General features: G+C 72.1%; 52 protein-coding genes (2 of these 52 only partly in view). 30 read left to right on the top strand and 22 right to left on the bottom strand.

The window, feature by feature from the left end:
* From KALB_RS23740 to KALB_RS48295, 9 genes are all read left to right on the top strand, one after another.
* Positions 1-5,658 carry the final stretch of a non-ribosomal peptide synthetase gene (locus KALB_RS23740; protein WP_158510793.1) on the top strand. 7,746 nt of this gene lie to the left of the window's left edge, so the window shows 5,658 of its 13,404 coding nt (coding positions 7,747-13,404); the start codon falls outside the window, past its left edge; the stop codon is at positions 5,656-5,658.
* Entirely contained in the window at positions 5,655-14,423 is an 8,769-nt protein-coding gene (locus KALB_RS23735; protein WP_025358202.1) for a non-ribosomal peptide synthetase, read from the top strand. The genes KALB_RS23740 and KALB_RS23735 overlap by 4 nt, the downstream gene beginning before the upstream one ends.
* A gap of 65 nt (positions 14,424-14,488) precedes the next feature.
* Complete coding sequence (locus KALB_RS23730) at positions 14,489-15,481, top strand: ABC transporter substrate-binding protein (protein WP_025358201.1); 993 nt, start codon at positions 14,489-14,491, stop codon at positions 15,479-15,481.
* 61 nt (positions 15,482-15,542) lie between these two features.
* Entirely contained in the window at positions 15,543-16,601 is a 1,059-nt protein-coding gene (locus tag KALB_RS23725; RefSeq protein ID WP_025358200.1) for a 3-deoxy-7-phosphoheptulonate synthase, read from the top strand.
* A gap of 13 nt (positions 16,602-16,614) precedes the next feature.
* Entirely contained in the window at positions 16,615-17,346 is a 732-nt protein-coding gene (locus tag KALB_RS23720) for a 2,3-dihydro-2,3-dihydroxybenzoate dehydrogenase (protein ID WP_030107831.1), read from the top strand.
* Complete coding sequence (locus KALB_RS23715) at positions 17,346-18,539, top strand: isochorismate synthase (protein WP_081789948.1); 1,194 nt, start codon at positions 17,346-17,348, stop codon at positions 18,537-18,539. The genes KALB_RS23720 and KALB_RS23715 overlap by 1 nt, the downstream gene beginning before the upstream one ends.
* On the top strand, positions 18,536-20,131 hold the full coding sequence (locus KALB_RS23710) for a (2,3-dihydroxybenzoyl)adenylate synthase (protein ID WP_025358197.1): 1,596 nt from the start codon (positions 18,536-18,538) through the stop codon (positions 20,129-20,131). The genes KALB_RS23715 and KALB_RS23710 overlap by 4 nt, the downstream gene beginning before the upstream one ends.
* A gap of 18 nt (positions 20,132-20,149) precedes the next feature.
* Positions 20,150-20,794 carry an isochorismatase family protein gene (locus KALB_RS23705; protein ID WP_025358196.1) on the top strand — a complete coding sequence of 215 codons (645 nt, stop codon included), beginning with the start codon at positions 20,150-20,152 and terminating at the stop codon, positions 20,792-20,794.
* Complete coding sequence (locus KALB_RS48295; RefSeq protein ID WP_025358195.1) at positions 20,787-21,020, top strand: phosphopantetheine-binding protein; 234 nt, start codon at positions 20,787-20,789, stop codon at positions 21,018-21,020. Before KALB_RS23705 ends, KALB_RS48295 begins: the two co-directional genes overlap by 8 nt.
* A 4-nt stretch (positions 21,021-21,024) precedes the next feature.
* On the opposite strand, the gene KALB_RS23695 is transcribed toward KALB_RS48295, so the two are convergent.
* Entirely contained in the window at positions 21,025-22,002 is a 978-nt protein-coding gene (locus tag KALB_RS23695; RefSeq protein WP_025358194.1) for a hypothetical protein, read from the bottom strand.
* Positions 22,003-22,094: 92 nt separating this feature from the next.
* On the opposite strand from KALB_RS23695, the gene KALB_RS23690 reads away from it, so the two are divergent.
* Positions 22,095-22,883 (top strand): maleylpyruvate isomerase family mycothiol-dependent enzyme, encoded by a 789-nt coding sequence (locus KALB_RS23690; protein ID WP_025358193.1) that lies wholly within the window; start codon positions 22,095-22,097, stop codon positions 22,881-22,883.
* 39 nt (positions 22,884-22,922) lie between these two features.
* Here the strand turns inward: KALB_RS23690 and KALB_RS23685 are convergent, their stop codons facing one another.
* On the bottom strand, positions 22,923-23,333 hold the full coding sequence (locus KALB_RS23685) for a DUF2000 domain-containing protein (RefSeq protein ID WP_025358192.1): 411 nt from the start codon (positions 23,331-23,333) through the stop codon (positions 22,923-22,925).
* 49 nt (positions 23,334-23,382) lie between these two features.
* Here KALB_RS23685 and KALB_RS23680 point away from each other — a divergent pair, with 49 nt between their 5' ends.
* Together KALB_RS23680 and KALB_RS47695 are read left to right on the top strand one after the other, a co-directional pair.
* Positions 23,383-24,180: a helix-turn-helix transcriptional regulator gene (locus tag KALB_RS23680; protein WP_025358191.1), complete on the top strand. Its 798-nt coding sequence runs from the start codon at positions 23,383-23,385 to the stop codon at positions 24,178-24,180.
* A 35-nt stretch (positions 24,181-24,215) separates the two neighbouring features.
* Positions 24,216-25,148 (top strand): sensor histidine kinase, encoded by a 933-nt coding sequence (locus KALB_RS47695; RefSeq protein ID WP_025358190.1) that lies wholly within the window; start codon positions 24,216-24,218, stop codon positions 25,146-25,148.
* Here KALB_RS47695 and KALB_RS23670 read toward each other — a convergent pair.
* The 4 genes from KALB_RS23670 to KALB_RS23655 all read right to left on the bottom strand — a co-directional run bounded on the left by KALB_RS23670 (position 25,113) and on the right by KALB_RS23655 (position 27,753).
* A complete protein-coding gene (locus KALB_RS23670; RefSeq protein ID WP_025358189.1) occupies positions 25,113-26,045 on the bottom strand; it encodes a DUF2157 domain-containing protein in 933 nt (310 codons plus the stop codon). The two genes, KALB_RS47695 and KALB_RS23670, sit on opposite strands and share 36 nt — an antisense overlap.
* 40 nt (positions 26,046-26,085) lie before the next feature.
* Positions 26,086-26,493 carry a DUF6292 family protein gene (locus KALB_RS23665; RefSeq protein ID WP_025358188.1) on the bottom strand — a complete coding sequence of 136 codons (408 nt, stop codon included), beginning with the start codon at positions 26,491-26,493 and terminating at the stop codon, positions 26,086-26,088.
* Between the two features lie 45 nt (positions 26,494-26,538).
* Positions 26,539-27,021, bottom strand: coding sequence for a hypothetical protein (locus KALB_RS44140; RefSeq protein ID WP_025358187.1), 483 nt, complete (start codon positions 27,019-27,021; stop codon positions 26,539-26,541).
* 234 nt (positions 27,022-27,255) lie between these two features.
* Positions 27,256-27,753: a L,D-transpeptidase gene (locus KALB_RS23655; RefSeq protein WP_025358186.1), complete on the bottom strand. Its 498-nt coding sequence runs from the start codon at positions 27,751-27,753 to the stop codon at positions 27,256-27,258.
* A gap of 82 nt (positions 27,754-27,835) precedes the next feature.
* Here KALB_RS23655 and KALB_RS23650 point away from each other — a divergent pair, with 82 nt between their 5' ends.
* Entirely contained in the window at positions 27,836-28,339 is a 504-nt protein-coding gene (locus tag KALB_RS23650; RefSeq protein WP_025358185.1) for a SigE family RNA polymerase sigma factor, read from the top strand.
* Positions 28,336-29,034: a hypothetical protein gene (locus KALB_RS23645; RefSeq protein ID WP_025358184.1), complete on the top strand. Its 699-nt coding sequence runs from the start codon at positions 28,336-28,338 to the stop codon at positions 29,032-29,034. The genes KALB_RS23650 and KALB_RS23645 overlap by 4 nt, the downstream gene beginning before the upstream one ends.
* Before the next feature lie 40 nt (positions 29,035-29,074).
* On the opposite strand, the gene KALB_RS23640 is transcribed toward KALB_RS23645, so the two are convergent.
* On the bottom strand, positions 29,075-29,908 hold the full coding sequence (locus KALB_RS23640; RefSeq protein ID WP_025358183.1) for an aldo/keto reductase: 834 nt from the start codon (positions 29,906-29,908) through the stop codon (positions 29,075-29,077).
* A 188-nt stretch (positions 29,909-30,096) separates the two neighbouring features.
* Here KALB_RS23640 and KALB_RS23635 point away from each other — a divergent pair, with 188 nt between their 5' ends.
* Both KALB_RS23635 and KALB_RS23630 read left to right on the top strand, forming a co-directional pair.
* Positions 30,097-30,456, top strand: a complete 360-nt coding sequence (locus KALB_RS23635) for a hypothetical protein (protein WP_025358182.1) — start codon at positions 30,097-30,099, stop codon at positions 30,454-30,456.
* Positions 30,457-30,546: 90 nt separating this feature from the next.
* On the top strand, positions 30,547-31,239 hold the full coding sequence (locus tag KALB_RS23630; RefSeq protein WP_025358181.1) for an RraA family protein: 693 nt from the start codon (positions 30,547-30,549) through the stop codon (positions 31,237-31,239).
* A 4-nt stretch (positions 31,240-31,243) separates the two neighbouring features.
* Here KALB_RS23630 and KALB_RS23625 read toward each other — a convergent pair whose 3' ends face one another.
* Together KALB_RS23625 and KALB_RS23620 are read right to left on the bottom strand one after the other, a co-directional pair.
* Entirely contained in the window at positions 31,244-32,164 is a 921-nt protein-coding gene (locus KALB_RS23625) for a TauD/TfdA dioxygenase family protein (RefSeq protein WP_025358180.1), read from the bottom strand.
* A gap of 111 nt (positions 32,165-32,275) precedes the next feature.
* Positions 32,276-35,401: an ATP-binding protein gene (locus KALB_RS23620; RefSeq protein ID WP_052360481.1), complete on the bottom strand. Its 3,126-nt coding sequence runs from the start codon at positions 35,399-35,401 to the stop codon at positions 32,276-32,278.
* 200 nt (positions 35,402-35,601) lie between these two features.
* Between KALB_RS23620 and KALB_RS23615 the strand changes: the two genes are divergently transcribed.
* The 5 genes from KALB_RS23615 to KALB_RS23595 all read left to right on the top strand — a co-directional run bounded on the left by KALB_RS23615 (position 35,602) and on the right by KALB_RS23595 (position 40,170).
* Complete coding sequence (locus KALB_RS23615) at positions 35,602-36,492, top strand: alpha/beta fold hydrolase (protein WP_025358178.1); 891 nt, start codon at positions 35,602-35,604, stop codon at positions 36,490-36,492.
* 92 nt (positions 36,493-36,584) lie between these two features.
* Positions 36,585-37,379, top strand: coding sequence for an inositol monophosphatase family protein (locus KALB_RS23610; protein ID WP_030109031.1), 795 nt, complete (start codon positions 36,585-36,587; stop codon positions 37,377-37,379).
* An 11-nt stretch (positions 37,380-37,390) separates the two neighbouring features.
* Positions 37,391-38,038 (top strand): NADPH-dependent F420 reductase, encoded by a 648-nt coding sequence (locus KALB_RS23605; protein WP_025358176.1) that lies wholly within the window; start codon positions 37,391-37,393, stop codon positions 38,036-38,038.
* Positions 38,035-39,108, top strand: a complete 1,074-nt coding sequence (locus KALB_RS23600) for an FAD-dependent oxidoreductase (protein ID WP_042220718.1) — start codon at positions 38,035-38,037, stop codon at positions 39,106-39,108. The genes KALB_RS23605 and KALB_RS23600 overlap by 4 nt, the downstream gene beginning before the upstream one ends.
* Positions 39,109-39,198: 90 nt before the next feature.
* On the top strand, positions 39,199-40,170 hold the full coding sequence (locus tag KALB_RS23595) for a hypothetical protein (protein ID WP_025358174.1): 972 nt from the start codon (positions 39,199-39,201) through the stop codon (positions 40,168-40,170).
* Between the two features lie 5 nt (positions 40,171-40,175).
* On the opposite strand, the gene KALB_RS23590 is transcribed toward KALB_RS23595, so the two are convergent.
* Entirely contained in the window at positions 40,176-40,913 is a 738-nt protein-coding gene (locus KALB_RS23590) for an AraC family transcriptional regulator (protein ID WP_025358173.1), read from the bottom strand.
* 54 nt (positions 40,914-40,967) lie between these two features.
* On the opposite strand from KALB_RS23590, the gene KALB_RS23585 reads away from it, so the two are divergent.
* Positions 40,968-42,128 (top strand): MFS transporter, encoded by a 1,161-nt coding sequence (locus KALB_RS23585; RefSeq protein ID WP_035968226.1) that lies wholly within the window; start codon positions 40,968-40,970, stop codon positions 42,126-42,128.
* Between the two features lie 5 nt (positions 42,129-42,133).
* On the opposite strand, the gene KALB_RS23580 is transcribed toward KALB_RS23585, so the two are convergent.
* Positions 42,134-42,529 (bottom strand): type II toxin-antitoxin system VapC family toxin, encoded by a 396-nt coding sequence (locus KALB_RS23580; protein ID WP_025358172.1) that lies wholly within the window; start codon positions 42,527-42,529, stop codon positions 42,134-42,136.
* Between the two features lie 107 nt (positions 42,530-42,636).
* Between KALB_RS23580 and KALB_RS23575 the strand changes: the two genes are divergently transcribed.
* Complete coding sequence (locus KALB_RS23575) at positions 42,637-43,221, top strand: TetR/AcrR family transcriptional regulator (RefSeq protein ID WP_025358171.1); 585 nt, start codon at positions 42,637-42,639, stop codon at positions 43,219-43,221.
* 17 nt (positions 43,222-43,238) lie between these two features.
* On the opposite strand, the gene KALB_RS23570 is transcribed toward KALB_RS23575, so the two are convergent.
* From KALB_RS23570 to KALB_RS23555, 4 genes are all read right to left on the bottom strand, one after another.
* Complete coding sequence (locus KALB_RS23570; RefSeq protein WP_025358170.1) at positions 43,239-44,054, bottom strand: SAM-dependent methyltransferase; 816 nt, start codon at positions 44,052-44,054, stop codon at positions 43,239-43,241.
* Positions 44,051-45,094, bottom strand: coding sequence for an alpha/beta hydrolase (locus KALB_RS23565; RefSeq protein WP_025358169.1), 1,044 nt, complete (start codon positions 45,092-45,094; stop codon positions 44,051-44,053). The genes KALB_RS23570 and KALB_RS23565 overlap by 4 nt, the downstream gene beginning before the upstream one ends.
* Positions 45,095-45,222: 128 nt before the next feature.
* Positions 45,223-46,488: a cytochrome P450 gene (locus KALB_RS23560; protein WP_025358168.1), complete on the bottom strand. Its 1,266-nt coding sequence runs from the start codon at positions 46,486-46,488 to the stop codon at positions 45,223-45,225.
* Positions 46,489-46,550: 62 nt separating this feature from the next.
* The gene (locus KALB_RS23555; RefSeq protein ID WP_025358167.1) at positions 46,551-47,969 is read right to left on the bottom strand and encodes a serine/threonine-protein kinase; all 1,419 of its coding nucleotides are present in this window, start codon (positions 47,967-47,969) and stop codon (positions 46,551-46,553) included.
* A gap of 235 nt (positions 47,970-48,204) precedes the next feature.
* Here KALB_RS23555 and KALB_RS23550 point away from each other — a divergent pair, with 235 nt between their 5' ends.
* The 5 genes from KALB_RS23550 to KALB_RS23530 all read left to right on the top strand — a co-directional run bounded on the left by KALB_RS23550 (position 48,205) and on the right by KALB_RS23530 (position 52,946).
* Positions 48,205-49,101, top strand: a complete 897-nt coding sequence (locus KALB_RS23550) for an NAD(P)H-binding protein (RefSeq protein WP_025358166.1) — start codon at positions 48,205-48,207, stop codon at positions 49,099-49,101.
* Positions 49,098-49,715 carry a CPBP family intramembrane glutamic endopeptidase gene (locus tag KALB_RS23545; protein WP_025358165.1) on the top strand — a complete coding sequence of 206 codons (618 nt, stop codon included), beginning with the start codon at positions 49,098-49,100 and terminating at the stop codon, positions 49,713-49,715. Before KALB_RS23550 ends, KALB_RS23545 begins: the two co-directional genes overlap by 4 nt.
* Before the next feature lie 137 nt (positions 49,716-49,852).
* Complete coding sequence (locus KALB_RS23540) at positions 49,853-51,502, top strand: PP2C family protein-serine/threonine phosphatase (protein WP_025358164.1); 1,650 nt, start codon at positions 49,853-49,855, stop codon at positions 51,500-51,502.
* Positions 51,499-52,587, top strand: a complete 1,089-nt coding sequence (locus KALB_RS23535; RefSeq protein WP_025358163.1) for a cobalamin B12-binding domain-containing protein — start codon at positions 51,499-51,501, stop codon at positions 52,585-52,587. Before KALB_RS23540 ends, KALB_RS23535 begins: the two co-directional genes overlap by 4 nt.
* Positions 52,584-52,946, top strand: a complete 363-nt coding sequence (locus tag KALB_RS23530) for an STAS domain-containing protein (protein WP_025358162.1) — start codon at positions 52,584-52,586, stop codon at positions 52,944-52,946. The genes KALB_RS23535 and KALB_RS23530 overlap by 4 nt, the downstream gene beginning before the upstream one ends.
* Here the strand turns inward: KALB_RS23530 and KALB_RS23525 are convergent.
* The 3 genes from KALB_RS23525 to KALB_RS23515 form a co-directional block, all read right to left on the bottom strand.
* The gene (locus tag KALB_RS23525) at positions 52,918-53,328 is read right to left on the bottom strand and encodes an ATP-binding protein (protein WP_158510792.1); all 411 of its coding nucleotides are present in this window, start codon (positions 53,326-53,328) and stop codon (positions 52,918-52,920) included. The two genes, KALB_RS23530 and KALB_RS23525, sit on opposite strands and share 29 nt — an antisense overlap.
* An 88-nt stretch (positions 53,329-53,416) precedes the next feature.
* Positions 53,417-53,788 carry a hypothetical protein gene (locus tag KALB_RS23520; RefSeq protein ID WP_025358160.1) on the bottom strand — a complete coding sequence of 124 codons (372 nt, stop codon included), beginning with the start codon at positions 53,786-53,788 and terminating at the stop codon, positions 53,417-53,419.
* Between the two features lie 49 nt (positions 53,789-53,837).
* On the bottom strand, positions 53,838-54,683 hold the full coding sequence (locus KALB_RS23515; protein ID WP_025358159.1) for a helix-turn-helix transcriptional regulator: 846 nt from the start codon (positions 54,681-54,683) through the stop codon (positions 53,838-53,840).
* A 116-nt stretch (positions 54,684-54,799) separates the two neighbouring features.
* Here KALB_RS23515 and KALB_RS23510 point away from each other — a divergent pair, with 116 nt between their 5' ends.
* Positions 54,800-55,015 carry a tautomerase family protein gene (locus KALB_RS23510; RefSeq protein ID WP_025358158.1) on the top strand — a complete coding sequence of 72 codons (216 nt, stop codon included), beginning with the start codon at positions 54,800-54,802 and terminating at the stop codon, positions 55,013-55,015.
* Between the two features lie 82 nt (positions 55,016-55,097).
* Here the strand turns inward: KALB_RS23510 and KALB_RS23505 are convergent, their stop codons facing one another.
* Genes KALB_RS23505 through KALB_RS23500 form a run of 3 tightly spaced genes read right to left on the bottom strand, consistent with a single transcriptional unit; the run spans position 55,098 to position 56,710 of the window.
* Positions 55,098-55,577 (bottom strand): DinB family protein, encoded by a 480-nt coding sequence (locus KALB_RS23505; RefSeq protein ID WP_025358157.1) that lies wholly within the window; start codon positions 55,575-55,577, stop codon positions 55,098-55,100.
* Between the two features lie 58 nt (positions 55,578-55,635).
* Entirely contained in the window at positions 55,636-55,761 is a 126-nt protein-coding gene (locus tag KALB_RS50220) for a hypothetical protein (RefSeq protein ID WP_420811786.1), read from the bottom strand.
* A 19-nt stretch (positions 55,762-55,780) separates the two neighbouring features.
* Complete coding sequence (locus KALB_RS23500; protein ID WP_025358156.1) at positions 55,781-56,710, bottom strand: NADP-dependent oxidoreductase; 930 nt, start codon at positions 56,708-56,710, stop codon at positions 55,781-55,783.
* 73 nt (positions 56,711-56,783) lie between these two features.
* Here KALB_RS23500 and KALB_RS23495 point away from each other — a divergent pair, with 73 nt between their 5' ends.
* Positions 56,784-57,164: a winged helix-turn-helix transcriptional regulator gene (locus tag KALB_RS23495; RefSeq protein ID WP_025358155.1), complete on the top strand. Its 381-nt coding sequence runs from the start codon at positions 56,784-56,786 to the stop codon at positions 57,162-57,164.
* 253 nt (positions 57,165-57,417) lie between these two features.
* On the opposite strand, the gene KALB_RS23490 is transcribed toward KALB_RS23495, so the two are convergent.
* On the bottom strand, positions 57,418-57,671 hold the 3' portion of the coding sequence (locus KALB_RS23490) for a DUF1269 domain-containing protein (protein ID WP_025358154.1). It continues 262 nt past the right edge of the window; the window shows 254 of its 516 coding nt (coding positions 263-516); the start codon falls outside the window, past its right edge; its stop codon occupies positions 57,418-57,420.

Raw genomic sequence — 57,671 nt, 5'->3', positions numbered from 1 at the left:
TCCGGGTCGACGGGGCGGCCCAAGGGCGTGATGGTCAGCCACTCCGCGATCGTCAACCGCCTGCTGTGGATGGCCGAGCAGTACGGGTTCGGCCCGGACACCAGGACCCTGCAGAAGACCCCGGCCTCCTTCGACGTCTCGGTGTGGGAACTGTTCCTGCCGCTGATCACCGGCGGCACGCTCGTGGTCGCCGGCCCCGAGGCACACCGCGATCCGGCACAGCTGGCGGCGGTGATCCGATCTGCCCGGGTGGACACCGTCCACTTCGTACCGTCCATGCTCGCGGCCTTCCTCGCTGAGCCCTCGGCGATCGGCCTCGGGCTGCGCAGGGTCGTGTGCAGTGGCGAGGCCCTGCCCGCAGACCTCGCGTTGCGGGCCCGTGACGTGCTCGGTGTTGCGGTGCACAACCTCTACGGCCCTACCGAAGCCGCTGTGGACGTAACAGCCTGGGACACCGCCGCTGAGGACGGGTCGCGGCCGGTGCCGATCGGTCGTCCGGTGTGGAACACCCGCACGTACGTGCTGGACTCGGCGCTGCGACCGGTGGCGCCCGGTGTGCCCGGGGAGCTGTACCTCGCGGGCAGCCAGCTCGCGCGCGGCTACCTGCGCCGCAGCGGGCTCACCGCGGAACGGTTCGTCGCCAACCCGTTCGGCGGCGGCCGGATGTACCGCACGGGCGACCTCGCGATGTGGAACGCCGACGGCACACTGGCCTACCTGGGCCGCACCGATCACCAGGTGAAGCTGCGCGGGCAGCGCATCGAACTCGGTGAGGTCGAGCACGCGCTGCGCCAAGTCCAGGACGTCACGGCTGCGGCAGTGTTGGTGCACAACGAGTCTCAGCTCGTCGGCTACGTGACCGGACTGGTCGACGGCGAGCAGGTCCGCGCCCACCTGGTGGAGCACCTGCCCAGTGCCATGGTGCCCGCAGCGGTGATCGTGCTCGCGGAGCTGCCGCTGACACCCAGCGGCAAGCTGGACCGCAAGGCCCTGCCAGCGCCCGACTTCGCCGCACACGCCGAAGACCTCGCGCCGAGCGGGCCGGTGGAGACGGCGATTGCCGCCGCGATCGGGGCGGTGCTCGACCTGGAGTGGGTCGGCGCCACCGCCGACTTCTTCCGACTTGGCGGGGACAGCATTTCCTCGCTGCAACTCATCGCCCGGCTGCGCAAGGCGGGCTATCAGCTCACTCCGCGCGAGGTCTTCGAGCACCGCACGCCTGCCGCGCTCGCAGTCATCGCCCGCACGACCGGCGAGGCCCCGGCCAGGACCAGCGCGCGAACCGGCGTGGTGCCGCTGCTGCCGGTGATGGAGTCGCTGCGCGATCTCGGTGGGGACACGAGTCGGTTCAGCCAGTCGATGCTGCTGAGGACCCCGGCCGGTGCCACGTTGCCGCAGATCGCCAGCCTGCTCGACGCCGTACTCGACGCGCACGACGCGTTGCGCGCGCGGCTGGAGCCGGGCTGGGTGTACCGGATCCGGCCACAGGGCAGCGTGTCGGCCGCCGACCTGCTGCGCCGTGCCGACCAGGGCATCCGCGAGGAGTTCGCCGCCGCGATCGAGGAGCTGGACCCGGCTGGGGGCGTGATGCTCCGCGCGGTCTGGTTCGACGCGGGCCGCGAGCCCGGCCGGTTGTTACTGGTGGCGCACCACCTCGTGGTGGACGGCGTGTCGTGGCGGATCCTGATGGACGATCTCGCCGAGGGCTGGGCGGCCATCCAGCGTGGCGGGCTGCCCGCACTGGCGCCCGCGACGACTTCGCTGCTGGACTGGGCGCAGGCGCTGCGTGAGCCGCGCTGGGCGGAGCACGCCGAGCGCTGGCAGGAAGTCCTCGCTGGTAACGCCTTGCTGGGCAACGAGTCCGCTCTGGATCCCGCTGTGCACAAGCGGTCCACTGTGGACAAGTGCTCGGTCGAGCTGCCAGTGGAGTTGACCGAGCAGTTGCTGACCAGCTTGCCCGCGGCAGCGCACGCCGGTGTGCAGGACGTGTTGCTGACCGCTCTCGCGCTCGCGGTCTCGCGCTGGCGGGCCGCGCGCGGACTGTCCGATGCGGACGGTCTGGTCATCGACCTGGAGGGGCATGGGCGTGACGAGCACTTGGTGCCCGGTACCGACCTGTCCCGTACGGTCGGCTGGTTCACCAGCGTCTACCCGGCGCGGATCGGTGGCGTGAGCGGCGACGCGGTGGCCTGGCTCAAGGCGGTCAAGGAACAACTGCGCTCGTTGCCCGAGGCCATCACCTTCGGTGTGCTCGACCTGCCCGACGCGAGCCCGCGCACGATCCTGTTCAACTACCTGGGCAGGCTCGGCGGTGGCGCCGCGGCGGAGAACTGGGCGCCTGCTGAGGAATCGCGGCTGCTGGACGGCAGCGCGGACCTGGTGACCCCGGTCAGTCACCCGCTGGAGATCAACGCTGTGACAGTGCGGCACGAGGAGGGCTCCCGGCTGCACGGGGAGTTCGCCTTCGTTCGCGACCTGTTCTCCGAGCAGGAGATCCGTGAGCTGGCTGAGGGCTGGCAGTCGGCGCTGGCCGAGCTGGCCGAGTCCGTGCGGGAGCCGTTCCACACCCCCTCGGACTTCCCGCTGGTCCAGATCGATCAGTCCGATGTGGACGAACTGCTCGGTGTGGCTGACGTGCTTCCGCTGTCCCCCTTGCAGGAGGGCATGCTCTTCCAGGCCTCCTTCGACACCGAGGGCGAGGACGTCTACTCGGTCGCCTACGCATACGACCTGACCGGGCCGGTGATCCCCGCGCGGCTGCGGGCGGCCGGTGAGGCCCTGCTCGCCAGGCACGACAACCTGCGCGTGTCGTTCCGGCAGTTGCGGTCCGGGGTGACGGTGCAGGTGGTTCCGGAGTACGTGGACCTGCCCTGGCAGGTCGTGCAGGACGTCGACGTGGAGCAGTTCACCACCGAGTTCGCCACCAGCAGGTTCGACCTCGCGCAGGCCCCGGCCCTGCGCATGGCGTTGATCCGGATCAGCCCCACGCGGCACCGGCTGCTGCTGGCGCACCATCACATCCTGGCGGACGGTTGGTCCGGGCCGTTGCTCGCTGAGGAACTGTTCGCGCTCTACGGAACAGGGGCGCTGCCCCCGGTGCGGCCCTACGTGGAGCACCTGCGGTGGCTGGCCGCCCAGGACCCGTCGGCCGCCCAGCAGGCGTGGCGCAAGGCACTGACCGGTCTCGACGGGCCGACCCTGCTGGTACCGGCCGCCGAGCCGCGCGCCGTCACCCGCCCGGAGCGGGCCAGCACCGAGCTCAGCCCGGAACTGACCGCCCGCGTGGAAGCGCTGGCCCGTCGGCTCGGCGCCACCACGAGCACGCTGGTCAACGTGGCTTGGGCCCTGGTGCTGGGCCAGCTCACCGGCCGCTCCGACGTGGTCTTCGGCGCCACCGTGCACGGCCGCCCGGCCGACCTGCCCGGTGCCGAGCGGATGATCGGCCTGTTCATCAACACCGTGCCGGTGCGCGTGCGGGTGGACCTGGCCGAACCATTCGCCGCGCTGCTGCGCCGGGCCAACGGGGAGCAGGTTTCGCTGCTGGACCACCAGCACGTGGGCCTGACACAAATCCAGCGCTGGGCCGGTACCGGCGAGCTGTTCGACACGCTCGTGGTGTTCGAGAGCTACCCGGTGGACAACGCCCAACTGGCCAGCACCGAGGCCGCCGCTGGCATCACCGTCGACGCCGTGACCGGCACCGATGCCACGCACTACCCGCTGACGCTTGTGGTCGTGCCGGGGGAGCGGCTCTCGCTCGGACTGGACTACCGGCCGGGTGTTGCGGATGCCGCAACAGTGCTCGCAAGGCTCACCGAGGTCCTGACCGAGGTCACCGCCAACCCCGGCGTGCTCGTGGGCCGCATCCCGCTGACTATCCCCGGGGAACCGCAGGGCGCCGAGGTCTCCGTCGAGCCGACGACCTTGCCGGAGCTGTTCGCCGCACAGGTGGCCGCCACTCCGCAGGCCGTGGCGATCACCTCCGGTGGGCGGTCGCTGACCTACGCGGAGTTCGAGGACCTGGTCGGCAGGATCGCCGCAGGTCTGGACGTGGCCACGGGCAGCCTGGTCGGGGTGAGCCTGCCGCGGTCGATCGAGATGGTGGCCGTGCTGTACGCCGTACACCGCTGCGGTGCGGCATACGTGCCGATCGATCCCAGCTATCCGGCGGCCCGCCGCGAGTTCCTGGCCAGCGACTCGGCCCCGGCCGTGCTCGTCACCCCGGAGACCCTGCCAGCGCTGCTGGCCGGTGCCGAGCGCAAGCCGCTGGTGACTGTGCCCGACACGGCGCCCGCTTACGTGATCTACACCTCGGGTTCGACCGGCCAGCCCAAGGGCGTGGTTGTCGGGCACCGCGCGGTGGTGAACCGGCTGCGCTGGATGGCGGCGGAGTACGGGTTCGGCGCGGGGCAGCGGACCTTGCAGAAGACGCCGATCTCCTTCGACGTCTCGGTGTGGGAGTTGTTCCTGCCGCTGATCACCGGCGGCACGCTCGTGGTGGCCGATCCTGAGGCACATCGCGACCCGGCGCGGCTGGCCGAACTGATCCGTGCCGAGCGGGTCGACACCGTGCACTTCGTGCCCTCGATGCTGCGGCCGTTCCTGGCGCAGCCCGCGGTTGACGGCCTGCCGCTGCGGCGAGTGGTGTGCAGTGGTGAGGCGCTGCCTGGCGACCTCGTAGGCGCTGTGCGCAACATGTTGCGCGATGCGCAACTGCACAACCTGTACGGGCCGACCGAGGCCGCCGTGGACGTCACCTACCACGACACCAGCCAGGACGACCCGGGCAGGCCGGTGCCGCTCGGCCGGCCGGTCTGGAACACGGGCGTGCAGGTCCTGGACCCGGCGCTGCGGCCGGTGCCGCGCGGGTGCGTCGGGGAGCTGTACCTGTCCGGCGTGCAGTTGGCGCACGGCTACCTGCGGCGCCCCGGCCTGACCGCGAGCCGGTTCGTCGCCGGACCGGACGGCACGCGGCTGTACCGGACCGGTGACCTCGGGCGCCGCCGGCCCGACGGGGTGCTGGAGTACCTGGGCCGCACCGACGACCAGGTGAAGATCCGCGGCCTGCGGGTGGAGCTGGGCGAGGTGGCCGCCGCGCTGGCGGTCCTGCCGGGGGTGACCGGGGCCGAGGTCCTGGCCGACGGGGACACCGGACTGGTCGGCTACCTCACCGGTGACCGGCGCCCGGCCGCCGAGATCCGTGCTGACCTGCGCGCCGCCCTGCCGGAACAGCTCGTGCCGGGTGCTTTCGTGTGGCTGGACGAGTTCCCGTTGACCCCCAACGGCAAGCTGGATCGCGCGGCGCTGCCCAAGCCCGATCACGCCGCGGAGGTCGGTGCGGTCGAGCCCCGCACCGAGACCGAGCGGGTGCTCGCGGCCTGCACGGCCGAGGTCCTGGACCTGGCGCGGGTGGGGGTGCTGGACGACTTCTTCGCCCTGGGCGGGGACAGCATCCGGTCGCTGCACCTGGTCGGCCGCGCGCGCGGCGCGGGCCTGCGGATCACGCCGAGGCAGGTGTTCGAGCTGCGCACGGTGGCCGCGCTGGCCGAGGTCGCCGAGGCGGTCGCGCAGGAGCAGCCGCCCGTGGACGAGCAGCCGCTGATCGAGCTGGACGAGGACGAGTTCGCCGAGTTCTCCGGTGATTGGAGCGTTTCGTGAGTACCGCCCGTGGCGTACAGGACGTGCTGCCGCTGTCCCCGTTGCAGGAGGGCCTGCTTTTCCTGTCCACTTGGGACAGTTCGGCCACGGACGTCTACACCATCCAGCAGGTCTTCGACCTGCGGGGCGCACTCGACCCCGAGCGGATGCGCGCGGCGGCCCAGTCCGTGCTGGAGCGCTACCCCAACCTGCGCGCTGCCTTCCGCCCGCGCAAGACCGGCGAGACCGTGCAGCTCATCCCGCACAGCGTGCCGGTGCCCTGGCGGGTCGACGAGGTCGCCAAGTCCGAAGTGGACGCCCTGCTGGACGCCGACCGGGCACAGCGCTTCGACCTGGCCAGCCCGCCGCTGATCCGGTTCCGGCTGCTGCGGCTGGGCGCCGAGCACCACAAGCTGGTGATCACCGCGCACCACCTGCTGCTGGACGGCTGGTCCGGGCCGCTGCTCGGCGAGGAGCTGTTCACCCTCTACGGCAAGGGCGCCCTGCCCCCGGCCCCGGCCTACCGGGACTACCTGGCCTGGCTCAAGCGCCAGGACCGGGACAAGGCCCGTGCCGCCTGGCGCGACTCGCTCGCCGGACTGGCGGAGCCGACCCTGCTGGCGCCCGACGCCAGCGCGGCGGCCGAGTTCCCGGCGGAACTGGAGATCCGGCTGTCCACTGAGGACACCGGACGGCTCAACGCGTGGGCGCGGGAGCACCGGGTCACGCTGAACACCGTGGTGCAGGGCCTGTGGGCGATCGCGCTTGGCAAGCTCACCGGCCGCCGCGACCTGGTGTTCGGCACCACGGTGTCCGGCCGCCCCGCCGAACTGCCCGGCGTGGACCGGATGATCGGCCTGTTCATCAACACGCTGCCGGTGCGCGTGCGGCTGGACCCCGCGCAGACCCTGACCGAGTTGCTCACCCAAGTGCAGTCCGACCAGGCCGCGCTGTTGGACCACCAGTACCTCGGGCTGGCGGAGATCCAGCGCGAGGCCGGTCACGGCGAACTGTTCGACACGCTCACCGTGTTCCAGAGCGCGCCCGCCGACGAACAGGGCATGCGCCGCGCGGACGAGGCCGCCGGGCTGCACGTGCAGGCGGTGGCCACCCGCAGCGTCACGCACTACCCGCTGACCGCCGTGGCCCTGCCGGGGGACGTGTTCGCCATCGCCCTGGTGTATCGGGAAGACCTGCTCGGGCCCGACCTGGTGCAGCGGGTCGCGAGCATGCTGACCGAGTTGCTGACCGCGCTGCCCACCCAGCCGGGACGACGGGTCGGCGCGGTGGAGCTGGTCACCGCAGCCGAACGCGAGCTGGTGCTGGACAAGTGGAACAGCGCGACCCTGCCGCGGGCGGGCGAGTCGCTGATCGAGCTGTTCACCCAGCAGGTACAGGCCCGGCCCGAGGCGATCGCCGTGGAGGACGGCGAGTCCGCGGTGACCTACCGGGAACTGCACGAGCGGGCGGCCCACCTGGCCCGGGTGCTGATCAGCCGGGGCGCCGGGCCGGAGCGCATCGTCGGCATCGCGATCAAGCGCGGACTGGGCTTCCTCACCGCCATGCTGGGCGTGCAGCTGGCGCGGGCGGCCTACCTGCCGCTGGACCCCGAGTACCCCGCGGACCGGATCGCGCACATGCTCGCCGACGCGCGGCCGACACTGGTGGTCGCCGAACCCTCCACTGTGGACAAGCTGTGCGAGCACGAGGTCCCGGTGCTGGTCGTGGACGAGGACCTGCCCGAGCTACCGGGCGAACTCGTGCTCCCGCACCCGGACAGCTCGGCGTACCTGATCTACACCTCGGGCTCCACCGGCAGGCCCAAGGGTGTGCTCGTGCCACACCGCGGCGTGCCCGACCTCGTGGCCATGTTCGCCGACTCCGTCCGAAGTGGACCGGGCAGCCGCGTGCTGCTGTTCGCCTCGCCGAGCTTCGACGTGTCCCTTGCGGAGCTGTCCACGCAACTGCTGGTCGGCGCCACGGCGGTGGTCGTTCCCGAGGAGAGCAGGCTTGGCGCCCCGCTGGCGGAGTTCGTCGCCGCCAAGGGGTTGACGCACATGTTCGTGCCGCCCTCGGCGCTGGCCACACTGGCGGAGAGCGAGTTGCCCGCGGGCATCACGGTGATCGCCGGAACCGACGCGCTCACCCCGGAGCTGGTGGCCCGGTGGAGCCGTGAGCACCGCATGTTCAACGCCTACGGGCCGACCGAGGCCACGGTCAACTCCACGCTGTGGCGCTGCCGCGCGGGCCGCCCCGTGGTGATCGGCCTGCCCGACCCGAACAAGCAGGCCTACGTGCTGGACGCGGACCTGCGCCCGGTGCCACCGGGTTTCGCCGGTGAGCTCTACATCGCGGGCGGCCTGGCGCGCGGCTACTTCGGGCTGCCCGGGCTGACCTCGACCCGGTTCGTGGCCAACCCGTACGGCGCACCCGGCGAGCGCATGTACCGCACCGGCGACCTGGTGCGCTGGACCGCCGACGGGGAGCTGGACTTCCTGGGCCGGGTGGACCACCAGGTCAAGATCCGCGGCTTCCGGGTGGAGCTGGGCGAGGTCGAGGCGGCCCTGTGCGAGCGGCCCGGCGTGGCCGAGGCGGTCGCGGTGATCCGCGAGGACCAGCCCGGTGTCCGTCGCATGATCGCCTACGTCACCGAGGAACCCGGCGCCACAACGGTTCCCGGTGAGCTGCGTGCCGCGCTGGCCGCCAGGATGCCGGACTACTCGGTGCCCTCGGCGATCGTCGTGCTGGACCGCCTGCCGCTGACCGTGAACGCCAAGGTCGACCGCGGTTCGCTGGCCAGCGCCCCGGAGTTCGCCCCGGACCTGAGTGGGCTCACTGGCAAGACCGCGCCCCGTACGGAAAAGGAGAAGGTGCTCGCGCAGGCCTACGCCGCGGTGCTGGGCCTGCCCTCGATCGCCGTGGAGGACGACTTCTTCGGCTTCGGCGGGGACAGCATCCTGTCCCTCCAGGTGGTCAGCCGGGCCAGGCAGGCGGGGCTGCGCATCACCCCGCGCCAGGTGTTCCAGGCCCGCACCGTGGCCGCGCTGGCCGAACTCGCCGAGCCACTGACCACTGTGGATAAACCGGCCGCCGTCCCGGCGATCGGTGAGGTGGCGCAGATCCCGATGATCGCCGCGCTGCTGGAACGCGGCGGCGTGCCCCGCAGGTTCAGCCAGTCGGCGGTCGTGCGCACCCCGCGCGGGCTCACCGAGGGCGAGCTGCACGCGGTGGTCCAGGCCCTGTTGGACCGGCACGACGCGCTGCGCGCCACGCTCGGCACCACCTTGCGCATCCCGCCGCCCGGCAGCGTGCCCGCCACCACCGTCGTGCGCCGCGTGGCCGTCGACGGCGAGCCGGACCGTCAACTGCTGCACCGCGAGGCGGCGCTGGCCGAGTCGGCGCTCGACCCCTCGGCCGGGGTGATGGTCCGTGCCGTGTGGTTCGACGCGGGCGAACAGCCGGGCCGCCTGCTGCTGGTGATCCACCACGTGGTGGTGGACGGCGTGTCCTGGCGGGTGATCTTCGAGGACCTGGCGCGGGCCGCACGGGGGCAGCTCCCGGCGGTGCCGACCTCGTTGCGCGCCTGGGCTTCGGGACTGGCCGCCCGCGCCGCGGCACACCGCTCGGAGCTGCCGTACTGGCGCTCGGTGCTCGGCGAGCCGGGCCGCGAGCTCGATCCCAGGACGGACACCGTTGGCAGCACGCGGGAAACCAGCGTCTCCTTGTCGGCGGAGGTGACCGAGTCGCTGCTGACCGGCGTACCGAGGTTGTTCCGCGCCGGGATGCAGGACGCCCTGCTCAGCACGCTGGTCACGGCGGTGGCACGGGTCCGCGGCGTCGACTCGGTACTGGTCGAGACCGAAGGGCACGGCCGCGACGACGGCAGTGGCCTGGACCTGTCGCGCACGGTGGGGTGGTTCACCAACGTGGCGCCGATGCGGATCTCGCTTGGCAGCGATCCCGGCCGCCAGCTCAAGCAGGTCAAGGACACGCGGCTTCGCCTGCCCGCCAACGGTTCCGGCTACCCGTTGCTGCGCTACCTGACCAGTGAGCTGGCCGGATTGGGCAAGCCGGAACTGCTGTTCAACTACCTCGGCCGGTTCGGTGTGGACAGTGCTGGGCAGGAGGTCGACTGGCAGCCGGGGCCCCGGCACGGCGGGCTCGGCGGCGACCTGGACCCGGCGGCACCGGCCAGCCACCCGCTGGAGGTCAACTGCTCGGTCACCCCGGACGGGCTCCGGGCCTCGCTGGCGTTCCTGCCCAGTGTTCTGTCCGAAGAGGACGTACTGGCCATCGGCGTGGAGTGGGTGCGGGCCGCCGAGGAGTTGGCCGATCACCTGGCCACGGAGGGCGCGGGCGGGTTCTCCCGCGCCGACTTCGAGCTGCTCGACCTGAGCCAGGACGAGGTGGACGAGGTCTCGGCACCGGGAGTCGTCGACGTCTGGCCGCTGTCTCCGTTGCAGGAGGGCATGCTGTTCCTGGCTTCCTTCGACGAGGACGCGTTGGACGTCTACGTCACGCAGCAACTGCTGGACCTGCGCGAGGCCGATCCGGCCCGCCTACGTGCCGCGGCGGCCAGGCTGCTGGACCGGCACCCCAACCTGAGCGCGGCGTTCCGCTACCTGTCCTCGGGCCGGGCGGTGCAGGTCGTGCATGACTCCGCCCCGTTGGACTGGCGCGAACTCAGCGAGGACCAGGTCGAGCGGGTCGTCGCCGAGGAACGACTGCGGCCGTTCGACCTGGCGAACCCGCCGTTGATCCGGTTCGTGCTGTTCGACCTCGGCGAGCGCGGCCACCGGCTGCTGATCACCAGCCACCACGTCGTGTTGGACGGTTGGTCGGCCCCGCTGATGGGCCAGGAGCTGCTGGAGCTGTACCGGACCGACTCCCCACCGAAGGCCAGGCCGTACCGGGACTACCTGGAGTGGCTGGGCAAGCAGGATCGCGAGCGCGGGCGGCAGGCATGGCGGGCCGCACTGTCCGAACTAGACGGTTCGAGCCTGGTCGCCCCGCCGGGCATCGGGCGCGGGCAGAGCCTGCCGGACAAGCTCACCCTCGGCCTGACCGAGCGGCAGACGGCCCGGCTCACCGAGTGGACCCGGACCGCCGGGGTCACGCTGAACTCCGCGGTGCAGGGCGTGTGGTCGGTGCTGCTGGGCAGGCGGACCGGCCGCCGGGACGTCGTGTTCGGAGCCACGGTGTCCGGACGGCCCGCCGACCTGCCCGGGGCGGACCGGATGATCGGCCTGTTCATCAACACGCTGCCGGTGCGGGTCCGCACCGAGGTGGCCGAACCGCTGGGTGCCCTGCTCGCCAGGGTCCAGTCCGAACAGGCCGAGCTGCTGGACCACCAGTACCTCAGCCTCGCCGAGATCCAGCGCCAGGCCGGGGCCGGGGAGCTGTTCGACACGCTGGTGATCTTCCAGAGCTACCCGGTGGACGCCGAGGCCCTGCGGGAGAGCCAGCGCGGCTCGGGGGTCCAGGTCACCGGCGTGCAGGGCGAGGACGCCACGCACTACCCGCTGACGATCGTCGTCGCCCCCGGCCCGCGCCTTGAGCTGATCTTCGAGTACCGCACCGACGTGTTCAGCGCCGAGCAGGCGCGGGCACTCGCGGAGTGCTTCGTGGACCTGCTCGCCAGCGTGCCGGACAACCAGGACACGCCGGTGGGACGGCTTGACCTGCTCCCGGCCGGGCAGCGGGCGCTCGTGCTCGACGCGTGGAACGACACGGCGCTCACCGTGCCGGAGTCCACTGTGGTCGAAGCCTTCGACAACCAGGTGCGGCGCGTGCCCGAGGCGATCGCCTTGTCCTGTGAGGACCGCGCGCTGACCTACCGCGAGCTGGACGCGCGGGCGAACCGCCTGGCGCGGGCCCTGATCGAACGGGGTGCCGGTCCGGAGCGGATCATCGCCCTGCGGCTGCGACGCTCGGAGCGGTTCTTCGTGGCCATGCTGGCGGTGCTCAAGTCCGGAGCGGCCTACCTGCCGTTGGACCCCGGCCACCCGGCGGAGCGCGCCGCCGACATGCTCGCCGATGCACGGCCCCTGCTCGTCCTGGACGAGGACAATTGGCCCAGCTGGCAAACGCAGTCCGCGGAACCGGTCACTGACGCGGACCGGCACGCGCCGCTGCTGCCGCAGCACCCGGTCTACGTGATCTACACCTCGGGGTCCACCGGCAAGCCCAAGGGCGTGCTGGTGCCGCACCGCAACATCGTGAACCTGTTCCACAGTCACGATCGCGACGTGCTGCGGCCCGCCGCCGAACGGGTCGGCCGGGACTCGCTGCGGATCGGGCACAACTGGTCGTTCGCCTTCGACGCCTCCTGGCAGCCCACCCTGGGCCTGCTCGGCGGGCACGAGCTGCACGTCACCACCGACGAGGTGCGCGCCGACGCCGAGGCGCTGGCGGAGTTCCTCGTGCGGCGGCGGATCGACTTCGTCGAGGTGACGCCCTCGCACTTCCTGCAACTGGCGGCGGCTGGACTGGTGCGGGACGGGCACTGCCCGCTCGCGGTGGTCGGCGTCGGCGGCGAGGCCGTGCCACCGGGGCTGTGGGCCGACCTGCGCGCCAGCTCCACCACCGAGGGCTACAACTTCTACGGGCCCACGGAGTGCACCGTGGACACGGTGATCGCACGCATGCGCGACTCGGAGCAGCCGGTGATCGGCCGGGCTGTGGCCAACACGCGGATCCGCGTGCTGGACGACGCGCTCATGCCGGTGGCCCCTGGCGTGGTCGGCGAGCTGTACCTCAGCGGTGCCCAGTTGGCGCGCGGCTACCTGGGCGCACCTGGTCTGACGGCGAGCCGGTTCGTGGCCGATCCCTTTGGCGGCGGCCGGATGTACCGCACCGGAGACCTCGCGCGGTGGACTGCGGAAGGCCGAATCGAGTTCCTAGGCCGGGTCGACGACCAGGTCAAGGTGCGCGGTCACCGGGTGGAACTGGGTGAGATCGAGGCCCGGCTCGCGAGCCACCCCGAGGTTGCCGACGCGATCGTGGTGGCGCGGGGGAACCGGCTCGTCGGTTACGCCGTGGCCGATCAGTCCTGTGTGGACGCTGTCGCGTTGCGGGCGTACGTGGCCAAGGCGTTGCCGGACTTCATGGTTCCCGCTGCCGTCGTGCTGCTGTCGGAGCTGCCCGTCACACCGAACGGCAAGGTGGACCGGATCGCACTGTCCACAGCGGACTGGGCGGCACCGGACCTCGGCGCGCTCAGCGGCGGCACGGCCCCGCGCACGCCCCGCGAGCACCAACTCGCGGCGATCTTCGCGGAGGTGCTCGGCCTGCCGGCTGTCGGTGTGGAGGACGACTTCTTCACGCTGGGCGGGGACAGTATCCTGTCCATGCAGGTGGTCGGCCGGGCGCGGGCCGCGGGGCTGCGGATCACCCCGCGCAAGGTGTTCCAGGAGCGCAGCGTGGCCGCGCTCGCGTTGGTTGCCGAGGAAATCACCGGCAGCACCCGGCCGGTCGTGCCCGCGGTGGGCGAGTTCCCGGCCACGCCGATCATGCTCGCGCAGCGCGAACGCGGTGGGCCGATCGGCAGGCTGAGCCAGTTCGCGGTGCTGCGCGTACCGGCGGCGGTCGGGCTGCCCCGGCTCACCGAACTGCTCACAGCACTGCTCGACCGGCACGAGGTGCTTCGCGCGAGGCTCGGCGCCGACTGGACCGTGCACGTGCCCGAACGCGGTGCCGTGGACGTCAACTCCTTGCTGCGGCGGGTGGATCTGGGCGACCGCCCGGACGAGGACCTGTTCGGCACCGAGCTCGCGGAGTTCGAGCGCACCGTGCTGGAGCTGGACCCGTTCGCCGGGGACGTGCTGCGCGCGGTGTGGTTCGACGGGGGCGAGCGGCGACCGGGCCGCCTGCTGCTGATGATCCACCACCTGGTGGTCGACGCGGTGTCCTGGCGTGCGCTGTTCGAGGACATCGCGGTGATCGGCCGGGCGCTGGACGCCGGTCAGCGGCCCGAGCTGGTGCCGGTGGAGGTGCCGTTCCGGGAGTGGGCGCTGCGGCTGCGCGGCCTGGACAAGAGCGCGGAGTTGCCGTACTGGCGGGAGGTCGTGCGGGACGCGGACGTCCGGCTGGGCGACCGCCCGCTGGACCCGAGCCGGGACACGATCAGCTGTGGCCGCAACAACACCGTGACGATCACCACGGAGACGACGGCCGCGCTGCTGGGCGAGGTCCCGGCGGCACTGGGCTGCGGGGTGCAGGACGTGCTCGTGGCGGCGCTGGCGATGGCCGTGGCCGAACACCGGGGCGGGCGCACGCTGCTGATCGACCTCGAAGGACATGGGCGCGAGGAGGGGCTGCTCGCCGAGGCCGACCTGTCCCGGACGGTGGGCTGGTTCACCTCGCTGTTCCCGGTCCGTGTGGACGTGGCGGAGGATCTTGCGCAGACCGCGCGCAACGCCCAGCGGCAGCGGGAGTCCTTGCCGGACAACGGGATCGGCTACGGCGTGCTGCGCTACCACGGTGGCGAGCCGCTGGCCTCGGGTGAGGTGCTGTTCAACTACGTCGGACAGTTCGAGGTGGGCGGTGCGCGGGACGAGGACTGGTTGGTCACCAGCGGGGAGAACGCGCTGGGCGGGGATGTGAACCCGGACGCACCGGCCACGCACGCCCTGTCGATCAACGCCTCGGTCAGCGGGGGAGTGCTCACCGCGCAGTGGTCCTACCTGCCGGAAGTGCTCCCGGACGAGGTGGTGACGCGCATTGCCAGCAGCTGGACGGCCAATCTTGATCGGTTGGTGACCGCAGGGGCCGAGAAGATGGGTTAGGGTAGCCTGCCCTTAGTGGGGGCCAGGGCATCCGCCGTTCGCTGACATACAGGGAGGAGCGCGTCGTGACGACGCAGTTCCAGCAGGGTCTTCGGGGCAGTACGTGGCGCAGGGCGGTCGTGGCCGCCTCGGTGGCCGCGCTGACGCTGGGCATCGCCGCGTGTGGTTCCACCGCGGACAACGCCGGCGCCGCCGGGAGCACCCGGTCCTTCGACACACCCAGCGGCAAGGTGCAGATCCCCACCAACCCCAAGTCGGTCGTGGCACTCGACCAGTACAGCTACTTCGGGCTGCTGGACGTGGGCGTGCACCCCAAGGCCACCGCCTCGGGCTACACCGACAGCTTCGCGGTGTTCCCGCCCTACGCCGACGAGTACAACAAGGTGGCCAAGGTCGGCAACTCGCTGGACGTGGACATCGAACAGGTCGGTGTGCAGGGGCCGGACCTGATCCTGGGCAACAAGTTCCTGTCCCTGGACAAGCACAAGGTCGAGGACTACCAGAAGCTGGCGCCCACGGCGATCCTCGGTGGGGCGCCCGGCGAGCCGGGGGTCGCCTGGCCGCTGTGGGTCATCCAGGCCGCCGACGCGGTGGGCAAGAAGGCCGAGGCCGAGGCGCTCAAGAAGCAGTACGAGGACCGCGCCGCGCAGATCCGCAAGCAGTACGCGGACAAGCTGGCCAAGCTCAAGTTCGCGCTGATCAACGGTGGCGGAGGCAAGTGGTACCTGAACCTGGACGAGTCCTGGGGCGGCACCATCCTGCACGACATGGGCGTGCAGTTCGCGCGGGCGGGCATCACCGACCCCAAGAACAACACCCCGGAGTTCTCCATCGAGAACCTGGACAAGCTCAACGAGGCCGACGTGATCCTCTACCAGGCCGACTACCAGGGCAAGGCCGGGCCGGACACGCAGCAGATCATCGACCTGCCCGCGTACCAGGGCCTGCGCGCGGTCAAGGCGGGCAAGTCATTCCCGACCGGCAACTTCTACGCGCTGCACTACAAGGCCGCGATGGCCTTCCAGGACGAGATCGAGAAGATCCTCAAGCAATCCTGAGCAGGACGGGTGGGGTGCCCGCACTGGGCGCCCTACCCGCGAGGGAAGGGCAGGAGTACTGGTGGCTGGCGGGCAGTGCAAGTCCGTTCCGTTGCTCTCCCCGGAGGAGCTGAGGCAGGAGCAACCCGCCTCGGCGCAGGTGCTGGCCGGTGTGGCCGCGGCCCGCGCCGCAGTGACCGCCGTGCTCGACGGCACGGACGACCGGCTCCTGGTGGTGCTGGGGCCGTGCTCGGTGCACGACCTGGACGCCACGCTGATGTACGCCAGGCGGCTGCGTGAACTCGGTCGGGAGCTGGCCGAGGACGTGGTTTTGGTGCTGCGCACGTACTTCGAGAAGCCGCGCACCCGCGTGGGCTGGCCCGGGTTGCTCAGTGACCCGTGGCTGGACGGGGGCTACGCCCTGGAGGACGGCCTGCGCATGGCCAGGGCGCTGCTGCTCGAAGTGTCCGAAATGGACGTCGCGGCGGCCTGCGAGTGGCTTTCCCCGGCGGTGCCGGACTACCTCGGCGACCTGGTGTCCTGGGGCGCCATCGGGGCCCGCACGGTGACCAGCCCCGTGCACCGGCAGCTGGCCAGCGGCCTGCCCATGCCGGTGGGGCTGAAGAACGCCGTGGACGGGGACGTGCGGCACGCCGTGGACGCGATCGTGGCCGCGAGCCGACCGCAGGTCTACCCCGGGGTCGGCGCCCGTGGGCGGCCCGTTGTGGTGCACACCAGCGGAAACGCCGACTGCCACTTGGTGCTGCGCGGTGGCGAACGGCCCAACTACGGGCCCGCCGAGGTGGCCGAGGCGATGGCGCTGCTGGCCGAGGCGGGGCTGCCGCGGCGCGTGGTGATCGACGCCAGCCACGGCAACAGCGGCAAGGACCACCTGCGCCAGCACGAGGTCGCGCTGGAACTGGCGGGCAGCATCGCCGCTGGGCAGGAGCAGATCAGGGGGCTGCTCCTGGAGAGCTTCCTGGAGCCGGGGCGCCAGGACTGGGCCGCGGGCAGGCCGCTGGTGTTCGGGCGCAGCATCACCGACGCGTGCATGGGCTGGCGGGTCACCGAGGAGCTGGTGCGGACACTGGCCGGGGCCAGCAGGACCCGGCGGGCGCTGCTGGCGGAACGGACTGGATGAGGTGGACGAGTTGATGCGGGGCAAGGTGGCCCTGGTGACCGGGGCCGGGCGGGGGATCGGTGCCGCGGTGGCCGAGGCGCTGGCCAAGGAGGGCGCCACGGTCGCGGCCGTGGACCTGGCCGAACCGGACGGCGTGCACGGCTACGCCGCCGACGTGTCCGATGTGGACGCCGTGGAGTCGGTGGTGGATCGGGTGGAGCGCGAGCTCGGCCCGATCGACGTGCTGGTGAACGTGGCCGGGGTCCTGCACACCGCGCAGATCACCGAGATCAGCGACGCGGACTGGCGGCACACCTTCGCGGTGAACACCGACGGGGTCTTCCACCTCTCGCGGGCGGTGACGCGCCGCATGGTGCCGCGCGGGCGCGGGGTCGTGGTCACGGTGGCGTCGAACTCGGCGGGTGTGCCACGCATGGGCATGGCCGCGTATGCGGCGTCGAAGGCGGCCTCGGTGATGTTCACCCGCTGTCTCGGCCTGGAACTCGCGGCGCACGGGATCCGGTGCAACGTGGTGAATCCCGGTTCCACGGACACGCGGATGCAGCGGGACATGTGGGCCGACGAGCAGGGCGCGCAGCGGGTGATCGCGGGCTCGCCGGAGACGTTCAAGGTGGGCATCCCGTTGGGCAGGCTGGCTGATCCGGCCGACATCGCGGACGCCGTGGTGTTCCTGGCCTCGGACAGGGCCAGGCACATCACGATGCAGGACCTGTACGTGGACGGCGGAGCGACCCTCCGCGCGTGATGGCAGCGACCGAACAGTTGGGGTCTATTGTGGACAGTACGGGTCTGGCGGGCAGGACGGCCGGGAGTGAACTGGTGGCGGCCTACCGCCCGGGATCGTTCTTCCTGGCCTCCCGCGCGGGCACCCTGCTCGCACACGGGGTCGCGCACCGCGCGCCGGACGCGGCCGATCCCGCCGAGGCGGTGCGCGCGGTGCTCGCCGCGGCCCGGCCCGGGTCCGTGGTCGTCGGCGCCCTGCCCTTCGCCCCCGGCGCACCGGCCAGCCTGGTCGTGCCCGAGGCGGTGCACCACGGACCGCCGCCGGTGGTCACGCCCAGCCCGGTGCCCAGGCCGCGCCGCCGCCCGCTGGCGATGCGCGCCGTGCCCGGTCAGCAGGTCTACGCCGACGGGGTACGCGCGGCCCTGGAGCTCATGCGGGGCAACGAGTTGGAGAAGGTGGTACTGGCCCGCGCGCTGGAGGTCACCTTGGGCGAACCGGTGAACCTGGCCGAGTTGCTGGGCTCGCTGATCGACCTGGACCCGGTGGGGTACACCTTCGCGGTGGACACCGGGCAGGGCACGCTGGTCGGCTCCAGCCCGGAGTTGTTGGTGTCCCGCAAGGGCGGCACGGTGTTCGCCAACCCGTTGGCGGGCACGCTGCCGCGGGATCGTGATCCGGTGGTGGACGGCCAGCGGGCCACCCGGTTGCTGGGGTCGGCCAAGGACCGGCTGGAGCACGGGCTGGTGGCGGAGGCGGTGGCCGAGGGGCTGCGGCCGTTCGTGCGCAAGCTTGAGGTGAGTGAGCCGGAGTTGTTGCCGACCACGGCGTTGTGGCACCTGTCCACGCGGATCACCGGCGAACTGACCGACCCCGATGTGTCCTCTGTGGACCTCGCGCGGGCGCTGCACCCGACCCCGGCCGTGTGCGGCACGCCGGTCGCTTCGGCCCGTGCCGCGATCGCGGACATCGAGTCGTTCGATCGTGGTTTCTACACGGGCGCGGTGGGCTGGTGCGACGAGCACGGTGACGGGGAGTGGGTCGTGGCGATCCGGTGCGGCCTGGTGGACGCGAACACCGTGCGGTTGTTCGCCGGTGCGGGCATCGTGCCGGGTTCGCGGCCGGCGGACGAGGTGGCGGAGACCTCGGCGAAGTTCCGGCCGCTGCTGACCGCGCTGGGCTTCGCCCACGAGGAACTGGACGGGGGCGCGCGATGACCGGTGCCGAGTTCACCCCGTGGCCGCCGGAGTTCGCCGAGCGCTACCGGGCCGCCGGGTACTGGCAGGGCCAGAACTTCCCGCAGTGGCTGGACGAGATCACCGCCAAGTACGGCGATCGGCTCGCGGTGTGCGACGAGCGCAACCGCTGGACCTACCGCGAACTGGACGAGCGGGCGAGGCGCACCGCACGGGGCCTGCACGCGCTGGGCATCGTCCCCGGCGACCGGGTCGTCGTGCAACTGCCCAACGTGGCCGAGTTCCTCCAGGTGATCTTCGCCCTGTTCCGGCTCGGCGCGCTGCCGGTGTTCGCCCTGCCCGCGCACCGCAGCCAGGAGATCGGCTACTTCTGCCGGTTCACCGAGGCCGCCGCCTACGTCATCGCCGAGCGGCACGCCGGGTTCGACTACCGCGCCCTCGCCGAGCAGGTGCGGGCGGACTGCCCTGCGCTGCGCCACGTCCTGGCGATCTCCGAGCTGGACGAGCTGCCCGAGGGCGGACCGCTGCCGCAGGGGCCGGCCGCGGGCGAGGTGGCGTTCCTGCAACTGTCCGGGGGCAGCACGGGCGTGCCGAAGCTGATCCCGCGCACCGCCGACGACTACCTCTACAGCGTCCGGGACAGCGCTGCGATCTGTGGCCTGAACACCGGGACCAGCTACCTGGTGAGCCTGCCGGTGGCGCACAACTTCGCGATGAGCTCACCCGGGGTGCTGGGCGTGCTGCACGCGGGCGGTCGCGTGGTGATGTGCCCCGCGCCGAGCCCGGACACCGCCTTCCCGCTGATCGAGCGGGAACGGGTCACGATCACCGGGGTGGTGCCGCCGGTCGCACTGGCCTGGATGGCCAGCTCCGCCCGCGACCAGCACGATCTGTCCAGTTTGGACGTTCTGCAGGTGGGTGGGGCGAAGTTCGCGCGGGAGGCGGCCGTCCGGGTGCGCGAGGCACTGGGCTGCCGGGTGCAACAGGTGTTCGGCATGGCCGAGGGACTGGTCAACTACACCCGGGACGAGGACCCCGAGGAGGTCGTGCACGGCTCGCAGGGCCGGCCGATCTCGGTGGACGACGAGATCCGCGTGCTCGACCCGGCGGGCAACGAGGTGGCGCCCGGCGAGCCGGGGGAGCTGCTGACCCGCGGGCCCTACACGATCCGCGGCTACTACCGGGCCGAGGAGCACAACGCGCTGGCCTTCACCGAGGACGGCTTCTACCGCACCGGGGACGTGGTGCGGCGACTGGGATCGGGCCACCTGGTGGTGGAGGGCCGGGTCAAGGACCAGATCAACCGGGGCGGCGAGAAGGTCGCGCCCGAGGAGGTGGAGAACCATCTGCTGGCACACGAGTCCGTGCACGACGCGGCCGTGGTCGCGGTGCCCGACACCTACCTGGGCGAGCGCACCTGCGCGTTCGTCATCCCGTCCGGCCAGGACGCGCCGACGGCCGCACAGCTGCGGGCGTTCCTGCGCGAGCGCGGGCTGGCCGGGTACAAGATCCCGGACCGGATCGAGGTGGTCGAGTCCTTCCCGCACACCGGGGTGGGCAAGACCAGCCGCCGTGACCTGCGCCGCGTGCTCACCGAGCACCTCACCCGCTGACTGGAGGACCTGAGCACCGTGGGACTGCCCCGCATCGACCCGTACCCGATGCCCACCGAGACCGAGCTACCGGCCAGCCGCGTGTCCTGGCGCTGCGAGCCCGACCGCGCGGTGCTGCTCATCCACGACATGCAGAACCACTTCCTCGCACCGTTCCAAGTGGACCAGTCGCCGGTGGTCGAGTTGCTGGCCAACATCGCCGAGCTGCGCGCCGCCGCGCACGCCGCGGGCATCCCGGTGGTCTACTCCGCGCAGCCCGGTGGGCAGACCCACGAGCAGCGCGGCCTGCAACTGGACATGTGGGGCGAGGGCATCGGTGCCGACCCCGCCGCCGCGGAGATCACCGAGGCGCTGACCCCCGCCGACGGGGACGTGCGCATGACCAAGTGGCGCTACAACGCGTTCCACCGCACGCAGCTGGCGGAGCTGCTCGGCGGGCGCGACCAGTTGGTGATCACCGGCATCTACGCGCACATCGGCTGCCTGATGACCGCCGCCGACGCGTTCATGCGTGACGTGCGGACGTTCTTCGTGGCCGACGCGGTGGCCGACTTCTCCCGCGCCGACCACGAGATGGCCGTGCGCTACGCCGCGAACCGCTGTGGGGTGGTCACTTCCACGGCACGACTGATCGATCAGCTGAAGGGAACCGACGGTGAGTGAGGGCGCGGAGGAGCTGCGCAGGCAGCTCGCGGAACTGCTCGAGGTGGAGCCGCAGTCCATTGGGGACGATGACCCGCTGACCGACCACGGCCTGGACTCGATCCGGGTGATGGCGCTGATCGAGTCCTGGCACGAGCGCGGGCTCAGCCTGTCCTTCGCCCAGCTCGTGGAGGAGCCGACCGTGGCGGCCTGGGCCGCGGCGCTGGCGGCCGCCAAGCAGGGTTAGGGCCTCACGCCTGGGAGTCCCACCAGTTCAGCACTCGCGTCCCGAACAGGGTCAGCCACTTCGACGGCTCGCCCGCTGGCGCGTCGACCTCGAACCACACCCGTCCGGGGTGTGGCCGTGCCTGGAGCCAGGTGCCGTCGGGCTGCCTGGCGGCACGGATGAGCTCGATCGCGTCGGCCATGCGCGGGTCGGGAGGCGTGCCGTCGAGCAGTGCGGCCTGGCGGAAGTACTCGGCCGCGTTGAGCACGGTGTAGGACCAGCGGAACGGGTAGGCGAACTGGTCCACCCATGGTGCCACCGGCTCACCCGTCGACAGACGGCGGAAGAGCCCGCGCCGCAGTAGGTACTCTTCGCCGGAGCACCGAGCGGCGCGGGTCGCCTCCGTGCCCCCGGTCGCGAACTCGTGGGCGAGCAGTCCCTTGAGGGAGTTCAGCGTGGAGTGGAACGAGGATCGCGTCGAGCCCTCGACCCACTCGCAGTTCCAGCCACCGTCGGGTAGTCGGTGCTCCAGGAACCAGTCGACGATGCCGGTGATGTCGGCGCCGAGCCACTGGCCGTTGGCGACCGTCCAGGCGTTGATGCAGCAGTCGACCTCGCCACCCCAGTACGGCAGGTTCTCGTACTCCCAGCGGCTGTTCTCGGCGAGCAGCTCGGCCGTGCGGCGTTCGCGCAGGACCGTGGACCGCAAGCCCCACTCCCGCAACGAGTTGAGCGTCCAGGTCGTGGCCGTCCAGGGCTGCCCGGCACCTTCTGCCGCCTCTGGACCGTGGAAGTCGAAGTCCGCGGGGAAGAACGCGCCGCCCGCCCACTGGCCGTCCGGGTCCTGGAGCGCGAGCAGGCGCGCGCCGAACCCCTCGGTCGCGATCCTCGCCCGCGTCGCCTGCCACACCGCGGCCGGCTCGCCCAGGAGATCGCGCTCGACCTGCCAGCGCAGTGCCGGATCGGAGTCGAGGAGCCACACGATCGGGGCACTGGACACCATGGTGCGACTCTAACCCGCAAACTGCCTGCGCCCGCCGCGTCGGCTGGGAAAATCGCTGTTCGGTTGCCGGAGCACAGTGATAGGCATCCTGAGTGGAGAAGACCCTGGAGTTCCCCGCTCTGCTGCGGCTGATCGACGATCGATCGACGGCCTTCCGGGCCGCGGTCGCCGCCGCGCCCAGCCTCGACGCGCAGGTGCCGACCTGCCCCGAGTGGACGCTGTTCGATCTGGTGCGGCACCTGGGGCAGGGGCGCCGCTCCTGGGCCGCCACCATCGCCGCCGGGCCCGCCGCCACGGCCAAGTCCGCACCGCAGGGCGACCCGGCCGCACCTCGGGAGCGCGCGGCCCTGGCGGCCTGGTTGGCCGCATCGACGCAGGAACTGCTGGACGCACTGCGGGAGGCCGGCCCGGATCGCGGTTGCTGGACGTGGTGGGGTGCCTCGCAGTCGCCGCGTACCTGCGGTGCCGTCGCCCGGCACCAGCTCCAGGAGATCGCGGTGCACACCTACGACGCCCAGCTCATCCTGGGCGCCCCGCGGCCGCTACCGGACGAAGTGGCACTCGACGGTGTCGAGGAGTTCCTGTTCACCTGCTGCGCGACGACGAGCGCCTGGCCGCACAAGCCCACTGCCTTCGACTTCCGCACCACCGAGGGCCAGTCCTGGCGCCTCACCGTCGACGGTGACGGCGCGCGCTCCACCCGTCTCCCCGCGCCCGGCACCGCTGCCGACGAGGGCCCGGAAGCGGCCGGCGTCTCCGTTCGCGGCACGGCCAGCGACCTGGTCCTGTTCATGTACGACCGTATCCCGGCGGACTCCCTGCGGATCGACGGGGACGCGGGTCTGATCGACCTGCTCCGCGCCTGGGAGCCGGCGGAGTAGGACGACCAGTAACCCGGAAACTGCCTGCGCGAGCCGTTGTCACGGGTGCATGCGCGCCCCCTTGAGGACCTTGTCCACCGCGTTCTTGGGCCCGTGCACGGCGATGCCGACCAGGTCCATCTGGTCCCGGCCGACCGCGCGCACGGCGGCGCGGTTGTCCGCGTCGTTGCCGGTGGCGAACAGGTCCGAGGTGAACACCGACAGCGCCATGCCGCGGGCGACGGCCTTGCCGTGAGCCGAGGTCAGCACCTCCTTGCCGCCCTCGAACACCAGCACCGGCTGGCCGAACATGGGCAGGTACGTGGTGTCGTCGGCGTCCACGTAGGGCTCGCCGACCAGGTCGGGGTTCAGCGCCGCGATGCCGCTGACCAGGAACGCGGTCACGTTGAGCCGCTGCCAGGTGAGCAGGTCCTCGCGCAGCAGTACGGCGATCTTGGTGGTGAAGTGCACGCGGTCGAGTCTGTCGACAGTGGCCGGTCACGGCTTGTACGTTCTTGACGTGGTGGGCAGGTCGGAGGTCACGGCGTGGCGGCCCGGGGTGCCGGGCATCCACGAGGTCTTCCACGCGCGGTTCACCGATCACGCCTACCCCGCGCACACCCACGACGCCTGGACCCTGCTGCTGATCGACTCCGGGGTGGTCAGCTACGAGATGGACCGGCACGAGCACGGAGCGCAGCGTTCCTTCGTCACGCTGCTGCCGCCGGACGTGCCGCACAACGGGCGTTCGGTGCTGCCGGAGGGCTTCCGCAAGCGGGTGCTGTACCTGGACCGGGCGGTGCTGGACGAGCGGTTGATCGGCGCCGCCGTGAACGTGCCCGCGCTGCACGACCCGACCCTGCGGCTGCGGGTGCGGCAACTGCACGACGCGCTGGGCCCGCGCACCGAGGACCTGGAGGCGCAGAGCAGGTTCGCGCTGGTGACCGAGCGGCTCGACCAGCACCTGCGGCACGCCGTGCGCGCACCCCGCGCCGTGCGCGACCCCAGCCTGGCCCGGCGCCTGCGCGACCTGCTCGACGCGCGGGTCCCCGACGGGCTGTCCCTGGCGGAGGCGTCGGCCGAACTGGGCGCGCACCAGACGCACCTGGTGCGTGCCTTCAGCCGGGAGTACGGCATGCCCCCGCACCTGTACCTGACGGGACGTCGCGTGGACCTGGCCCGGCGGCACCTGCTCGCGGGCGAGTCCGCCGCGCAGGCCGCGGTGTTGGCCGGGTTCTACGACCAGTCCCACCTGACCCGGCACTTCCGGCGGACCCTGGGCACGACCCCGGCGCACTACGCGCGAGCCGCTCGCTGACGGTACCGTGGTGGCATCCCACCGGGAGTGAGGCCGTGGCCAGTTCCGCCTTCCAGCACTCAGCGTTCCTGTACGACGGAGCGGACCAGTTCTGCGACGGGGTGCTGTCCTTCGTGCGGTCCGGGCTGGGCGCCGACGAGGCCGTACTGGTCGCGGTCACCGAGGACAAGGCCGCCCTGCTGCGCGCGGAACTGGGCGCCGACGCCGAGCGGGTGTGCTTCGTGGACATGGCCGAGGTGGGCCGCAACCCGGCGCGCATCATCCCCGCCTGGCGCGACTGGGTGGGGGAGCATACGGGGGTGCGCGGGTTCCGCGGTGTGGGCGAGCCCGCCTGGCCCGGTCGCTCGGCCGAGGAACTGACCGAGTGCGCACACCACGAGTCCCTGCTCAACCTGGTCTTCGACGGGCTGGCGTCCTGGCAGCTGATGTGCCCCTACGACGTGTCGGGGCTGGACCCCGAGGTGATCGACACGGCGCTGGCGAACCACCCGTACCTGGCCGCGGAGGTCAACACCGGCTACCGGGAGCCCGAGCCGCTCGCCCTGTTGGCGCAGTCCCTGCCGGAGCCGACCGGTCCCGTGGAGCAGTACCGGTTCGACGCGGGGCGGCTGGCCGGGGCGCGGCAGGTGGTCGTGCGGCTGGCGACCGAGGCCGGGGCCCGCCAGGAGCTGGCCGAGGACCTGGCGCTCGCGGTGCATGAGGCGGCGATGAACAGCGTGGACCACGGCGGGGGCCAGGGCGTGCTGCGGATCTGGCAGGACGGCGGGCAGCTCGTCTGCGAGGTGCGGGACAGCGGATGGCTCACCGACCCGCTGGTCGGCCGCGCGCGCCCCACGCTGGGGCAGGCGCGCGGCCGCGGCATGTGGATGATCCACCAGCTGTGCGACCTGGTACAGCTGCGTTCCTCGGAGCGGGACGGCACCCTGGTCCGGCTACGCGTGACGACCGATGTGCAGCCGCATCCCTAGCCCGCCGACCGCGAGCAGCACCAGCCCGGCCAGCAGCACCAGCAGCGCGCCGTTGACCGTGCCACCGGTCCAGTCCCACACCGCCTCCGGCACCGCGACGGTCACGCTCACCACGCCCGCGCCGAGCAGAACCGGTGTGCGGTCGACGAAGTAGAGCACGAAGCAGATCATGGCGAGCAGCAGCGTGCCGCCGTAGACGATCCACACGTCGCGCAGCTCGCCCATGGGGAACTGGGTGCCGATCAGGGTGATCGCCGCCCCCACACCGAGCCCCACCGAGCGGTGCTCGATGGTGTGGCCCAGGGCCAGTGCGGACCACGCGATGCCCACCAGCACGAGGATGAGCCCGGCGCGCGGCAGGTTGTAGCCCCACAGGTCGACCAGGCCCAGCGCGGCGGTGAAACTGGCCACGGCGGCCACCAGCAGTGAGGGGATCGCCGGAGCCAGCACGTACCCGATGACGGCCAGCACCAGTGCGACCCCGCCGCCGACCAGCGCCGGCTGGTGGTTCTCCGCGGCGATCATGCCGGTGAACCCACCCGTCACGGCGGCCAGCGCCAGCAGCACCGACCCGGCGCGGGCACGCACCGGGTTCACCCGGCCCCGCAGCACCCCGCTGGCCAGCGCGGCGACCGCCAGCACCACCGTGACCCCGGCGAGCAGGCCCACGCGGCCCGCGTGGGTGAACCCGCTCCAGGACAGGCTGATCACCAGCGAGGCCCCCGCCAGCAGCAGTGCGGCGCCCACGTAGCCCAGCACCTCGGCGAGCCGTGCGCGGGCAGGGCCCCGGTCTGTCTCCAGCGCGCCGAGCACGGCCTCGGCCTGTCCGTTGGAGATCGTTCCCTCGGTCACCAGCGCCTTGAGCGCTGCCTGCTGCTCCGCGGCGAGCTTCACCATTGTTTGGGCATACCCGGTGTGGGGGACGCCCAAACTGGGCTCACACGATGGACTCGCCCGCGTACCTCGCGAGCCGTCCGGGCAGTTCGGCGCCGCTGAACCGCGGCGGGTGCAGTTCGCCCGGATAGCTGCCCGCAACGACTTCGTCCACGAAGGCCCGCACCTGGGACGGCTCGGGCAGCAGGTCCCCGCTGAGGTAGGACAGCACCACGGGTGGCTCGCCCGGATCGGTCTCCACGCCCACCGACCAGCCGTGGTGCTCGTCCCAGACCAGCATCAGGTCGCGGTCGGGGAAGTTGCCGCTGCGCACGGCCAGCGCGAGGTAGGCGCTGGCGTACTCCGCGATCTCGAAGCTGACAGCGTGTCTTGGCACGGTGAGTGCGTGCGCCACAGCCGCGACGTATGCACCAAGCCCCTGCGCTGCCTGACTGTCCGGGTCGAGGTTCATGACCGGCGGTTACCCACTTGGTCTTGGTTCAACCTGTCGAGTGAGTCACCCGTGCGGTGACAGCCAGGCCGGTACCCGGGCACCGCCGCGTTCGCAGTCGTCGAGCAGGCTGGCCGCCCACAGCAGCAGGTGCAGCAGCGCGGTGACCGTCTCCTGCGGCTCGTCCCTGGCGAACAGCAGGTCCAACTGGATGGCCGCCGACTCGTGGTCCTCGTTGAGCTCCGCCAGCAGCGAGCGGTAGGTCGCCCGCAGCGGCGGCTCCACCTCGTCCACCGGGATCGGGGCCCCCTCCAGGTCGCCGAGGTGCATCTGTAGCTCGCCGCCCGCCCCCGCGTGCTCCGAGAGCGCCCGCAGCATCTGTGCCGAGGCGCTGACCAGCTCGTTCGCCGCGTCCCGCAGGTTGTCCAGACCGGTGTCCTCCTCGGTCTGGTACAGGTTCTCCAGCGCCATGATCGCGCCCTGCGGGTCCTCCGCGCGCAGTAGGCAGACCGCGTCCCGCAGGTGCGACCTGGTCCAGTCCTCGGTCACGATCCCTCCCCGGTGGCTCCGTGCATCCTCCCGACTACCCCGAACGCCCGACCCCCAACCCTCACGCTCACCCCGCGAGTCCCGCTCTCCCGCGTGCGAGTCCCGCTCTCCCGCACCCGCCAGGCCAGCCCGGAACGTCCGACACACCGTCCCGAAAACGCCGACACGCGCTGGCCTCCCGGACTCGCGAGCGGCTCAGCGGGACTCGCGCTCCGCAGAGCGGGACTCGCGGGGTTAGGGCAGGACCTGGACTGTTTGGTCCTTGGCCAGGGTGTCGAAGAAGCGCTGGGCGTCCTCGGCGCGGAGGTGGACGCAGCCGTGTGAGGCCTGTTCGAGGCTGCCCTCGTGGAACGCGATGCCGCCGGGTGCGAAGAACACGGAGTTGGGCATGGGCGCGTCGTACTCGCTGCTGTACTGGTCCTTGTTCTTCCACGCGACCGCGAACGTGCCGGTCGGGGTCGGTGTGTCGGGGGCACCGGGCATGATGGGCACGGGGCCGTACACCACCGCCCCGTCGCGCAGCAGCCACGCCTGCCTGGTGGACAACCGCACGCACGCCCCGGTGACGACAGCGGTGCACGGCGCCACCGGGACGGCCTGGGTGGTCGGCGCGGGGGTGCTGGTGGTCGTCAGGGGTGTGACGGTTTCGGCGACACGCACCGGCGGTGCGACCGTCGTCGAGCAGCCCGTCAGCAGCATGCAGGCGGCCAGCACTTCCAGTCTGATCCTCATGCCGGTCCCGACGGGCCGGTCGCCGGAAAAGTTGTGGTCCGGGGCCGACAACCTTTCCCGCTGCCCGGTCGTCTGCCCCCGGGTGAGGAGCGACGCCGAGTTCGCCGAGTTCGTGGGCAGCAGCGCGCCACGGCTGCTGCACACCGCGTACCTGTTCAGCGGGGACCGGCACCAGGCCGAGGACGATGTGCAGACGGCGCTGGCGCGGACCTACGCCGCCTGGTCGGGGATCCGCAACAGGGACCCGCACGCCTACACGCGCAAGGTGCTGGTCAACCTCGTGATCGATCGCTGGCGGCGTCCCCTGCGCGAGGACCCGTACGAACAGGTGCCCGAACGGCCTGTGCCGGAGGACTTCACCCGCGGGCTGGACCACCAGGGCGAACTGGCCCGCCTGCTGGACCAACTCACCCCGCGTGAGCGGGCGATCGTGGTGCTGCGCCACTACCACGACCTGCCGGAGGCCGAGGTGGCCGCCGAGCTGAACATCTCGCTGGGCACCGTGAAGAGCACGAACTCCCGGGCGCTGGCGAAGCTGCGCGTGTCCACCGGGCAGCCCGTACCGGCCAGCGGGGGTGCCCGGTGAACGACCTGGAGTCGCTGCGTGGGGCCCTGCGCACGCCGCCGCCTGACGGGTTCGCGCCGGTGGACGTGCAGCGGGTGATGGCCCTCGGCGGCCGGATGCGAACCCGGCGGCGTGCGCTGCGGGCCTCGGCCGTGCTCGGGGTGACGGCGGCCGTGCTGATCTCCGTCAGCACGATCAGCCAGCAGCAGTCGACCCCGCCCGCCGCCCCGGTGCTGCTCAGCCAGAGCCACCCCGCCGACCCGGGCTCCACCACGGTCAGCGACGTGGTCGAGACGGGTCTGCGCGACGACCGGGGGCAGGTGCTGCTGTACTTCGTGTCCGGGGACTACCGGGTGAAGAATTCGATCAACGCCGCGCAGCGCTACAGCGGGTACGGACTGACCCTCGCGCACCGGGACGGGCAGGGCCGGATCACCGCGGACACCACCAGTAACGCCAGCTTCACCGAGGGCGTGTTCGACCTGTGCCAGAACGAGGAGCGGGGACTGGCCACCTACGGGATCTACACCGGCCCCGCGGCCAGGATCGTCGCGAAGCTGGACGAGGGTGAGGTCACCGCGCACACCACCACCTGGTCGACCGATCGCACCGTGGTGCTCTACTGGTTCGACCCGGACACCGCGCCGAAGTTCGCCAGGTCGGGGACCCTCACCCTGTCCGCCCTCGACGCGGAGGGCCGCCCGCTGGCGAAATGAGCCCCGCAGGCCCGCGGGGCGCTCCCCGCGGGCCGCTGCCTCAGGCGGCGTTGAACTCGTCGGGGTTCGGGCCGGTGCGGTGCCCCTTGTCCAAGGTGGACAGTGCGGTGAGGTCCTGCTCGGTCAGCGAGAAGTCGGCGACGGCGAAGTTCTCGCGGATGCGCGAGGGCGTGACCGACTTGGGGATGACCACGTTGCCCAGTTGCAGGTGCCAGCGCAGGATGACCTGCGCCGGGGTGCGGCCCAGGCGCTGCGCGATCGCGGCGATGGTCGGGTCGGCGAGCAGTTCGCCGCCCTGGGCCAGCGGGCTCCACGCCTCGGTGGCGATGCCGTGCTCGGCGTGGAAGGCACGCAGCTCGGCCTGTTGCAGCAGCGGGTGCAGCTCGATCTGGTTGAGCACCGGCACGACCGAGCCCTCCTCGAGCACGCGCCGCAGGTGGGCGGGCTGGAAGTTGGACACGCCGATGGCGCGCACGCGGCCGTCCGCGTACAGCTTCTCGAAGGCACGCCAGGTGTCCAGGTACAGCTCGCGGGCCGGGGTGGGCCAGTGGATCAGGTACAGGTCGAGCTGTTCGAGGCCGAGCTTGGCCATGCTCTCGTCGAAGGCGCGCAGGGTGGAGTCGTAGCCCTGGGCGCTGTTCCACAGCTTGGTGGTGATGAACAGGTCCTCGCGGGCCAGGCCGCTGCGGGCGATGGCGGCGCCGACCCCGGCCTCGTTGCCGTAGATGGCGGCCGTGTCGATGCTGCGGTACCCGGCCTCCAGTGCCGCGCCGACCGCGGCGGTGGTCTCCTCGTCGGGCACCTGGAACACCCCGAAGCCCAGTTGCGGCATCTGGACGCCGTTGGTGAGCTTGACGGTGGGGATCTCGGACATGCTGGGCATTCCTCCGTGCGTGAGCAATAGTTGCAAGCGCTGTTTGTTGCAGACGCCTGTAATCCTACTCCGGTCTGGCGCCCACGCAAATCGAGCGTTCCGTGCTTGCGGGTGAACTCGGCGTGGCCATAATCTGTTACCGCGAGTTACACATAAATCGGCCGGTCCGACCCGGAAGGACACCGACCATGAACCTGCCCGCTCCTGTGGCCCAGTTCCTCGGCAGCACCAAGCGGGAGACCGCCTCGCTGCTTGGCCGGTGGCAGTCCGAGGCCACCGAGCACCTCGCCCAGCTCGCGGGGCGTTCCGCCGGGCTGACCGACGAGGCCAGTGACCGGTTCGCGCACCTGGCCGACAGCGCCAGCGACAGCGCGGCGCACCTCGCCCGCAACGCCGCCGACGCCGCGGGCAGCTACGCCCGCGAGGCCTGTGACCGGGCCTCGGCGGCCGTCGCCCGGTGGAGCGACGGCCTCGGGGACCGGATCGTGCGCCTGGGTGAGCGGATCAGCGAGCCGACCCCCCGTCGCCGTCGTGGTCGCCGTCGCTGAGCAGCCGACCGTTTCCCCTTGGCGCGCAGGCCCTCGCGGATAGGATCATGGCGCACTCGCCGGTGGCGGGGCAGAGCCAGGGAGAGGGTCATGCTGGAGGCTTTCGCCGACCTGTCCACGCCGTTGGTGGCCGACGCGTGCCTGCGCACCGGGGTGCCGCTGCGCGTCGCGCCCGCCGGTATCGCGGCGGTCGTGCCCGGTCACCGGGTCGCGGGTCGCGTGCTGCCCGCGCGGCACTACGGCAGCGTGGACGTGTTCCTGGAGGCCTACGGCCAGGCCGAACCGGGTGACGTGCTGGTGGTCGACAACGGCGGGCGCACCGACGAGGCCTGCGTCGGCGACCTGGCCGCGTTGGAGGCCCAGTCGGCGGGGGTCGCCGGGCTGGTGGTGTGGGGCCTGCACCGCGACAGCCCGGAGCTGGTCGAGATCGGGCTGCCGGTGTTCAGCTACGGCAGTTACCCGCCCGGCCCGGTGCGGCTGGACGAGCGGGAGCCCGAGGCGCTGACCACCGCCCGGTTCGGGCCGCACGAGGTCAGCGCCGCGGACGCCGTGTTCGGTGACCAGGACGGGGTGCTGTTCCTCGCCCTCGACCAGGTCGAGCAGGTGCTGGCCGCCGCGCGGCGGATCTGGCTGACCGAGCGCGAGCAGGCACAGCAGATCCAGGCGGGCCGGACCCTGCGCGAGCAGACGTCCTTCGCCGAGTTCCTGGCCCGCCGGGCCACTGACCCGGCCTACACCTTCCGGCAGCACCTGCGGCGGATCAACGGGGCGATCGAGGAGTAGCCGCTCAGGCCAGGGCGGAGTAGTGCGAGGCGTCGCCGATCCGGGTGGTGCTCCTGGTGCCGTCCACGCTCACCGGCACGTCACCGGCCAGCGTGATCCGGTGCAGCCGACGGGGGTTGTCCTCGTAGTCGGCGATCGCGTAGTGCTGGGTCGCGCGGTTGTCCCAGATCGCGACGTCTCCCTCGCGCCAGTGCCAGCGCACGGTGTTCTCCAACTGGGTCACCCGCTGTTGCAGCAACTGGAAGAGCGCCTGCGACTCGCCGCTGGTCAGCCCGACGAGCCGTTTCACGAAGTGCCCCAACAACAGTGCCCGCTCACCGGTCTCCGGGTGCACGCGGACCACCGGGTGCTCGGTCTCGTACACAGTGGACTCGAACGTGTCCCGGTAGGACTGGAACTTCACGTCCACACCGCCGATCCGCGCCTCGTCCACGCTCGCGGCGTAGTCGTAGGCGTTGCTGTGCACCGCCCACAACCGGTCCACCAGCGCCTTCAGCGGCTCGGGCAGTTTGTCGTACGCGGCAACGGTGTTCGCCCAGGTGGTGTCCCCGCCGTAGGGTGGCAGCCGCACCGCGCGCAGCACGCTGATCGCCGGGACCCGGTCCACGAAGGTGACGTCGGTGTGCCAGCTGTTGGCCTTGGAGTAGTCCGAGTCGATCGGCAGCACGGCGGCGTTGCCCTGTCCCGGCACCGTGGGGTGGGCCAGGGTCGGCGTGCCCAGTAGGGAGGCGAAGGCGAGTTGTCCCGTGTCGTCGAGGTGCTGCTGGCCCCGGAAGAAGATCACCTTGTGCGTCAGCAGCGCGGCCCGGATCCGGGCAACGGTGGCCGCGTCCAGGTCCCCGCCCAGCCGCACGCCGTCGATCCGTGCGCCGGTGTGCTCGCCCAGCCGTACCACCCTGGCCGCTACCTCTGCCTGCACGGTCACGTCCGCCTCCTCGTCCCTGCTCCGCCACCACTCCCGAAACTAGGGACGCCCCGGCTGACGCGGCAAGAAATCAGAACTCCGTGTAAACACTTCCGAACAAGCTGTCCCACATCATGGATGCAGCGCGTCGAGGTAGCGCGACACCGGGCCCAGGGTGACCAGTCCGCTGCCCGCCCCGGCCAGCTCTCCGGCCGCTGGCAGCAGTCGCGCGTGCGCCTGCCGCATCAGCGGTCGGTCCCGCAGTTCGATCGCGGCCACCGCCAGCAGGCAGGTGCGGGCCTCGTAGAGCAGGTCGCGGGGTGACTCCGGCACGGCCCGTGCCGCGGCCAGCGCCCCGTCGCGGTCCCCGGCCGCCAGCAGCCCGAGCGGACGGACCCAGTCCAGGTGCGGGCCCCAGTCGGCCTTCAGGTCCACTTCGGACAGTCGCCCGTGCTGGATGTTCAGGCACAGCAGGGCGAAGGGCAGGGCTCCCCGCTCCAGGCCCCACATCCCGGTGCCGCCGAGCCGGGCGGCGGCAGCGCGGTAGGCGGCCCGCGCGGCCTGGGCGGGCCCGGTCGCGGCCAGCCGGAGCGCCGCGTACCACTCGGTGAACACGCCCACCAGCGGCAGTTCGTGGCGCGCGGCGAGCCGGTCGGCGGCAGCGGCGTGCTCGTCGGCCGTGCCGAACTCGGCCAGCGCCGAGTGCGCCTGGACCAGGACGAGGTGGCCGAGCACCTCGAAGGTGACCAGCTCGTGCTCGGCGGCCAGTTCGACCAGTTCCCGGCCGATCGCCGCCCGCTGCGGAGCGAGGCCCGCGCGGTCGAAGGTGTGCATGAACCGGCCGTTCAACGCGAACGCGAGCAGGACGGGATCGGCCAGCCCCCGTGCGAGCGACTCGGCCTCCCGCGCTGCCTCGGCCCCGCGTGCCGAGCGGGTGCCGCGCAGTTCCATGGCGATCGTGCTCAGCAGGCGGGCCCGTTCGGCGGGCAGGTGTTCGGGCAGTGCGGTGAGCGTGCGCTCGGTCACCGCGACGACCCGGTCGGACAGCGCGGGATCGTCGTTCGCGGTCCAGATGCCCGGCACGTCGAAGGCCCCGATCACGCGGGCGGTCAGTTCGGGGTCGCCGAGGTCCCCGGCCACGGTGATCGCTTCGGCCCGGTGCCGCCGCGCGCCCGCCAGGTCGCCGGTCACGGCGAGCGCACGTACCTGGCCCATCACCAGTTCCAGCCTGGTCCGCGGGTCGGCGGCGGGGGAGCGGTCGTGCGCGGTGATCGCCGCCTGCCACAGCCGCGCGGCCTCGTGCGGCGCGAACCGGCGCTCCGCCAGCCCGGCGGCCAACGCCGCGTAGTGGGCCGCGCGCGGGCTCCCGGCCAGCAGGAAGTGGTGGGCCAGGACCTCGACCTCGCCGGGGCGCACCTGCTCCAGGGCTTCCGCGACCACGGCGTGCCAGCGGGCCCGTCGCGCCTGTGACACGTCCTCGTACAGGGTGTCCCGCACCAGGGCGTGCGCGAACCGGGCCTGCTCGGGCCCGGACTCGACCAGGAATCCCATGAGCAGTGCGGAGTCCAGCGCGTCCAACACCAGCTCCTCCGCTCCGGCCAACGGGATCAGCAGGTCCAGGTGCACGTCCCTGCCGATCACCGCCGCCTGGCTGAGCACCGTGCGGGCGGCCCGCGGCAGGGCGGTGAGCCGGTGCCGGATCACGTCCCGGACGCCGGTTGGCACGGCGGACAGCGCGGCTTCGCCCTCGGCGTCGAACAGCCTTGCCAGTTCGCGGGCGAAGAAGGGGTTGCCGCCACTGCGTTCGTGGATGACCCGCACCGTGGCCTCGTCCGCCTCGCGCTCGGCGGCGGCCCGCACCAGTCCGCCGACCGCTGTCTCGGTCAGGCCGCCGAGGTAGATCCGGACCGGCTCCAGGCGAGCGGCACGGCCGAGCAGGGCCGTGAGGCCAGGGGTGATCTCATCGGCCCGGAAGGTCCCCACGACCAGCACCGGCCGCGCCAGGGGCTCGGCGACCAGCGCGGCCAGCAGTGCCAGGGTCTGTTCATCTGCCCGGTGCAGGTCGTCCAGCACCACCAGCAGCGGTCCGCTTCCAGCCGCTTTGTCTACATAGGACACAACGGATCGGTTTACGTGGAACCTTGCTGTGGCAGGGTCCTCTGTGCTGTCCGACGGCACAGTTGTTGCTGGCGCAGGTGTGTGGACCGCAGTGGCGATGGCGTCGAGGACCTGCGTCCATGGCCAGGCCGCGGGCACGCCCTCGTGCTCGGGATTGCGCCCCCAGGCGATGATCCAGCCCTGCGCCGCGAGGGTCGCGGTCAGCGTCTCGGCAAGTGTTGTCTTGCCCGCACCGGCTTCACCGGAAACCAGGGCCAGTCCGAGCTTCGGCGTGTCCCGTGTGGACACTGCCAGTGCGGTCAACCGGGCGAGGTCTCGCTCGCGGCCCACGAGGCTCGGCGGGGTTGGCCCCTGCTGGACCGGCGTGTCGAGCCGGGGTGACTGGGCGAGGATGTCGGCCTCCAGTTGCCGCAGCTGCGGGCCGGGGTCCACACCCAGTTCGGTGACGAGCGCGGACTTGGCCGTGTGCAGGGCGTCCAGGGCGTCGCGTTGGCGGCCCGCCCGGTACAGGGCCAGTGCCAGCAGGTGCCAGGCGTGCTCGCGCCACGGGTGGTCGGCGACGTGTGCCCGCAGGTCGGCGGCCACGGCGTCGGCCCGCCCCAACGCGAGCGCGGCCTGTGCACGGCGTTCCACCGCGAGCAGCCGCAACTCCTCCAGGCGGTCCACCTCCGCCCGCGCCCAGTGCTCCTCGGCGAACTCCGCGTAGGCGGGTCCGCGCCACCAGGTGAGCGCACTGTCCAACCTGGACAGTGCGGTCCCGGCGCGGCCAGCGGCGAGCAGGTCGGCGGACTCGGTCAGCGCGGACTCGAACCGCCACGCGTCGACCGAGTCGTCGGCGGCGCGCACCGCGTAACCGGCACCCTCGGTCACCAGCACGGTGGCGGGTGTCCTCGGTGGACGGTCGGGCTCGATGGCCTGGCGCAGTGCGGCGACGAAGGTCTGGACCGCGCCGACCGCGCCCTGTGGCGGGTCCGGCCACAGGTCCTCGACCAGCAGCCGCACCGGCACCACCCGGCGCCTGGCGATCAGCAGGCGGGCCAGCACCGCCCGGTGCCGCGGGCCCTTGAGTCCGATCGGGCCCCGCCCGTCCTGGGCCACCAGCGGCCCCAGCACGCCGAAGCTCACCACCGGCCCGTCCACCTCACGGCACCGACCTTAGCCGCCCGCCCGGCCGACGCCATGAAGGTGTCCTTTGAGACGTCCAGTGTCGCGAACGGCACCTTCATGACGTCGCCGAGAGGAGCCGCGAAGGTGGCGTGGTGAGCCGGTGCTGATTGGTTGCTGATCGGGGCCGGGCACGCTGCCGGGCGGCAAGCGGAGTTCAGCAGAGAGGCCTGACCGTGACCCCGAGGATCACCGGATTCGACTACCAGCGCGTGCCCGTCGCCGAGGACGTGGCGCTGACCGCGGCCGTTGGCGGCTCGGGCAGCCCCGTCGTGCTGCTGCACGGCTTCCCGCAGACCCACCTGATGTGGCGGCACGTGGCCGCCGACCTGGCCGCCGACCACACCGTGATCGTGCCCGACCTGCGCGGCTACGGGGACAGTGACAAGCCCGCCGACCGGGACGGGCAGACCTACGCCAAGCGCAGGATGGCCGCCGACGTGGTGGCGCTGGCGCGGGCCTTCGGTCACGAGCGGTTCGCGCTGGCCGGGCACGACCGCGGCGCCCTGGTCGCCCTGCGGGCCGGGCTGGACCACCCGGCGCACGTCACCCACCTGGCCTGCCTGGACGTGCTGCCGACCCTGGACACCTGGCAGGTGATGCACGGCACCTCGGCCGCGGTCGGCTTCCACCTGTACCTGATGGCCCAGCCGCCGGGCCTGGCCGAGCTGATGATCGCCAACAGCGCGGACGCGTTCTTCGGCCACTTCCTGGACAGCTGGACCAGGGACCCGAACGCCATTCCCGCCGAGGTCCGCGCGGCCTACCTGGCGGCCTCGGCGCGGGCGGTCACCTCGATCGTCGCCGACTACCGGGCCACCGCCACCGTCGACCTCGAGCACGACACCGCGGACAAGGAGGCCGGGAACCGGCTGCGCATGCCGGTGACCGTGTTGCAACAGGACTGGGGCGCAGCCCTGGGCTTCGACGCCAGGGCCCGGTGGCAGGCGTGGGCCCCCGACCTGGACCACCGCACGGTGTCCTGCGGTCACTTCATGGCTGAGGAGGCGCCCGCCGAGGTGGTCGGGGCGCTGCGCGAGCTGTTCCAGCGAATTGCGTTTGAGTAAGGTGATACCTTACAAAGTTGCATTTGACGTCATGTCGCGCCGCTCCTAGCGTGGGAATCACCGAAAACCCCTTTGGAAGAACGGGAAATCCCATGTCTGTGGACTCCACACTGCTGCCCGAGGTCCGCGCCGTGGTGCAGGCGGCTGGTGCGCGGTTGCGTGAGCGCTTCACCCCCGGCTCGCGCCCCGGCGACCTGGACGCGGTGCTCGCCGCGCTCCAGGCCAACGACGAGGCCTCACTCCAGGTGCTGCGCAAGGGATTGCTCGCCGCACGGCCCGGTGCGCGGTGGGCCGAGGACGAACTGGCCGGTGGGCCGCTGCCCGCGGGCGAGTGGTGGGTCACCGACCCGGTGGAGGGCAACATCAACCACGTGCACGGCATGACGGACTGGTCGGTCACCGCGACCCTGGTGCGGGACAACGAGCCGGTGCTCACCGTGGTGCACCTGCCGCTGGCCGGGGACACCTACACGGCGGTCCGCGGCGGCGGGGCCTTCCGCAACGGCACGAGGCTGAGCACCTCGGCGAAGACCGGGCTGGAGGCGGCGTTCGTGGGCACCGGTCAGGCCAAGCCGGGGGAGGGCGCGGAGACCTTCCGGCGCATCGGCCAGTCGGTGACCGCGATGCTCGACGCCGCGCTGGTCGGCAAGATGTCGGTACCGGCCACGCTGCTGCTGATCCAGGTGGCCGCCGGGCGCATGGACCTGTTCTGGCAGTACAGCGACGTGCGCTCCGGGCTGATGGCGGGCGCGCTGCTGGTGGCCGAGGCCGGGGGAGTGGTCACCGACACCCGGGGCGAGCCCTGGACCCCGGCCAGCCGGGACTTCCTCGCCGCCGCACCGGGTGTGCACCCCGCCGCCGTCGACGTCCTGTCCACGATCGCCTGAGGGGGCCAGCAATGAACACCACCGCCATCCTGGGATCGGGTCGGGTCGCAGCCGTGCTGGCCGACAAGCTCGCGGAGGCCGGGCGCACCGTGCTTGTCGGGACCCGCAACCCCGCCGAGGCCCCGGCCAACTGGACCGGTCGACCCGTGGAGTTCGCCGAACCCGAACAGGCGGTCCGGCGCGCAGCGGTCGTCATCAACGCCACACCGGGTGACAGTTCGGTGCGGCGACTGGAGGCACTGCGCGATGCCTTGCGGGACAAGGTACTCGTGGACGTCTCCAATGCCACCCTGCGCGGACCGGATGGCATGCCCGCCGGGTTGGTCTACCCCGGCAGCAGCCTGGCCGAGCACCTCCAGCAAGCCCTGCCCGGCACGCACGTGGTCAAGGCGCTCAACACGATGTTCTTCACCGTCATGGCCAACCCCCGAGCCCTGAGCTCCCCGCCAACGGCCTTCGTCTCCGGCAACGACCCCGCCGCCAAGGCCGTCGTGCGCGGCCTGCTGGCCGACCTCGGCTGGCCGCCAGCCTGGATCGAGGACCTCGGCGACATCACGACCGCTCGCGGCACGGAAGCGCTGGTGCTGCTGGTGCCCTCGATCCTGCGCAACCGCGGCCGCAAGCCCTTCGCTCTGTCCATCGTGGACGGTGGTCGGTGAGTCGGGTCCTGGTCGCGGGCGGCGGCATTGTCGGGCTGACCACCGCCCTTGCCCTGCGCCACAACGGTTTCGACGTCACGGTTGCCGAGCGGGCCGAGGAGATCCGGGCCACGGGCACCTCGCTGGGGCTGTGGGCCAACGCGCTCGCGGTCTTCGAGCACCTCGGTGTCGCCGACCAGATCGCAGTGATCGGGCGGCCCGGTTCGATGCGCTTCCACGACGCGGCCGGGCGGCTCATCGACACGCCGGGGTTCGCCGTCGAGGACCACACCTACCTGCTGGTCGACCGGCCGCGCCTCAACGCGGTGTTGGCCAGTGCCTTGGGACGCAACACGATCCGGCTCGGTACGCGTGTCGCGCGCTACCAGGAGACCGCCGACGGGGTCACCGTGCACTTCGCCGACGGGGCCAGCGAGGCCTTCGACCTGCTCGTCGGCGCGGACGGCCTGCACTCGGCGGTGCGCGCGCACCTGGTCCCGGAGGCGGGCGCCCAACCGCATCCAGGCCACCACGTGTGGCGGGCCGTGCTGCCTCCCGGCGCCGTGTGGGTCGGGGACGGCGTGATGACCGTCGGGCGCCACGGATGCCGTGGCGGCTACGCCCGCACCCACGACGGCGGCGTGTACTGGCTGGTGTCCCAGTTCGGCTCGCCCGCGCCCACCGGCACGCCCAAAGCCGAAGCGCTGCACCGCGCGCGGCAGGTCAACGACGGGTTGCTGCACCTGATCGAGGCCACTGCGCAGGAACAGGTCCTGCACAATCCGATCATGGTCGTGCCGCCACTGTCCCGCTGGACCTCGCGGCGCGTCGCCCTGGCCGGGGACGCCGCCCACGCGATGTCCCCGCACGTCACCGCGGGCGCCTCGCTGGGGGTCGAGGACGCCGCCGCACTCGCCCGCCACCTGGCGGCGCGGGCGGTGCCGGAAGCCCTTGCGGCGTACGAGTTGGAGCGGATCCCGCGCTACGAACGGGTCCGGGCGCTGTCCGAGGCGGTGGCGGCGTACCGCACCCCGCAGGAGTTCGCCCGGCGCTACGCGACCTTCAGCCACTGGATGCTCAACGCGGTGTGAATGCACCCTTCCGGCCTAACGGGTATGGGAAAAGCACTGAGAGGATCACGAGCAGGCTTGTGCGTGTCATCGACCTTGGGGGAACCTGACATGAGACTGCCGCTCGTCGCCCTGCTGACCGCCGCCGCGGTGCTCGTTCCGGCGCCGAACGCCTCGGCCGCCGCCTGCACGTGGCGGCCGACCGCCCTGCCGGTGCCCACGGATGTGTCCGGCTCCACGGTGTACGCCACGGACGGCCACGGCATTTACGCCGGTGTGGCCGAACGAGGTGAGTACCACTTCGTGCTGTGGAAGAACGGCAAGCTGACCGACTTCGGCAACCTGGTCGGGCACACCTCCAGCATGCACTCGGTGGACGGGGTGAACAGCGCGGGCACACTCGTCGGCTCCGAGGGCGTGCGCGGCCACTACCCGGTGCCGCAGGCGTTGCGGTCCACGGGTGACAAGGTGGAGCTGCTGCCGGGCAAGGGGATCAGCAGGGCCTACGCCATCAACGAGCACGGGGACATCGTGGGCTTCGGCTCGGTCCCGGACTCCTCCGGGCAGAACCGGCTGCTGCCGGTGCGCTGGCCCGCGGACCGGCCGGGCACCATGGAGGTGCTGCCCGGTCTGCCCGCCGACTGGCTCAACGCCGCGGCGGTGGACATGGACGCGGACGGCACCGTGCTGCTCAGCCGCAACCTCGGTGACGACAGGCCGGGTTTCCTGTGGCGCAACGGAGTGGTCACGGCGCTGCCGAGGCCCGCGGGGGCGACCAGTCTGAGCGTGCAGGCCATCGCGGGCGGCCGGGTGGTCGGCAGCGCCACGATCTCGGGAACGCAGCACGGCGTGCTGTGGGACCGTGACGGCACGATCACCCTGCTGCCCAGGGCGAACAGCGCCAGGGACATCACCAGCTCCGGCCTGATCATCGGCGAGGACACCGCCCAGCGCTCGGCCGTGTGGCGGCTGGGGACCTTCGACAGCGAACTGGGCGCCGACGCCGAGCTGTGGACCGCGGGGGAGGACGGCACCATCGCGGGCAGGCGCAACGGCCAGGCCACGTACTGGCGCTGTGGCTGAGCCCGCTATCGGTGCACGCCGGGCGTGTGCCCGAAGGCGCGGCGGAACACCTCGATGAACGCGCTGGCCGAGGACCACCCGCAGGCGTGCGCCACGGCGGTCACCGGGGTGTCCCCGGCCAGCAGGACCAGGGCGCGATAGAGGCGTACCTGGGTGCGCCACTGCGGGAAGGTCATGCCGAGCTCGGCCTTGCAGCGCCGGGCCAGGGTCCGGTCACTGGCGCCGACCTGCCTGCCCAGTGCGGCCAGGGTCCGAGGGTCGGCCGGGTCCGCGCGCAGCACCGCGCACACCGCCCGCAGCCGGGGATCGGTGGGCGTGGGCAGGTGCAGCGGCTGCTGGGGCGCGGCGCGCAACTGGTCGAGCAGGACCGCGCGCAGGCGTCCGCGCTCGGGGCTCTCCTCGTGCGGGGCGCGGGTGTAGGCCAGGATCAGCTCGCGCAGCAGCGGCCCCGCCGACAGGACCGTGGGCCGGTCCAGGCCGAGCGGGTTCTCGGTCGCGGGCAGGCCGATCAGGTGCAGCTCCAGCTCACCGTGTGCCTGGTGGGCGTGCACGGTCCCGGCCGGGACCCAGATCGCCCTGGTGGCCGGGGCGACCCAGCACCCGGCGTCGGTGGTGACGGCGAGCACCCCTCGGGCGGCGTAGACGATCTGGTGGTCGTCGTGCCGGTGCGCGTCGATGGCGTCCCCGGGGGCCAGCAGGCGGGCGTCGGTCGGCGCGACGGGTTGGTGGCGGGTTTGCTGCATTGGTTGGCAGTTTATCGGAAGCGCGACAGGCGGCCCGCCGGTCAGCATGACGGGGTGCGGAGCAACAAGTCGATCATCCTGCTGTCGGTCGGGCACGCCTGCGTTGACGTCTACCAGGGCGCCGTGGCCTCGCTCATCCCGTTCTTCATCGCCGAACGCGCCTACACCTACGCCGCCGCGTCCGGCATCGTGCTCGCCGCCTCACTGCTGTCCTCGGTGGCGCAGCCGCTGTTCGGCGCGGTGACGGACAAGAGGGCGCTGCCCTGGCTGCTGCCGGTGAGCACGGTCCTGGGCGGGGTGGGCATCGCGCTGAGCGGCATCACCGGTTCCTACCCGCTGACCCTGCTCTTCGTTGCCGTGTCAGGGATCGGTGTCGCCGCCTACCACCCCGAGTCCGCCCGGGTCGCGCGCATCGCCAGCCAGGGCAGCCACACCGCGATGGGCTGGTTCTCCCTCGGCGGCAACATCGGCTTCGCCCTGGCGCCGGTCCTGGTCGCGGCCGTGGTCGCCACCGGCGGTCTGCGGCTCACGCCGCTGCTGGTGATCCCGGCGCTCGCGGGCAGCGTGCTGTGCCTGCCGGTGCTGCACGCACTCGGCCGGTCGACACGCACCAGTTCGAGCACGGCGGCGCCGATCGTCCCCGACGACACGGCCTCGTTCGTGAAGCTGTCGCTGGCGGTGGTCTGCCGGTCTGTCGTGTTCGTCGGGCTGAGCACGTTCATCTCGCTCTACGCCCAGCAGCGCACCGGGGGCGGTACCTCGGCGGGCGTGGCGGCGTTGTTCGTGCTGTACCTCGGCGGGGCGGTGGGCACGGTGCTGGGTGGCAGCCTGGCCAACCGCTGGGACCGGGTCACCACCGTGCGCCGGTCGTACCTGCTCACCGTGGCCGCCGTCGCCGGGGTGGTGTTCGTGCCCGGTCCGGCGTTCTACCTGTTCGTGGCGCTCACCTCCGCCGGGCTCTACGTGCCGTTCTCCCTCCAGGTCACCCTCGGCCAGGACTACCTGCCCAGCCGGGTCGGCACCGCCAGCGGCATCACCCTCGGGCTGACCGTCAGCATCGGCGGCCTGGCCAGTCCGGTGCTCGGCGGGCTCGCCGATGCGACCTCCCTCCAGGTGGCCCTCGCCCCGCTGGTCGTGCTGCCCGCCCTGGCCTGGCTGTTGTTCCGCACCCTGCCCGAACCCGCGCTGCCCCAGGTGCGGGTTGCTGCCCGATGAGCGCGTCAGAACAGGACGTCGATCGGTGCGACCGTCACCAGCTGCTGCACGGCGTGGGCGAGTTGTGCGTCGAGCGTGATGAACGCGTCTGCCTGGAGCTGGGTCAGCGCGACGTACTCGGCGACAAGTGTGTCGGACCATCCGAGTCGGTCGGCGACCTGCCAGGCGGTGGCCTGGAGCACGCGGTCGCCGAGCAGTCGAATCCGCAGCCCGCGCAGGTAGTCCAAGCCTCGCGCGGCCTCCTGCTTCGTCAACTCACCGCGGTGCACCTGTTGGTAGAGCAGCGACAGCGCCTGCGAGCGGAGCAGCGTCGGGGCCAGGATCCGGTGCCCTTCCGCGATCACGGCCTGGTCGCGGGCCAGGCGAAGGGCCACGTCCGGACCGATCACGTACTTGGCCATGGCAGATCAGCTCCATTCCGTCGCGTGCGGGGAGGGCGTTCGCGACGACGGTATGGTGGGCGCGCGCCCACTCGGCAACCGGGTGCGGCCGGGCGAGTGGAGGTGCGGTGCCGACAGGGGTGGCCATCCGGGACGTGCGCGAGCAGCTGTTCGACGCCGCCGAGCGCGTTCTGCTCCGGGCTGGGCCGAGCGCGCTGACCAGCCGGGCGGTCACCGAGGAGGCGGGCTGCGCCAAGGGCGTACTGCACCGGCACTTCACCGACTTCGACGCCTTCCTCGCCGAGCTCGTGCTGGACCGCGTGCGCCGGTTGGACGGCCAGGCCGCCGCTCTGCGCGAGTCCGCGGGGACCGGCACGGTCGTCGACAACCTCACCGGTGCGCTGACGGCCCTGTTCGGCTCGGTCGCGGTGGCGATCGTGGCCCTGCTCATCTTCCGGGACGAGTTGCGCGCCCGACTGCGCCGGGACTGGCCGACGGGCATCCCGCTCGTGACAGAGGCCGCAGCCATGATCGCCTCGTACCTGGCGGCGGAGCGCGACCTGGGCCGCATCGCGGCGGACGCCGACCTCGACACGCTCGCGCCCACGCTGATCGGGGCCGGGCACCTGCTGTTCGCCGACCGGGAAAGCGCCCCGCCGGGGGTTGAGGCCGTCCGCAAGGTCGTGACCACGGTTATCGCGGGCGTCGTGTGAGGACGCGTCCCTGAGGCTCAGCCCCCGGACCCGCCGTGCGCGGCGATGACCGCGTAGCCGAGGCTGGCGGTGGGCAGCTTGTCGAGCTGACCGTCACGCCGCCAGGTGTTGGTGGGCACCACGCCCTCGCTGGTGGCCTGCCACGGCGGCACCAGCGAGGCGAACTCGCTCTGCGTCCGTGCGGCCACGCGGACGCCGAAGCGGGCGAACAGCTCCTCGGCCGCCGCGGTCGAGGTGCGCCCGAGGCTGTCGCCGGTGGCGTGCGAGGCCACCAGCCAGCTCCCCGGGGCCAGGCGCTCGTGGTAGGCGTTCATGGTGTCGGTGAGCTCCGCGTCGTCGGTGAGGAAGTGCAGCACCGCGACCATCAGCAGCCCGACCGGCTCGTCCAGGTCGAGCAGTTCGGTGACGGCGGGGGACTTCAGCACGCAGTCCACCTCGCGCAGGTCCGTCTCGACCACGCCGATCCGGTCGTCGCCCAGGGTGAGCATCGAGCAGGCCGCCGCGGCGATCGGGTCCCGGTCCACGTAGACGATCCTGCTCTCCGGCGCGGTGCGGTGGGCGATCTCGTGCACGGAGCCCACGGTGGGCAGCCCGCAGCCCAGGTCGAGGAACTGCCGGATGCCGAGGTCGAGCAGGCGCCTGACCGCGCGCAGCAGGAAGGCCCGGTTGGCCAGCGCGAACTCCCGGTAACCGGGGAACACCGCCAGGATCTTCTCGGCGGCGGCCCGGTCCACGGCGAAGTTGTTGCCACCGCCCAGCACGTAGTCGTAGATGCGCGCGACCGAGGGCTGTTCGCGCAGTGCGGCGTCGTCCGGGAACAACTCCGGGCTCACGGCGCTGTCCTGGCGATCCAGCGCTGCGCGACGGCGAACCAGTCGCGGGCGTTGGGCGCCTCGTTGAGGTCGTGGCCCGAGCCGGGCAGCACGAAGGCGTCCACCGAGGGCACCCGCCCGCCAAGGCGAGGCCGCTCGGCCGCCGTCAGCGCCTGCGCGCTGGAGCAGTCCGCTCCGCCGGGCACCCCGCAGAACAGCCGATCCTCGGTCCCGTTGACCAGCAGCACCGGCACCCGAATGTCCAGCGGGCGCACCAGGATCAGCGGGAAGTTGGCGATCTCGCCCGCGGTCACGGTCTGCTTGTGCGCCTCGTCGTAGGCCCGCAGCGCGGGGTCCACGGGGGCGGGGTCGGCGAACATCATGTAGCGCTGCCCCGGCTGGCTGGTCAGGTAGGTCGGGTCCAGGCCGCGCCCGGTGAAGGCGTGGTCCAGGGCGGCGGGGTAGAAGTTCGGCAGCAGCCGCACGGGTGCGGTGAGGTTGATCTGGTGGCTGATCCCGGACAACACCACGGCGTCCACGTCCTGGTAGTCGCTGGCCTCGTACCAGCTCACCCAGGACCCGTAGGAGTGGCCGACCAGCACCACCGAGCCGAACCCGGCGGGGTCGACCGCCCCGGAGCGCAGCGCGGCCACCACCTGGTGGACCACGAACGCGTTGCTGTCCACGGTGACGGCGAGCCCGGTGGGGTGCGAGCTGGCCCCGGTGCCGATCCGGTCGAGGGCGAAGGTCGCGGCGCCCGCCGCCGTGGCCGCGCGGGTGTAGGAGTAGCGGCCGGTGTCCTCGCGGTCGGGCAGGTCCCAGTAGGTGTGGTCGTAGGTCAGCCCCGGCAGCAGCAGTTGCACCGTGCGGGGGTGGCTGCCCGCGGGCTGGCACAGGCGCCCGTGCACGTGCTCACCGGCGGCCTGGCCCCGGGTGAGGCTGACCGGCAGGTCGACCTCCCGGCAGGACGCGCTCGCCGCGTGCGCCGCCGGTACCGCGGTCAGGGCCAGCGTCAGCGAGGTCAGCGCGATGAGCGCGGTTCGTCGTGAGCGCGTTCCCAAGTTGACTCCACCCCGTCGCCGATGGTCACTTACTGTGAGCGCCTGTCGGTCAGCGATGGTGTCACACGTCCCACCGCGGGCGTCGACCGCCACCCCGCACTGATCGCCCGACTGGCCTAGTCGAACCATCAGTCCGATGGGGTGAGTCGGCAGTGCAGGGTGCTCAGCCCGTGCAACAGGAAGCTCGGGGTGTAGCGGTCATCGCGGCCGGTGAGGCTGATCGAGTCGACCCGGGCGGCCAGTTCCCGCAGCGCCACGCGGGTTTGCAGCCGGGCGAGCGGCGCGCCGAGGCAGTAGTGGATGCCGTGGCCGAAGGCCAGGTGCCCGGCGCCGTCACCGCGCTCGGGGTCGAGCACGTCCGGGTGCGTGGAGTCCGGCGCGTCCCGGTTCGCCGAGGCGAAGCACAGCACCACCCTCGCCCCGGCGGGCAGTTCCACCCCGCCCAACTCCGTGGACCGGGTCAGGACGCGGAACATGCCCTGCACCGGGCTGTGCAGGCGCAGGGCCTCCTCGACCAGCGGATCGGCGCGGGTGAGCGGGTCCTCCCGCAGCCACGCCCACAGTCGAGGGGACCGGCCCAGCTCGTGCAGCAGGCTGGTGAGCAGCTTGGCGGTGGTCTCGTTCCCGGCGACGAGCAGTTGCGTGATGATGCTCAGGCTCTCGGCCGTGGACAGCGCCTCGTCGGTGACCTGCGCCGTGTCGCGGTGGGCGTTGACCAGACCGGTGAGCACGTCCTCCCGGGGGTCGGTGCGCCGCTGGTCCAGCTGGTTGGCGAAGAACCGCTGGAACTCCAGCGTGGACCGCGCGTTGGCGAGCTCGCTCTCGTCGTCAACGCGGGCCCCGATGCTCTCGGCCAGCGCCCGCGACCAGCGCGTCAGGTCGGGCAGCCGGTCCCGGTCCACGCCGAGCACGTCGGCGATCACCGCGATCGGGAACGGCACCGCGAACCGGCTGACGAACTCGACCTCCTCCCCGGTGGCGACGGTGTCGAACAACTCCGCGCAGAGCCGACGGATGCCCGGTTCCTGCCTGGCCACCAGTCGGGGCGTGAACGCACGGGCGACCAGTTGCCGGAACCGGTGGTGCGCCGGCGGGTCCTCGGTCAGGATCGTCGGCACGGTGGGCCAGCCCTCCGCACGGATCGCCGCGACCTGCCCCGCGACCGCGGGCGAACTCGCCGACTGCGGCTGCCCGAAGCGCGAGGAGAACACCTCCGGGCGCTCCAGCGCGTGCTGCACCAGGGCCCGGGAGGTCACGAACCACAGGCCGTACTCGGGTACCAGGTGGACGGGAGCAGCCGAGCGCAGTGCCCGGTACCAGGGTGACGGGCACTGCTGGAAATCTGCGGAGAAGGGGTCGAACCGCGACAGGTCCGGACGTGCGCACTCGGGCATGCCTGCCTCCAGCTTCGACGACCCGACCACCGTAGCCTGATGATCAACAGGGCGGTGCGGCCTCAGCCCACCACCGCCGAGCTGGCGATCTTCCACTGGCCGTCCTGCTGGACCAGGCCGAACTGGGTTCGCTCCTGGGTGACGTGCCCGTCGCGGTGCACGTAGGCGATGGTGGCGGTGACCCGGTCCGGCGGGCTGGCCACCACGTCGGAGGCGCTGGCGCTGGTGTACTGCTGCCAGAAGCCCTGGTAACCGGCGTAGCCACCGGCGTGGCCCTGCTGGTAGCCCGCGGTCATCCGGTTCCAGCCCTGGGCCAGGTCGTGCGGCACCAGCCCGTAGTAGCTGGTGATCGCCGAGGTGAGCTGGGCCGAGAGGTCCTGCGGGGCGGCGGTCGTGGTCGACGGAGTCGTGGTGGACGGGGGCGGCTGCTGCGTGGTCGTCGTCGTGGTCGTCGTGGTGGTGGGCGCGGTGGTCGTCGGCTTGGCGGAACCGGTCGTGACCGCCGGGGGCTGCCCGTCGGCCGCCGGGCTCTGGTTGGGCGTGTTCAGCACCACCACGACCGCCAGGCCGATCACCACGACCACGGCCGCCGCGGCGAGCAGCAGCACGCGCCTGCGCCGCTGCTGGTCCGGTGCGGCGGCAGCGGGCACCTCGGCCGCGGCGGCCTCGACCACCGCGCTGAGCACCTCGTGCACCTGCTGCGCGGTCGGGCGGTCCTCGGGGTCCTGGCGCAGCATGGCCACCAGCGGGGCGGTCAGCGGCCCGGCCTGCGCGGGCTCGGTCGCCTCCTGGGTGGCGATCCGGTGCAGCAGGGCGATCGGGTTGCTGTCCACGCCGAACGGGGGTGCGCCCTCCACGGCCGCGTACAGCGTGGCGCCGAGGGAGAACACGTCGCTGGCGAAGCCGCCCTCCTGCCCGCGGGCGATCTCCGGGGCGAGGTAGGCGGGGGTGCCCGCCAGCAGACCGGTACCGGTCATCGTGCCGTCGGTGGTCGCCTGGGAGATGCCGAAGTCGGTGAGCTTGACGGTGCCGTCGGCGGCGAGCAGCACGTTGGCCGGTTTGACGTCGCGGTGCACGACCCCGGCCTTCTGGGCGGCGGCGAGCGCAGCGGCCAACTGCACCCCGATCCGGGCCACCCGCGCCGCGGGCAGCACCGGTTGCGCGGCCAGCAGGTCCGCCAGGCTCTGCGAGGGCAGGTACTCCATGATCAGGCAGGGGCGGCCCTCGTGCTGCACCACGTCGTAGACCGCGGTGGCGTTCGGGTGGTGCAGCCGCGCCGCGATCCGGCCCTCCCGCATGGCCCTGCGGCGGGCCTCGTCGGACTGGGCCTGGCTCATGCCCGGGTGCACGAGCAGTTCCTTCACCGCGACGTCGCGGTGCAGCAGGGTGTCCTCGGCACGCCAGACCACGCCCATCGCCCCGCTGCCCACGCGGGACACCAGCCGGTAGCGCTCGGCGACCAGGTCACCGTTGTTGCCCACAGCCACACTCCAGAAGTCCGCTCCTGCTCACCTGCACGACCCATCCTGGCACCAGCGGTGAGCACCGAGGCCCGCGTCGAACGTGTTTTCGGTCGCGCCGGGCGGGGTAGCCGTGCACGACCACGGCGGCGCAGCGGCCGCAGAGGACCGAGCCGGACCCGGAGGAGGCGGTGTGGGAGTGGACCACCGGCCAGGACAGGTCGCGCACCCCGCGCGGGTGGGGGATCGTCGTGGCATGCCAGTGGTGGTGACAGGGGCGTCCGGGTTCGTCGGGTCACGATTGTGCGTGGCACTGGACGCGGCGGGCCACCAGGTCCGCGCCATGACCCGCAAGCCGGGTGCGTACCGAGGAGTTGGCGAGCCGGTCCGCGGGGACGTGCACGACGGCGACTCGCTCGTGCCCGTGCTGCGCGACTGCGCCGCGGCCTACTACCTGGTGCACTCACTGGACGACGTGGACTTCGAGCGGCAGGACGCCGAGGCCGCGCTGACCTTCGCGCACGCCGCGGCCGAGGCGGGGGTGCGGCGGATCATCTACCTCGGCGGGCTCGGCGAGGACTCCGACGAGCTGTCGGCGCACCTGCGCAGCCGCCGCGAGGTGGAGCACCTGCTCGGCCAGGCGGGGGTGCCGGTGACCACGCTGCGCGCGGGCATCATCGTGGGGCACGGCGGCATCTCCTGGGAGATCACCCGCCAACTGGTGGAGCACCTGCCGGTGATGGTGACGCCCCGCTGGGTGCACACCCGGACCCAGCCCATCGCGGTGGACGACGTGGTGCGCTACCTGGTCGGTGTGCTGGAGGACCCCGCGGCCACCGGGCGCACCTTCGAGGTGGGCGGCCGGGACGTGCTGACCTACCTGGAGATGATGCGCCGGGTGGCCGCCATCCAGGGGCGCCCGCTGGTCGTGGTCCCCGTGCCGCTGCTGTCCCCGCGGCTGTCCTCGCTGTGGCTGGCCCTGGTCACCGACGTGGACGCGCGCACCGGCCGGTCCCTGGTGGACTCGATGAGCAACGAGGTCGTCGTGGCGGAGCACGGTATCCGCGAGCTGGTGCCGTTCGAACCGATGGACTACGACAGCGCCGTGCTGCTGGCCCTGGGCGAGCGCGCCAGGCAGAAGCGGTCCGCGTGAGGGCCGGACGCCGCCGCGGCCTGGTCGCCGCGACCCTGGTGACGGGCTCCGCGCTGCTCGGGGCCTCGCTGTCCACCGAACCCGGCACGGCCCGGTTCTACGGCATGACGGCAGGGGTGGCCGGGGTGTGGGCCGCGGGCGGGCTCGCCTCCGGCTCGGTGCGCGCGAACTCCCTGCGCGGACCGGTGGTCGGCCCGGCCCTGCTCGGGGTGGGCGCCTTCGCGGCGTTCTACGGTTGCGCGCTGCTCGCCCGGCGGGTTCCGGTGCTCGACCGGGCCATCACCGGCGTGCTGAGCTACGCCCACCGCGGGTCGGACCGGTGGGTGCTGGCCACGACCCTGGCCAACGGGCTCGCCGAGGAACTGTTCTTCCGGGGAGCGGTCTACGAGGCCGTTCAGGACAAGCACCCGGTCGCGTTGTCCACGGCCCTGTACGCGCTGGCCACGGCGGCGACCCGCAACCCCGCGCTGGTGCTGGCCTCGCTCGTGATGGGCGCGCTGTTCGCTGTGCAGCGCCGGGTCACCGGTGGTGTGCTGGCACCGGTGGTGACCCACCTGGTGTGGTCCACGCTGATGTTGCGCTACCTGCCACCGCTGTTTCGGGTGCCGAGATGACAAATTGCTGTACAAGGGTGTGCAGGTGGCCGTCCGGGGCGCGGTTGCACGCCTTCCGGGGGCCAGGGACAATGGATTGCTCAGTTCTGTAGTCGAGTTGTGAGAGGTGAGGGGCCCGCACCGCGAGCCTTGTCCATGTGACTGAGACCGAACAGGTCCTGCCCCTGTCCGCCGCGGCCCTCGCCCCGGCCGTGGACCAGGCACCGCTGGCCGCTGTCGTGGTGACCGCCGCCGGATCGGTCCACGCGGCCAACCAGGCAGCCCGCACGGTGTTCGCCCACCTCGAAGCGGGCAGCACGCTGGAGGAGGGCCTGCCCTCGTGGTTGACCGACGCCCACCACGGGTTCCTCGACCAGCGCGGGACCGGCGGCCGACCACAGCCCACCGGGCGGATCGGCGAGCGCAGCTTCGAGGCCCACCCCGTGCGGTTGGCCGGGGACAGCGTGGTGTGGTGGCTCGTCGAGGACACCGACGCCCAGTTGGCCCGGCACGCCCTGGGCCTGGAACGTGCGCGCACCGCTTTCCTCACCGAGGCGTCCAGTGCGCTGCTGTCCTCGCTGAACCTGCGGCGCTGCATGGAGGTGGTCGCGCAGTTGGCGGCCGAGCACCTGGCCGATGCCGCGTTCGTGATCGCCCCCTCGTATCGCCGCGTGTTCCCCTCGGTGCGCTGCCTGCGCGGCGAGGAGCCCGCGCACGTGGAACTCCAGGTCGATCCGCAGGAGGTCCCCGGTCTGGCCGAGGCGTTGCAGGGCTTCCCGCCCGTGCCCTCGCGGTGGATCGACCCCGCCGCGGCCCCGGCCTGGCTCGTGCCCGGGGAGTTCGGCGAGGTCGGCTCGATCGTGGTCACCCCGTTGCCCGGTCACGGAGTTCCCGCGGGCGCGCTCGTCCTGCTGCGTGCCGCCGAGCACGCGGTGTTCAGCCAGGACGAGGAGGTCTTCGCCCGCCTGTTCGCGGCGCGGTCGGGCGCCGCGATGTCGGCCGCGCGCATGTTCGCCGAGCAGGTCTCGATCACCGACACCCTCATGCGCGACCTGCTGCCGCCCGTCCTGCACCAGATCCGCGGGGTGGAGTTCGCGGGCAGGTACCGGGCCTCGCTGGACAGCGAACGCGTGGGCGGGGACTTCTACGACGTGCACCCCGGCACGGACGAGGACGTGGAGTCGCTGGCCGTGCTCGGCGACGTGGCGGGCAAGGGCCTGGAGGCGGCCGTGCTCACCGGCAAGATCCGCACCACCCTGCACGCGCTGCTGCCGATGGCCGAGGACCACTCCCGTCTGCTCGGCCTGCTCAACGACGCGCTGCTCAGCGCCGACAGCACGCGCTTCGTCACCCTCGTGCTCGCCTCCGCGGTCCGCCGAGGGCCCGAGGTCCACCTGCGGGTGACCAGTGCCGGGCACCCGCCGCCCCTGATCGTGCGGGCCACCGGCGAGGTGGAGGAGGTGCCCACCCGCGGCCCGCTGATCGGGGTGCTGCCCGAGGTCGTGGTCGAGACCGCGCACATCGCGCTGGCCCCGGGGGAGACCTGCCTGGTGTTCACCGACGGCGTCACCGAGGCCGTGGGCGGCCCGCTGGGCGAGGAGATGTTCGGCGAGGACCGCCTGCGCCGCGTGCTGGCCGAGTGCGGGGGCATGCCCGCGGAGGCCGTGGTGGAACGGGTGCACATGCTGGCCGCGCAGTGGATCGGCCGGGGCGGGCACGACGACATGGCGGTGCTGGCGATCACCGCGCCGCGCGGGCAGCACCTGACGGCCGTGGGCGGGCAGGGGCGCGGCAGGTACACCGCATGAGCCTCGCACCACCCCGTGCCGAGCTGCGCGAGTACGTGGACGCCCTGTGGGCGGCGGTCCGCGACGGGGACGAGCACGCCGCGGGCGAGGTCGCCACCGCGGCGTTGGCGGCCGGGCTGGACGAGGAGAGCCTGCTGCTCGACGTCATCGGCACGGTGCAGCGCACCGTGGGCCAGGAGTGGGCCGCCAACCGGCTGACCGTCGCCCAGGAGCACACCGCCACCGCCATCAACGACCGCGTGATCGCCGCGCTGGCCCACCGCCCCGGCCGTCGCCGTGCGGACTCGCGCGGCCGGGTGACGGTGGCCTGCGTGGACGGGGAGTGGCACGCCCTGCCCGCGCGGCTGCTGGCCGAGGTGCTGACCCTGCGCGGTTTCGCGGTGGACTACCTCGGAGCGCAGGTGCCGGCCCCGCACCTGATCGCCCACCTGCACCGCACCGGACCGGACGCGGTCGCGCTGTCCAGTTCGATCGCGACCCGGCTGCCCACCGCACACGCCACCATCACGGCCTGCCAGGCGGCCGGGGTGCCGGTGATCGCGGGCGGGGCCGCGTTCGGACCCGACGGCCGGTACGCCCGGCTGCTGGGCGCCGAGGCCTGGGAGCCCGACGCCCGCGCGGCGGCCGACCGGCTCAGCGCCGAACCGCTGCCCCGTCCCGGTCCCGGCGGGCACCAGGTGCTCGACCACCTGCCGCACCTGGCCGACCAGGAGTACACGATGGTCTCGCGCAACTCCGCCCAACTGGTCAAGGCGGTGTTCACCGGGCTGGAGCGGGACACGTCCGCGATGCGCCAGGACACCGACCTCCAGCGCCAGCACACCGCCGACGACCTCGCGCACATCGTCGAGTTCCTCGCCACGGCGCTCTACGTGGGCGATCCCGCGCTGTTCGGCGGTTTCCTGACCTGGACCGCCGACATCCTCACCGCCCGCGGCGTACCCGTGCAGTCCCTGGTACCCGCGGTGCGCCTGCTGGAGGTCGAACTGCGCGACTTCCCCCGGGCCACCGAGATGCTCGCCCGGGCCCGCGCGCAGGTGGGCCGCCACACCGCCGCTGTCGCCGAGCCCGGGAAGCCCGCATGACCACGTCCCACCGACTGACCTGCACCTGGACCGCGCCGGACGAGCACACCTGCCAGGTCGTGGTCGAGGGCGAGCTCACCTACGACAGCGCCGACGAACTCCTGCGCTCCTCGGTGCGGCACATCCAGGACCGGCCCGCGCTGCGTGAGCTGCGCGTGGACTGCGCGGGGCTGGGCGTGTGCGATTCGTGGGGACTGGCCGTGCTGTTGCAGATCCGCCGTCACCTGCTGGCCGCGAACGCCGGTCTGAGCCTGGACAACCGCTCGCGGGCGTTCGAGCGCCTGCTGGACATCACCGGCACGCTGGGGTTCCTGACCGGTACGCCCCCGCTCACCCGAGGCCAGTCCCAGGACTCCTGAGGGCGTGGTGTGGCGCGAACTCCACCCACACCGCCTTGCCCTCGGCAGTGGGCCGCCAGCCCCAGCGGCTGGCGTACGCGGTCACCATGACCAGACCCCGGCCTCGGTGTTCATCGGGCCGAGGTGACCGCACCTTCGGTGGCTGGGCCGAACAATCGCTCACCTCGACCCGGACCGTGCTGCCCTCGCCGAGCACGAGGGCGAGTTCGACGGGCGCCTCGCCGTGCTCGTAGGCGTTGAGCACCAGTTCGCTCGCGGTGAGGACCACGTCGTCGCGGGTGTCGGCCGGGTGCTCGTCCAGCAGGGCTGCGGTCCAGGAGCGGACCTGGCGCAACGGGGGAGGACCGGTCCGCGGCAGCGGCAGGACCTGTCGATCACTCATCACCTGGGTCATGGCCACCAACCCCTTCGCGGCAAGCACTTCCCGTCACCACGGGGGTACCCGGCCGACCAGGTGCCGACTCCCGGTGTTACCCGGCTGGCCGAACCAGCACGCGCCGTTCGCGGCTGCGGTGCGTGCGGGCCCTCGCGTCCAGGGAGCGCGCCAGGGGCAGCGCGGCGGTCGGCCCGACCGGACCCACCCCGCAGCCGACCGGTCGGCTCTGGCGGCACCGGCACATCCGGCGATTCGCCTTGGCGGGCCTGCGATTGGCCGTCGGGAAGGCGGAACGGCGCACCGGCCCGCCGCACGTGCAGCGCCCCACCGGGAGCTTGTGCCCGCGATGTCGGACGGGGTCGAGCGGGGCGGCGCCGGAGGACTGCGGCAGGACCCGTTCCTCGACGCGCGCCAAGCCCAGTGTCAGCACCATCAGCAGTACGGGCACCAGCAGCGAGATCCACATGGGCGCCGAATACCCACCTCATGCGCAGGTCATGCACGTCCTGCGCGATTCACCTCGCAGGGGTGAGCTCCCGGTCGCCGATGCGGGCGAGCCTGCGCAGTTGCTCGACGGCGGGACTGCCCACCGGGGCGGTGAAGAACTGGAGCCGCTGCCGACCGTCCTCGCTGAACAGGTTCTGGCACTGGATGTCGACCACGCCCAGCACGGGGTGGATCACGCGCTTGCGTTCACCGCGGCGGACGGCGACGTCGCCGGTGTCCCACAGCGCGGCGAACTCCGGGCTGGCACGGCGCAGGAGGTGCACCAACTCCGTGGACCGTGCGTCGTGGTTACGGCGTGCGACGGCGGCCCGCAGGTCGAAGACCAGGACCCTGGAGTGGTGCGGGTGGTCGGCCACCGGGTAGAGCAGCCGGCTTTCGGGCTCGGTGAACCAGCGGTACACGAAGCTGGCCGCGTGCCCCTCGGTGTGTGCGGGCGGGCCCATCAACGCCGCGGCGAGGCGGTTCTGCACGAGGGTCTCGTGCAGGTCGGTGACGATCTGCGCCGGGGTCTGGTCGAGCCGGTCGAGCAGGGTCAGCATGGCCGGTTGCACGTGCACCGCCGTGCCGTGTGCCTCCGGTGCCGCGCGGCCCGCGAGCCGGAACAGGTGATCGCGCTCGTCGGCGTCCAGGCGCAGCGCGCGGGCCAGGGCCGCCAGCACCTGCGTGGACGGCTGAGCTCCCCGGCCGCGCTCCACCTCGGTGTAGTAGTCCACCGAGGTACCGGCCAGCTGGGCGACCTCGTCGCGGCGCAGACCGGGCACCCGGCGGCGGGACCCGGTGGGCAGCCCCACCTCCGCGGGGCTGATCCGCGCACGCCGTGACCGCAGGAAGGCCCCGAGCTCAGGCAGGTTCACCCGGTCAGTATCCCGGCCCGCGGCGGGCGCAGCCAGGGGACGGCACCCCCTGGTTGCCCGGCGTTCGCCGGTTCAGGGTGGACACCGCAGCACAGCACAAGAGCACTGGAGACACGATGCCGTTCGCCAACCTGAAGGTCCCCGCCGGTCTGCTCACGGCCGAGCAGAAGGAGGACCTGATCACCAAGGTCACCGACCTGTACGCCGAGACCTTCGGCGACCGGGTGCGGGACAACACGATGGTGCTCGTGGACGAGGTCGCCGACGGTGGCTGGGGCATCCGGGGTGAGGTCCTCACCCTGGCCAAGCTCCAGCGGCACGGCGAGTCCTGACCAGTACCGCCGCGGCCAGCGTGGTGACCGTTGGCCGACGGCGGCACCAAACCGCCAGCCCGCTGGGACTTGGTCTCAGAACTCAGTCGGCAAGTACCTGTTCGCGCAGGATGTCGGCGTGTCCGCAATGGTGGGCCAGCTCCCGCAGAACTTGCAGGTACACCCAGCGAAGCGTGCGCGGTCCTGCCCGGTGGCCGGTCACGACGGCGTCCAGTGACAGGTCTGCGACCGTCCTCCGGGCCGTGGCGCAGGCTTCCCGGTGGGCTGCCGTGACCGAGGCGACGGTGTCGTCCTCGGAGAGCCGGAAGGATTCATCCGGAGTCCGTACCAGGCCGAGCTCCCGGCGGGAGGTGCCGCCGACGCACTCCTCGAACCACACCCGCTGCATCCACGTGACGTGCTTGAGCAGCCCGAGCAACGTCGTCGCCGAGGAGACGAGCTGGCGGCGGGCCTGTTCCTCGGTGAGGCAGTCGAGAGTCACCTCGATGGCACTGCGATACTCCTCGATGAACGCATCGAGCTGGGTTCGTTCGTCGTCCAGCGGCACATCGAACGAACCCATCAGAGTCTCCTGTCACGAATCCTGGTCTCACGACTCTTGCTGCACGAGTCGGAGCAAGTCAATCAGTAGGCGGCCCAAGACGCGCGATGCGGACCTCGATCCCGCGCCGGTGCAGGTAGCGCCGGCAGCGGAGGTAGCTGTAGCCCTTGTCGGCGATGCCGTTCATCAGTGGGGCCTCGCTCACACGAGGCCCCACGACGGGATCAGATGGTGAGGACGAGCTTGCCCTGGAGGTGACCGCCGTCGAGCAGCCGGTGCGCGTCGGCGACGCGCTCGAACGGGAACGTCTCCTGCACGTGGACCCGGAGCCTGCCCTGTTCGACGAGTTCGACGAGACCTCGCAGGGCGACCGGATCGGGGTCGACCGCGATGCCGCTGAAGCGCATGCCGGCCGCCTCGAACTTGGCGGCGAGCGCCGAGTCCTCCTCGGCGACCGCCGTCACCAGGTGACCGCCTGGGCGGAGCACTCCGAGCGACCGCTCGACGGTGTCGCCGCCGATCGTGTCGAGCACGAGGTCGATGTCGCGGACCGCCTCGGCGAAGTCGACCGCCGTGTAGTCGATCACCTCGTCGGCGCCGAACCCCTCGACGAACTCCCGCTTGCTCCCGCTGGCGGTCGCGATCACGTGCGCGCCGAGCGCTTTCGCGATCTGGATCGCGACGTGGCCTACCCCGCCACCACCGCCGTGGACCAGAACGCGGTCGCCCTCGGTCACGCCGCCGAGGTCGACGAGGCCCTGCCACGCCGTCAGTCCGACGATCGGCAGCGCCGACGCCTCGACGTGCGAGAGCGACGTCGGCTTGCGCACCAGGTGCAATGCCGGAGCAGACACGATTTCGGCATACGCGTTGGCCGCCCGGGGGAACAGTGGCATTCCGAACACTTCGTCGCCGGGCCGCAACCGCCATGTCTGCGGCGCCTCGTCGACCACGCCGCTGATGTCCCAGCCGAGGATGAACGGCGGCTGGCCGAGCAGCGGGAACTCGCCGGCGCGCAGTCGCGCCTCCAGCGGGTTCAGCCCGATCGCCTTGACACGGACGAGGACCTCGGTCGGCAGGGGCTGGGGCGCGGGCGCGTCCACGATGGTGAGCACCTCGGGACCGCCGAGCTTCTGCTGGGTGATGACTCGCATGACTCTCCTGGCTCTGGATGGGAGAACCCCAGATTAGGTTTCCGATAGGAACCAGCAGGTACCCTTCGAGGTCATGAGAGGGTTCGGTCCCGGTGATTCCTTTCTCGCCGACTGTCCGGCGCGTCTGGCGGTCGAGCTGATCGCCGACAAGTGGACGGTGGTCGTGCTCGCCGGCCTCAGCAAGGGCCCGGTGCGCCATGGCGAGCTGATCGAGCTGATCGGCGGCATCTCCCGCAAGGTGCTCACCCAGACGCTTCGCCGGCTCGAGTCGCACGGACTCGTCCGCCGCCACGCGTATGCCGAGGCGCCGCCCCGCGTCGAGTACGAGCTCACCCCTCTCGGAGCGACGCTGATCGATCCGATCCACGTGCTGACCGAGTGGGCGAGGGCGAACGGCGACGCGGTGCTCGATGCGCTCGACGCCGATTCCGAGCCGGTCGCCCAGCACGGCTGAGTCCGCACCGCTCTCAAGGTTGTTCCGTTTGGTCGTCAGGCCCCCGCGGGAACGGCCGATCGCGTGATCAGACGGTTTCGGACGCGTTCGCCAGCTCCTGCACGCACTCGAGCACCCACGCCCAGACGCCGCCCCGTCGCCTTCGCGACCGGGAACAACGGACCGATCGCCGCCCACGCTTCGTCCGAGATCACCGCACTCGACACGCATCAAGACTCACCGCGAGCCCCGCTCACAGGTTCAGCAACACGCCTCAAGGTTCGTCCTCGGCGAACACCTTCCGCAGCCGACTCTCCTGCTCCTGTGAAAGGCTCGTCGACACCAGTTCAGCCCCTGTGGCATGGAACTTCCGCACCGCCGTGTCCACGACGGTGTGCGAGGACAGGATGAACAGCGCGGAGGTCCCTGGGGTCACCTTCCTCCGCACCTGGTCGATGAACTGATCGTCGATGCCCACACCGGACAGGTGCGAGCCTGCCACCGCGCCCATTCCGGCGCCGACCGCCA

The organism is Kutzneria viridogrisea DSM 43870 (assembly GCF_000525635.1).
GTDB lineage: Bacteria > Actinomycetota > Actinomycetes > Mycobacteriales > Pseudonocardiaceae > Kutzneria > Kutzneria viridogrisea.
This window is presented reverse-complemented; position numbering and strand designations above follow the sequence as displayed.

Excerpts from the sequence above, each read along its gene's own strand:
- KALB_RS23720 (WP_030107831.1), top strand. The coding sequence starts at position 16,615 with ATGCGGGGCAAGGTGGCCCTGGTGACCGGGGCCGGGCGGGGGATCGGT.
- KALB_RS23715 (WP_081789948.1), top strand. The coding sequence starts at position 17,346 with ATGGCAGCGACCGAACAGTTGGGGTCTATTGTGGACAGTACGGGTCTG.
- KALB_RS23710 (WP_025358197.1), top strand. The coding sequence starts at position 18,536 with ATGACCGGTGCCGAGTTCACCCCGTGGCCGCCGGAGTTCGCCGAGCGC.
- KALB_RS23695 (WP_025358194.1), bottom strand. The coding sequence starts at position 22,002 with ATGGTGTCCAGTGCCCCGATCGTGTGGCTCCTCGACTCCGATCCGGCA.
- KALB_RS23670 (WP_025358189.1), bottom strand. The coding sequence starts at position 26,045 with ATGGTGAAGCTCGCCGCGGAGCAGCAGGCAGCGCTCAAGGCGCTGGTG.
- KALB_RS23665 (WP_025358188.1), bottom strand. The coding sequence starts at position 26,493 with ATGAACCTCGACCCGGACAGTCAGGCAGCGCAGGGGCTTGGTGCATAC.
- KALB_RS23655 (WP_025358186.1), bottom strand. The coding sequence starts at position 27,753 with ATGAGGATCAGACTGGAAGTGCTGGCCGCCTGCATGCTGCTGACGGGC.
- KALB_RS23640 (WP_025358183.1), bottom strand. The coding sequence starts at position 29,908 with ATGTCCGAGATCCCCACCGTCAAGCTCACCAACGGCGTCCAGATGCCG.
- KALB_RS23635 (WP_025358182.1), top strand. The coding sequence starts at position 30,097 with ATGAACCTGCCCGCTCCTGTGGCCCAGTTCCTCGGCAGCACCAAGCGG.
- KALB_RS23630 (WP_025358181.1), top strand. The coding sequence starts at position 30,547 with ATGCTGGAGGCTTTCGCCGACCTGTCCACGCCGTTGGTGGCCGACGCG.
- KALB_RS23610 (WP_030109031.1), top strand. The coding sequence starts at position 36,585 with ATGTCTGTGGACTCCACACTGCTGCCCGAGGTCCGCGCCGTGGTGCAG.
- KALB_RS23605 (WP_025358176.1), top strand. The coding sequence starts at position 37,391 with ATGAACACCACCGCCATCCTGGGATCGGGTCGGGTCGCAGCCGTGCTG.
- KALB_RS23595 (WP_025358174.1), top strand. The coding sequence starts at position 39,199 with ATGAGACTGCCGCTCGTCGCCCTGCTGACCGCCGCCGCGGTGCTCGTT.
- KALB_RS23590 (WP_025358173.1), bottom strand. The coding sequence starts at position 40,913 with ATGCAGCAAACCCGCCACCAACCCGTCGCGCCGACCGACGCCCGCCTG.
- KALB_RS23580 (WP_025358172.1), bottom strand. The coding sequence starts at position 42,529 with ATGGCCAAGTACGTGATCGGTCCGGACGTGGCCCTTCGCCTGGCCCGC.
- KALB_RS23560 (WP_025358168.1), bottom strand. The coding sequence starts at position 46,488 with ATGCCCGAGTGCGCACGTCCGGACCTGTCGCGGTTCGACCCCTTCTCC.
- KALB_RS23550 (WP_025358166.1), top strand. The coding sequence starts at position 48,205 with ATGCCAGTGGTGGTGACAGGGGCGTCCGGGTTCGTCGGGTCACGATTG.
- KALB_RS23535 (WP_025358163.1), top strand. The coding sequence starts at position 51,499 with ATGAGCCTCGCACCACCCCGTGCCGAGCTGCGCGAGTACGTGGACGCC.
- KALB_RS23530 (WP_025358162.1), top strand. The coding sequence starts at position 52,584 with ATGACCACGTCCCACCGACTGACCTGCACCTGGACCGCGCCGGACGAG.
- KALB_RS23525 (WP_158510792.1), bottom strand. The coding sequence starts at position 53,328 with ATGAGTGATCGACAGGTCCTGCCGCTGCCGCGGACCGGTCCTCCCCCG.
- KALB_RS23520 (WP_025358160.1), bottom strand. The coding sequence starts at position 53,788 with ATGTGGATCTCGCTGCTGGTGCCCGTACTGCTGATGGTGCTGACACTG.
- KALB_RS23510 (WP_025358158.1), top strand. The coding sequence starts at position 54,800 with ATGCCGTTCGCCAACCTGAAGGTCCCCGCCGGTCTGCTCACGGCCGAG.
- KALB_RS23505 (WP_025358157.1), bottom strand. The coding sequence starts at position 55,577 with ATGGGTTCGTTCGATGTGCCGCTGGACGACGAACGAACCCAGCTCGAT.
- KALB_RS23500 (WP_025358156.1), bottom strand. The coding sequence starts at position 56,710 with ATGCGAGTCATCACCCAGCAGAAGCTCGGCGGTCCCGAGGTGCTCACC.
- KALB_RS23495 (WP_025358155.1), top strand. The coding sequence starts at position 56,784 with ATGAGAGGGTTCGGTCCCGGTGATTCCTTTCTCGCCGACTGTCCGGCG.